Annotated in this window: 48 protein-coding genes and 1 pseudogene (1 of these 49 only partly in view); 20 read left to right on the forward strand and 29 right to left on the reverse strand. The window is 69.2% G+C overall.

What is annotated here, in order from left to right:
- Together mptB and QM619_RS03265 are read right to left on the reverse strand one after the other, a co-directional pair.
- Window positions 1–1,253: the 5' portion of a polyprenol phosphomannose-dependent alpha 1,6 mannosyltransferase MptB gene (mptB, locus tag QM619_RS03260; RefSeq protein WP_415104257.1), read on the reverse strand. The gene continues 121 nt to the left of window position 1, outside the view; the window shows 1,253 of its 1,374 coding nt (coding positions 1–1,253); the start codon lies at window positions 1,251–1,253; the stop codon falls past the left edge of the window.
- A gap of 67 nt (window positions 1,254–1,320) precedes the next feature.
- Window positions 1,321–1,653 carry a hypothetical protein gene (locus tag QM619_RS03265; protein WP_415104259.1) on the reverse strand — a complete coding sequence of 111 codons (333 nt, stop codon included), beginning with the start codon at window positions 1,651–1,653 and terminating at the stop codon, window positions 1,321–1,323.
- 190 nt (window positions 1,654–1,843) lie between these two features.
- On the opposite strand from QM619_RS03265, the gene QM619_RS03270 reads away from it, so the two are divergent.
- From QM619_RS03270 to QM619_RS03285, 4 genes are all read left to right on the forward strand, one after another.
- Window positions 1,844–2,356, forward strand: coding sequence for a hypothetical protein (locus QM619_RS03270; protein ID WP_415104261.1), 513 nt, complete (start codon window positions 1,844–1,846; stop codon window positions 2,354–2,356).
- A 26-nt stretch (window positions 2,357–2,382) separates the two neighbouring features.
- Entirely contained in the window at window positions 2,383–3,528 is a 1,146-nt protein-coding gene (locus QM619_RS03275; protein ID WP_415104263.1) for a sensor histidine kinase, read from the forward strand.
- Entirely contained in the window at window positions 3,525–4,193 is a 669-nt protein-coding gene (locus QM619_RS03280) for a response regulator (RefSeq protein WP_415104265.1), read from the forward strand. Before QM619_RS03275 ends, QM619_RS03280 begins: the two co-directional genes overlap by 4 nt.
- Window positions 4,194–4,432: 239 nt before the next feature.
- Window positions 4,433–5,335: a hypothetical protein gene (locus tag QM619_RS03285; RefSeq protein WP_415104267.1), complete on the forward strand. Its 903-nt coding sequence runs from the start codon at window positions 4,433–4,435 to the stop codon at window positions 5,333–5,335.
- A gap of 4 nt (window positions 5,336–5,339) precedes the next feature.
- Here QM619_RS03285 and QM619_RS03290 read toward each other — a convergent pair whose 3' ends face one another.
- The 3 genes from QM619_RS03290 to groES form a co-directional block, all read right to left on the reverse strand.
- Window positions 5,340–6,311: a sulfotransferase family protein gene (locus QM619_RS03290; RefSeq protein WP_415104269.1), complete on the reverse strand. Its 972-nt coding sequence runs from the start codon at window positions 6,309–6,311 to the stop codon at window positions 5,340–5,342.
- Between the two features lie 161 nt (window positions 6,312–6,472).
- Window positions 6,473–8,074, reverse strand: a complete 1,602-nt coding sequence (gene groL, locus QM619_RS03295; protein ID WP_415104271.1) for a chaperonin GroEL — start codon at window positions 8,072–8,074, stop codon at window positions 6,473–6,475.
- Between the two features lie 14 nt (window positions 8,075–8,088).
- The gene (groES, locus tag QM619_RS03300; RefSeq protein WP_415104273.1) at window positions 8,089–8,385 is read right to left on the reverse strand and encodes a co-chaperone GroES; all 297 of its coding nucleotides are present in this window, start codon (window positions 8,383–8,385) and stop codon (window positions 8,089–8,091) included.
- A gap of 208 nt (window positions 8,386–8,593) precedes the next feature.
- Here groES and QM619_RS03305 point away from each other — a divergent pair, with 208 nt between their 5' ends.
- From QM619_RS03305 to QM619_RS03320, 4 genes are all read left to right on the forward strand, one after another.
- Complete coding sequence (locus QM619_RS03305; RefSeq protein ID WP_415104275.1) at window positions 8,594–9,265, forward strand: class I SAM-dependent methyltransferase; 672 nt, start codon at window positions 8,594–8,596, stop codon at window positions 9,263–9,265.
- Between the two features lie 108 nt (window positions 9,266–9,373).
- Window positions 9,374–10,327: a hypothetical protein gene (locus tag QM619_RS03310; protein WP_415104277.1), complete on the forward strand. Its 954-nt coding sequence runs from the start codon at window positions 9,374–9,376 to the stop codon at window positions 10,325–10,327.
- Between the two features lie 277 nt (window positions 10,328–10,604).
- Window positions 10,605–11,993, forward strand: coding sequence for an MFS transporter (locus QM619_RS03315; protein ID WP_415104279.1), 1,389 nt, complete (start codon window positions 10,605–10,607; stop codon window positions 11,991–11,993).
- 3 nt (window positions 11,994–11,996) lie between these two features.
- Complete coding sequence (locus tag QM619_RS03320; protein WP_415104281.1) at window positions 11,997–12,689, forward strand: aspartate/glutamate racemase family protein; 693 nt, start codon at window positions 11,997–11,999, stop codon at window positions 12,687–12,689.
- Window positions 12,690–12,709: 20 nt separating this feature from the next.
- Here the strand turns inward: QM619_RS03320 and QM619_RS03325 are convergent, their stop codons facing one another.
- The 5 genes from QM619_RS03325 to QM619_RS03345 form a co-directional block, all read right to left on the reverse strand.
- Window positions 12,710–13,384 (reverse strand): GntR family transcriptional regulator, encoded by a 675-nt coding sequence (locus QM619_RS03325; protein ID WP_415104283.1) that lies wholly within the window; start codon window positions 13,382–13,384, stop codon window positions 12,710–12,712.
- Window positions 13,385–13,416: 32 nt separating this feature from the next.
- Window positions 13,417–13,584 carry a hypothetical protein gene (locus QM619_RS03330; RefSeq protein WP_415104285.1) on the reverse strand — a complete coding sequence of 56 codons (168 nt, stop codon included), beginning with the start codon at window positions 13,582–13,584 and terminating at the stop codon, window positions 13,417–13,419.
- A gap of 32 nt (window positions 13,585–13,616) precedes the next feature.
- Complete coding sequence (treS, locus tag QM619_RS03335; protein ID WP_415104287.1) at window positions 13,617–15,821, reverse strand: maltose alpha-D-glucosyltransferase; 2,205 nt, start codon at window positions 15,819–15,821, stop codon at window positions 13,617–13,619.
- 181 nt (window positions 15,822–16,002) lie between these two features.
- The gene (locus tag QM619_RS03340; RefSeq protein ID WP_415104289.1) at window positions 16,003–17,220 is read right to left on the reverse strand and encodes a phosphotransferase family protein; all 1,218 of its coding nucleotides are present in this window, start codon (window positions 17,218–17,220) and stop codon (window positions 16,003–16,005) included.
- A gap of 30 nt (window positions 17,221–17,250) precedes the next feature.
- A complete protein-coding gene (locus QM619_RS03345) occupies window positions 17,251–17,625 on the reverse strand; it encodes a thiol-disulfide oxidoreductase DCC family protein (protein ID WP_415104291.1) in 375 nt (124 codons plus the stop codon).
- A 216-nt stretch (window positions 17,626–17,841) separates the two neighbouring features.
- Here QM619_RS03345 and QM619_RS03350 point away from each other — a divergent pair, with 216 nt between their 5' ends.
- Window positions 17,842–19,146: an alpha-amylase family glycosyl hydrolase gene (locus QM619_RS03350; protein ID WP_415104293.1), complete on the forward strand. Its 1,305-nt coding sequence runs from the start codon at window positions 17,842–17,844 to the stop codon at window positions 19,144–19,146.
- 117 nt (window positions 19,147–19,263) lie between these two features.
- Here QM619_RS03350 and QM619_RS03355 read toward each other — a convergent pair whose 3' ends face one another.
- Window positions 19,264–20,526, reverse strand: a complete 1,263-nt coding sequence (locus QM619_RS03355) for a THUMP-like domain-containing protein (RefSeq protein ID WP_415104295.1) — start codon at window positions 20,524–20,526, stop codon at window positions 19,264–19,266.
- A 120-nt stretch (window positions 20,527–20,646) separates the two neighbouring features.
- Between QM619_RS03355 and QM619_RS03360 the strand changes: the two genes are divergently transcribed.
- Both QM619_RS03360 and QM619_RS03365 read left to right on the forward strand, forming a co-directional pair.
- On the forward strand, window positions 20,647–20,922 hold the full coding sequence (locus tag QM619_RS03360; protein ID WP_415104297.1) for a hypothetical protein: 276 nt from the start codon (window positions 20,647–20,649) through the stop codon (window positions 20,920–20,922).
- Between the two features lie 18 nt (window positions 20,923–20,940).
- The gene (locus QM619_RS03365; RefSeq protein ID WP_415104299.1) at window positions 20,941–22,089 is read left to right on the forward strand and encodes a glycerate kinase; all 1,149 of its coding nucleotides are present in this window, start codon (window positions 20,941–20,943) and stop codon (window positions 22,087–22,089) included.
- Window positions 22,090–22,094: 5 nt separating this feature from the next.
- On the opposite strand, the gene QM619_RS03370 is transcribed toward QM619_RS03365, so the two are convergent.
- The 3 genes from QM619_RS03370 to QM619_RS03380 all read right to left on the reverse strand — a co-directional run bounded on the left by QM619_RS03370 (window position 22,095) and on the right by QM619_RS03380 (window position 23,038).
- Window positions 22,095–22,253, reverse strand: a complete 159-nt coding sequence (locus tag QM619_RS03370) for a hypothetical protein (RefSeq protein ID WP_415104301.1) — start codon at window positions 22,251–22,253, stop codon at window positions 22,095–22,097.
- 66 nt (window positions 22,254–22,319) lie between these two features.
- A complete protein-coding gene (locus QM619_RS03375) occupies window positions 22,320–22,817 on the reverse strand; it encodes a hypothetical protein (protein WP_415104303.1) in 498 nt (165 codons plus the stop codon).
- Window positions 22,814–23,038, reverse strand: coding sequence for a hypothetical protein (locus QM619_RS03380; RefSeq protein WP_415104305.1), 225 nt, complete (start codon window positions 23,036–23,038; stop codon window positions 22,814–22,816). Before QM619_RS03380 ends, QM619_RS03375 begins: the two co-directional genes overlap by 4 nt.
- A 129-nt stretch (window positions 23,039–23,167) precedes the next feature.
- Between QM619_RS03380 and mmuM the strand changes: the two genes are divergently transcribed.
- Window positions 23,168–24,067: a homocysteine S-methyltransferase gene (mmuM, locus tag QM619_RS03385; protein ID WP_415104307.1), complete on the forward strand. Its 900-nt coding sequence runs from the start codon at window positions 23,168–23,170 to the stop codon at window positions 24,065–24,067.
- Between the two features lie 196 nt (window positions 24,068–24,263).
- On the opposite strand, the gene QM619_RS03390 is transcribed toward mmuM, so the two are convergent.
- From QM619_RS03390 to QM619_RS03425, 8 genes are all read right to left on the reverse strand, one after another.
- Window positions 24,264–24,791 carry a hypothetical protein gene (locus QM619_RS03390; RefSeq protein ID WP_415104309.1) on the reverse strand — a complete coding sequence of 176 codons (528 nt, stop codon included), beginning with the start codon at window positions 24,789–24,791 and terminating at the stop codon, window positions 24,264–24,266.
- 250 nt (window positions 24,792–25,041) lie between these two features.
- A complete protein-coding gene (locus QM619_RS03395; RefSeq protein ID WP_415104311.1) occupies window positions 25,042–25,536 on the reverse strand; it encodes an NUDIX hydrolase in 495 nt (164 codons plus the stop codon).
- Window positions 25,537–25,538: 2 nt separating this feature from the next.
- Window positions 25,539–26,582, reverse strand: a complete 1,044-nt coding sequence (gene tsaD, locus QM619_RS03400) for a tRNA (adenosine(37)-N6)-threonylcarbamoyltransferase complex transferase subunit TsaD (RefSeq protein ID WP_415104313.1) — start codon at window positions 26,580–26,582, stop codon at window positions 25,539–25,541.
- Window positions 26,583–26,586: 4 nt separating this feature from the next.
- Complete coding sequence (locus tag QM619_RS03405) at window positions 26,587–27,129, reverse strand: GNAT family N-acetyltransferase (RefSeq protein ID WP_415104315.1); 543 nt, start codon at window positions 27,127–27,129, stop codon at window positions 26,587–26,589.
- The gene (gene tsaB, locus QM619_RS03410; RefSeq protein WP_415104317.1) at window positions 27,126–27,908 is read right to left on the reverse strand and encodes a tRNA (adenosine(37)-N6)-threonylcarbamoyltransferase complex dimerization subunit type 1 TsaB; all 783 of its coding nucleotides are present in this window, start codon (window positions 27,906–27,908) and stop codon (window positions 27,126–27,128) included. Before tsaB ends, QM619_RS03405 begins: the two co-directional genes overlap by 4 nt.
- Window positions 27,905–28,870, reverse strand: a complete 966-nt coding sequence (gene tsaE, locus QM619_RS03415) for a tRNA (adenosine(37)-N6)-threonylcarbamoyltransferase complex ATPase subunit type 1 TsaE (protein ID WP_415104319.1) — start codon at window positions 28,868–28,870, stop codon at window positions 27,905–27,907. The genes tsaB and tsaE overlap by 4 nt, the downstream gene beginning before the upstream one ends.
- Window positions 28,871–29,140: 270 nt before the next feature.
- The gene (locus QM619_RS03420; RefSeq protein ID WP_415104321.1) at window positions 29,141–30,286 is read right to left on the reverse strand and encodes a mannitol-1-phosphate 5-dehydrogenase; all 1,146 of its coding nucleotides are present in this window, start codon (window positions 30,284–30,286) and stop codon (window positions 29,141–29,143) included.
- Window positions 30,279–32,366: a PTS mannitol transporter subunit IICBA gene (locus QM619_RS03425; RefSeq protein WP_415104323.1), complete on the reverse strand. Its 2,088-nt coding sequence runs from the start codon at window positions 32,364–32,366 to the stop codon at window positions 30,279–30,281. The genes QM619_RS03420 and QM619_RS03425 overlap by 8 nt, the downstream gene beginning before the upstream one ends.
- 257 nt (window positions 32,367–32,623) lie before the next feature.
- Here QM619_RS03425 and QM619_RS03430 point away from each other — a divergent pair, with 257 nt between their 5' ends.
- Together QM619_RS03430 and QM619_RS03435 are read left to right on the forward strand one after the other, a co-directional pair.
- Window positions 32,624–33,625: a sugar-binding transcriptional regulator gene (locus tag QM619_RS03430; RefSeq protein ID WP_415104325.1), complete on the forward strand. Its 1,002-nt coding sequence runs from the start codon at window positions 32,624–32,626 to the stop codon at window positions 33,623–33,625.
- Window positions 33,622–34,461 (forward strand): phosphotransferase, encoded by an 840-nt coding sequence (locus QM619_RS03435; protein ID WP_415104327.1) that lies wholly within the window; start codon window positions 33,622–33,624, stop codon window positions 34,459–34,461. The genes QM619_RS03430 and QM619_RS03435 overlap by 4 nt, the downstream gene beginning before the upstream one ends.
- On the opposite strand, the gene QM619_RS03440 is transcribed toward QM619_RS03435, so the two are convergent.
- From QM619_RS03440 to glmS, 4 genes are all read right to left on the reverse strand, one after another.
- Window positions 34,451–35,098: a PTS sugar transporter subunit IIA gene (locus tag QM619_RS03440; RefSeq protein ID WP_415104329.1), complete on the reverse strand. Its 648-nt coding sequence runs from the start codon at window positions 35,096–35,098 to the stop codon at window positions 34,451–34,453. The two genes, QM619_RS03435 and QM619_RS03440, sit on opposite strands and share 11 nt — an antisense overlap.
- Window positions 35,099–35,290: 192 nt before the next feature.
- Window positions 35,291–36,787, reverse strand: a complete 1,497-nt coding sequence (locus QM619_RS03445) for a bifunctional ADP-dependent NAD(P)H-hydrate dehydratase/NAD(P)H-hydrate epimerase (protein WP_415104331.1) — start codon at window positions 36,785–36,787, stop codon at window positions 35,291–35,293.
- A gap of 4 nt (window positions 36,788–36,791) precedes the next feature.
- Complete coding sequence (locus QM619_RS03450) at window positions 36,792–37,139, reverse strand: holo-ACP synthase (protein WP_415104333.1); 348 nt, start codon at window positions 37,137–37,139, stop codon at window positions 36,792–36,794.
- Complete coding sequence (glmS, locus tag QM619_RS03455; RefSeq protein ID WP_415104335.1) at window positions 37,136–38,980, reverse strand: glutamine--fructose-6-phosphate transaminase (isomerizing); 1,845 nt, start codon at window positions 38,978–38,980, stop codon at window positions 37,136–37,138. Before glmS ends, QM619_RS03450 begins: the two co-directional genes overlap by 4 nt.
- A 122-nt stretch (window positions 38,981–39,102) precedes the next feature.
- On the opposite strand from glmS, the gene coaA reads away from it, so the two are divergent.
- Entirely contained in the window at window positions 39,103–40,092 is a 990-nt protein-coding gene (gene coaA / locus QM619_RS03460) for a type I pantothenate kinase (protein ID WP_415104337.1), read from the forward strand.
- 406 nt (window positions 40,093–40,498) lie between these two features.
- On the opposite strand, the gene QM619_RS03465 is transcribed toward coaA, so the two are convergent.
- Genes QM619_RS03465 through QM619_RS03475 form a run of 3 tightly spaced genes read right to left on the reverse strand, consistent with a single transcriptional unit; the run spans window position 40,499 to window position 42,239 of the window.
- Window positions 40,499–41,494, reverse strand: a complete 996-nt coding sequence (locus QM619_RS03465; RefSeq protein WP_415104339.1) for an RHS repeat-associated core domain-containing protein — start codon at window positions 41,492–41,494, stop codon at window positions 40,499–40,501.
- The gene (locus QM619_RS03470) at window positions 41,491–41,979 is read right to left on the reverse strand and encodes a hypothetical protein (protein ID WP_415104341.1); all 489 of its coding nucleotides are present in this window, start codon (window positions 41,977–41,979) and stop codon (window positions 41,491–41,493) included. The genes QM619_RS03465 and QM619_RS03470 overlap by 4 nt, the downstream gene beginning before the upstream one ends.
- Window positions 41,980–42,008: 29 nt before the next feature.
- Window positions 42,009–42,239, reverse strand: coding sequence for a helix-turn-helix domain-containing protein (locus QM619_RS03475; RefSeq protein WP_415104343.1), 231 nt, complete (start codon window positions 42,237–42,239; stop codon window positions 42,009–42,011).
- Between the two features lie 1,223 nt (window positions 42,240–43,462).
- On the opposite strand from QM619_RS03475, the gene QM619_RS03480 reads away from it, so the two are divergent.
- From QM619_RS03480 to QM619_RS03500, 5 genes and pseudogenes are all read left to right on the forward strand, one after another.
- On the forward strand, window positions 43,463–44,266 hold the full coding sequence (locus tag QM619_RS03480) for a sorbitol-6-phosphate dehydrogenase subunit (protein WP_415104345.1): 804 nt from the start codon (window positions 43,463–43,465) through the stop codon (window positions 44,264–44,266).
- A 40-nt stretch (window positions 44,267–44,306) separates the two neighbouring features.
- Window positions 44,307–44,552 carry a PTS glucitol/sorbitol transporter subunit IIA gene (locus tag QM619_RS03485; RefSeq protein WP_415104357.1) on the forward strand — a complete coding sequence of 82 codons (246 nt, stop codon included), beginning with the start codon at window positions 44,307–44,309 and terminating at the stop codon, window positions 44,550–44,552.
- A 143-nt stretch (window positions 44,553–44,695) separates the two neighbouring features.
- Window positions 44,696–46,192: an FGGY-family carbohydrate kinase gene (locus QM619_RS03490; RefSeq protein ID WP_415104347.1), complete on the forward strand. Its 1,497-nt coding sequence runs from the start codon at window positions 44,696–44,698 to the stop codon at window positions 46,190–46,192.
- Between the two features lie 173 nt (window positions 46,193–46,365).
- On the forward strand, window positions 46,366–47,253 hold the full coding sequence (locus QM619_RS03495) for an MIP/aquaporin family protein (protein WP_415104349.1): 888 nt from the start codon (window positions 46,366–46,368) through the stop codon (window positions 47,251–47,253).
- Window positions 47,253–47,503 (forward strand): annotated as a pseudogene (locus tag QM619_RS03500) (polyphosphate kinase 2); the annotation flags it as partial. The gene QM619_RS03495 and the pseudogene QM619_RS03500, both read left to right, overlap by 1 nt.

A 47,503-nucleotide genomic window follows, 5' to 3' on the forward strand; every position in this document is an offset into this window, starting at 1 on the left:
GACCACGGGACGTACCAGGGGTGCATCGACTGTCCGAGGGCGCTGACCGCCAACGAGCCCCAGGCGACGGCGGCCAACGGACGGTCGGCGAACCGGAGCAGAACCCACCCCACGACGACCAGCGTGGTGAGGCCGGACGCCACCCCCACCGCCTGCAGCCACCCGGTCGGATCGCCGCCGGCGGCGCCGATCAGCAGCTCCCCGGCCTGCGCGATCAGCGACAACGGCGCCACCGTCCCGGCCTTGCCCATCAACGCCAGCCACCGCGTCCAGCCGAACCCCAAGCCGGACGCCCACCCGATCAGCACGAACGTCACGATCGCGACGACGGCCGCGATCGCGCTGCGCCGGCCGAGCAGCCACAGCCGCCGGGGCAACGGTTCGGACGCCAGCCGCACCACCACCGGCAGGCCCGCGCAGGCGAGCACCGCCAGTCCGGCCTGGGGTTTGATCGCCATCGCCACACCGATCGCCGCCGGCCCGATCAGCAGGCTCCAGACCCAGCCCGGACGTCTCATCGCCAGCCAGATTCCGACCAGCGCCACCGCCACCATCAGTGCGTCGTTGTGCGCACCGCCGACGAAATGCAGTACCACCAGGGGATTCGCCACCGCCCACCAGAGCGCGCGATCGGCGTCCAGGCCGAGTTCGCGGGTCAACCGGGACAGCACCCAGGCGATCACCGCCAACGCCAGCAGCGCCGGAAGCCGCATCGCGACGATGCCGCCATAGGTCGCGAAACCGGTCAGCCCGACCATCGCCGCGTCGATCAGCAGCGCCAGCGGCGGGTAGGCCACCCCGCTGCCGGCCCACAGCGGGTCGACATGCGGCGCGTAGGGTCCGCCGGCACCGGTCAGACCGACCAGGTAGGGATTCTGGCCTTGGCTGACGATCCAGCCCAGATCGGCGTACAGGACGGCGTCCGCCGAGAGAATCGGGGGCGCCAGCAGCAACGGGAGCGACCACAGCGCCAACCCGGTCAGCAGCCTGCTGCGGTACCGACCGCCGGCGTCCGGGGTGGGTTTGAGCAGCCACCAGGCCGCCACCAGCAACAGGACGCCGACCACGATCGCGACCCGGTTCCAGGGCATCGGCAACGCCAGGCCGATCGCGTTGACCAGATCGCACGGCCAGCCTTCCGGGCCGTGCGCGAACTCGGGGTGACAACTCCCCCACCCGATCAGCAGGGTGCCCAGGACGCCGATCGCGGCCGGTCCCGGCCCGCGGCGCGCGAGGTCGGGGACGGCGGGCACCCGCTCATGGTACTGACCGGGCGTCGGGGTTCACGCCGACCCGATGGTGCGCTGGTTCGGGCAGCCCTCAGATCAGGGAACGGAAGAACAGCACCAGCACGCCGGCGGCCAGCAGCAGCGCGCCCACGGCGGCGATCAGCATGCCGAGCCCGGTGCCTCGCGCCCTCGGGACAAAGGCCAGCACCGCGCCGACCAGGAACAACACGACCGGAGGAACCAGCAGCAAACCGATCCACATCGGGCCGAAGGTCTCGGTGTCGTACGGGACGAACGCGCCGACCATGGGCGCAGCAGCCAGGACGACCACCGCGATGATCGCCCCGCAGCCGATCGATCCGCCGTCGCGGGCGGCGCGGGACGGCGGACCCTTCCTGATGCTTCCACCGTCGTCGTACCCCACGCTGGCACGGTACGCGATGCGCCGACCCCTTAGCGCGCGTCGGCCGTCGATGGGCACCGCAGAGGTCACAGATCCACCAGCAGCGCGAGAGTGTCCCTGATCTGGCTCCACCCGCTTCAACGTCGATCTCCACCTCGATCTCCACCCGTGGGAGGGCGTCCGAAACCGCCCGCCAGAGCAGCCTGAAGACATGAATCTCAACGTTCTCGGGAGTATCGGACTCGGCCTGCTGATCCTGGTCTGGGTGGGCTATCGGCAGACCACCTGGCGGGTGGTCGAGCCTCGGATGTGGCGGTTGCCGTTGATCCTCGGCCTGGTCGGCATCGTCTCGCTGGTCGGGTCCGGCGAGCATCTCGGCGGAATCGACCTGGCCGCCCTGGCCATCGAAATCGTGGTGTCGGCCGCGACCGGCGCCTGGATGGGCGTCCTCGCCCGCTTCCGTCCGCTGGCACCGGCGGACGCCACGACGGCCCGGTGGGAGACCCGGACGGGCTGGTGGGGCCTGGCGCTGTGGCTGCTGGTGGTCGCGGTCCGGGTCGGCATCGACATCGTGGCGGTGCAGTGGGGCGCCCAGCTGGTCACCTCGACCGGGGTGATCCTGTTGATGCTCGCCGCCAACCGGTTGATCCGGGTGGGAGTCATCCTTTCTCGCACCGAACGACTGGACGCCGGCGTCCCGACCGGCCAGGCCACGCTGGTCTGACGGCCCGCTGCGCAAGGATGGGTGGCGTGAACCGGCGTCCGGGCTCGACCAGCGTCGCCCTCACCATCGTGGGGGCGGCCCTGCTGGCGTGGTGGACGGTGATCCGCGAGTTCGGCCATCAGCCGACCTGGGCGCTGATCCTGTTCGCTGCGTCGTTGCTGTGCTGGGTCGGCCGGACGATGCTCGCCCGGATCGGCATCTGGCGAGCCGGCACCGTGCTGGCGGCCTCCGCCGTCCCGCTCGGCGCGGTGGCGGCGTCCGCGACCCACGGCAACTCGCTGATCCCGACCGCCGTCTGCCTGCTGATCCTGGTCGGCGACGCGGGCCTTCCGCTGACGGTTGGGTTGACGTCCGGCCTTGCCGCGCTGGCATTGATCGGGCTCGGCGCGCTGATCGACCCGGTGGAGGCCGCGACCCTGGCCAGCATGCTCGGGGTTCCCGCGGTGGCGGCGCTGGCCGGGTTCAGCCGGCGCCAGGGACGGCAGGCGGAGCGTCGCGAGGCAATGCTGGCCGAGCGCGAGGTGGCGATGCGCGAGGAGGCGATCCGGGTGGCGCTGGCTCGCGATCTGCATGACGTCCTGGCCCACACGCTGGGTGGTCTGGTGGTTCAGCTGGACGCCGCCGAGGCCCTGCTGGAAGCCGGCCGACCGGACGCCGCCCGCGAGCGGGTGACGGGTGCCCGGTCGCTGGCGGCGTCCGGTCTGGGCGAGGCTCGGCGTGCGGTGGCCGCGCTGCGGGCGCCGGCGTCCGCGCCGGAACAACGGACGCCCGAGCAGCTGAGCGCGGCCCTGGAGGATCTGCTGGACGTCCATCGCGCGCTGGGTGGAACGGTCGAATGGAGCCGGACCGGCACCCCCACCGAGCTCACCGGCGAACAGGCTGCCGCCGTGGAACGCGCCCTGCAGGAGTCGCTGAGCAACGCTCGCCGGCACGCCCCCGGTGCTCCGGTGACGGCCGCGGTGGCGTGGCACGATGACCGGGTGGTTCTCACAGTGTCGAATTCGGTGCCAGACGCTCCGTGTCCGGAGCCGGAGGCTTCGCGGGGCGTCTCGCCCGGCTACGGGCTGATCGGGATGCGGGAGCGCTTCGAGGCACTGCCACTGGGCGGATCGGTGAACGTCACCGAGGGGGACGGCCGATTCACCGTCCGGGCCGAGGCGATGCTGCGATGAACGAGGACGCCGCTCCGATCCGGGTGCTGATCGCCGACGACCAGGCCATCGTCCGCGACGGACTGGCCACCGTGCTCGGCCTGTTGCCCGATGTCGAGGTGGTCGGCACCGCCGCCAACGGCAACGAGGCGGTCCGGCTCGCCGTGTTGGAGCGTCCTGACATGATCCTGATGGACCTGCGAATGCCCGGCCTGGACGGGGTGGCCGCCACCGCCCGGCTGCGCACCGAGGTGCCGGACGCCGCGGTGCTGGTGCTGACCACCTACGCCGACGACGAGTCGATCCTGGCCGCGCTGCGGGCCGGCGCCACCGGCTATCTGACCAAGGACGCAGGACGCGCCGAACTGGCCGCCGCCGTCCGCTCGGTGGCCCGCGGCCAGGCCACCTTCGCCGCCGAGGTGGGTGCGGCGGTGATCGCGGCGGCCACCACCTCCCCGCCGCGGAAACCGGGCAACGCCGCGGACGCCCTGGGGTCCCGGTTCCCCGAACTGACCCGGCGCGAGGCCGAGGTGCTGGCCCTGATCGTCAACGGGCTGAGCAATGCCGCGATCGCGTCCGAGCTGTTCGTCGGCGTCACCACCGTCAAGACCCACATCAACGCGATCTTCGCCAAGCTCGGCGTCCGGGACCGCGCCTCAGCGATCGCACGAGTAGCCGGCAACTGAGCCCAAGTCCGGCGGGCAAGAATCCAAAGGAGAGGGTCGATCAGCAACGTCTGGATGAAACACAGCGCAATAGCTCCAACCGCATTCCAATCAAGGTGGCCACGGTGATCCGGACGCCGGACCGCGTTCGAGTCGGCGGGCCGCAGCAGCCACCAGGGATTCACACCTCGATGGGGCTGAAGCACCGACCGGCCACCGAGATGCCAGAGGTTCGGCATGGCTAGCCGTAGGCTTTGCCCATGAGTTCAACCGTCGAGTGCGTCGCGTCGCTGTTCGATGAGGCGAGGGTGGTCGTCTCGGCACCCGATTGCGGGCCCGGCAACTGGTCAGGCGCTCCTGCGGCGCTCTATGCCGACGGCGCCTACTGGCTCGCCTATCGCGTGCGACGGCCGCTCACCGCTGGACGGGGCGTCGCAACCGTCGTGGCCCGATCAGCGGACGGGTTCGCTTTCGAGACCGTCGCCGAGGTGTATCGCGACGCCTTCGGCGCCGAGTCGTTCGAGCGCCCCGCACTGGTGCGCCTGCCCGGGGGCGGCTGGCGACTCTACGTGTCCTGCGCCACCCCCGGCTCCAAGCACTGGTGGGTCGAGGCGATCGACGCCGACACCCCCGAGCAACTGCCCACCGGGCGGCGCACCGTGGTGCTTCCGGGTAGCAGCACCGTGGCTGTGAAAGATCCCGTGATCGTCACCGACGGCACCGCCTGGCACCTGTGGCTGTGCTGCCACCCGCTGGACGTGGCGGGAGCCGAGGACCGCATGACCACTCGCTACCTGACCAGCGCCGACGGGCTGACCTGGACCGATCGCGGCCTGGCGCTCACGCCGTCCGGTGCCGGCTGGGACGCCCGCGGCACCCGGGTGACGGCGGTGGTGTCGCTGGATCCGCTGGTGGCGCTCTACGACGGCCGCCCCGACGCCGCGTCGAACTGGTTCGAGCGCACGGGCGTGGCGCGGGCGGCCGGCGTCGGCGGCAGGCTGGAGCCGGTGGGCGACGGGCCGATCGCAAGCTCTCCCGCCTCGGACGGTGCGCTGCGCTATGCCGCGGCGGTGCAGGGCCCCGACGGCGACACCCGGCTGTACTTCGAGGCGGCCCGTCCCGACGGCGCACACGACCTGATGGTCGCGCCCTGGAGAGGCTGAGCAGCTACGGGGAGCCACTCGTGCGGCCGGCGAACGAACCGGCGCTGGAATCGGCGCGCCAAGCCTCGAACGACTGCCCGCTGACCGACTCGAGCAGGTCGATGTCGTCGGCGAATTGCTGCACCAGCCGGGCCCGTGTTGCCTTGTCCAAAGCGGGCCGGGCCGTGGCCCCACGGGACTGCATGAGCGACGTCAGCGGTTCGCTGGCCTTGCGCCAGACCTCGGGCGGGAACCAGGCCCCGGCCGCCGCGCCGGCCCGGATCAGCCTCGACAGCACCGTGGTGGACAGCCCCGGCGCCACGTAGCTGCGGGAATTCTCCCGCGGGATGGTCCGCACCAGGCCGGTCTCCAGGCCGAGGAAGCCGGCCACCCGGTCGAGCAGCCCAGCCGGGTCGTCGATCAACTCCCGGTACCTGACCAGCAGGATCCGGTCGGCGTCCACATGGTTGTACAGGTCGCGGAGTTGGTGACCGTAGAAGCCCTGCCTGCGGTAGTGCCAAAACGGCGCCCAGCCCTTCGCGATCCGTTCGGTCTCAAGGTTGAACGCGGTTTCGAAGTCGGCCACCGGCTCCAGACCGTCCGACCAGAGGTGCATCCAGTTCGAGTAGGCCCGATCGACGGGATCGCGGATCACCGCGATCAGCTTGACCTCGGGCAGTTCCTCGGCGATCCTCCGCCGGGCGTTGCGCAGGTACAGGTAGAACGGCGTGCTCTCGATGCGCAGCTGGTCGTCGGCGGCAGGGACGAACAGCGCGTCGTACTCCTCGCGCCGCCAGATCCACTCCTGCTGGCTGTGCGCATCGCCCGGTCCGTTGTAGGCCGGCGGCGGGGCATCTGCGCACAGGTAGTACTTCGGCTCCTTGGGTGTGGTGGTGAACACCTGAGGGTGCAGGGCCAACGCGGCGTGCAATGCGCTGGTGCCGGCCTTGGGCGCTCCGATAAGCAAGGCGTCCGGTCGGGGGCTGCGTGTTGCCATGCCCCAACGGTAGGCAGTCGGAGGCGTCGGAAGATGGCCATCTCGACATATAACCTATAAATCCCATAGGCGGTCTACGGATATTGTCCGAGCCGGGCCGAAAACGACGAACCCCCCGCCCAGCAGGAACGGGGGATTCGTCGTGGTTCGAGCGCGGACACTCAGTGGTTGTGCCCCGCTTCGTCGTCCTCATCGGGCTTCTCCACCACCAGGGTCTCGGTGGTGAGAAGCAGGGCGGCGATCGACGCGGCGTTGGCCAGCGCGGAGCGGGTGACCTTGACCGGGTCGATCACGCCGGCGGCCAACAGGTCGCCGTACTCGCCGGTGGCGGCGTTGTAGCCCTGACCGGGCTCCAGCTCCGACACCTTGGAGACGATCACGTAGCCCGGTTCGCCACCGTTCTCGGCGATCCAGCGCAGCGGCTCGACGACGGCCTTCCCGACGATGCTGACGCCCGCCGCCTCATCGCCGGACTTGCCCAGGCCGCCGTCCAGCACCTTGGCGGCATGGACGAGGGCCGAGCCGCCACCGGCGACGATGCCCTCCTCGATGGCCGCGCGGGTGGCCGAGACGGCGTCCTCGATGCGGTGCTTCTTCTCCTTGAGCTCCACCTCGGTGGCGGCACCGACCTTGATCACGCAGACGCCGCCGGCGAGCTTGGCGACCCGCTCCTGGAGCTTCTCGCGATCCCAGTCCGAATCGGTGCGGGCGATCTCGGCGTGCAGCTGAGCCACCCGTCCCGAGACCTCCTCGTGCGCGCCGGCGCCGTCGACGATCGTGGTGTTGTCCTTGGTGACCACGACGCGGCGGGCCCGGCCCAGCACATCCAGGCCGACCTGGTCGAGCTTCAGCCCGATCTCGGGAGCCACCACCTTGCCGCCGGTGAGGATCGCGATGTCCTCGAGCATGGCCTTGCGGCGATCGCCGAAGGCCGGGGCCTTGACGGCCACCGAGGTGAAGGTGCCCCTGATCTTGTTGACCACCAGGGTGGACAGCGCCTCGCCGTCGACATCCTCGGCCACTACGAACAGGGTGCCGCCGGCGCCGATGACCTTTTCCAGCAGCGGAAGCAGGTCGTTCATCGAGGAGATCTTGCCCTGGTTGATCAGGATGTAGGGATCGTCGAGGACGGCCTCCATGCGCTCCGGATCGGTCACGAAGTACGGCGACAGGTAGCCCTTGTCGAACTGCATGCCCTCGGTGAACTCGAGCTCGGTGCCGAAGGTCTGCGACTCGTCGACGGTGATCACGCCGTCCTTGCCGACCTTGTCGAAGGCGTCAGCGATGAGCCGGCCGATCTCGGCGTCGCGAGCCGAGATAGTGGCGACGTTGGCCATGTCGTCGGTGTCGTCGACCTCTCGGGCCAACTCACGCAGGCGATCGCTGACGGCCTCGACGGCCGCCTCGATGCCGCGCTTCAGGCCGACCGGGTTGGCCCCGGACGCGACCGCGCGCAGGCCCTCGTGGACCAGCGCCTGGGCCAGCACGGTGGCGGTGGTAGTGCCGTCACCGGCCACGTCGTTGGTCTTGGTGGCGACCTCTTTGGCCAGCTGGGCGCCGAGGTTCTCGTAAGGATCGGTGAGCTCGACCTCTTTGGCGACGGTGACACCGTCGTTGGTGATGGTCGGAGCGCCCCACTTCTTGTCGAGCACCACGTAGCGGCCCTTGGGGCCGAGCGTCACCTTCACGGTGTTGGCGAGGATGTCGACGCCGCGCTCCAGGGAACGCCGCGCCTCCTCGTCGAACTGAAGGATCTTGGGCATGGTCTGCAGATTCCTTACTTGGAGACGATGGCGAGGATGTCGCGGGCGTTCAGGAGCAGGTACTCCTTGCCCTCGTACTTGACCTCGGTGCCGCCGTACTTGGAGAAGATCACGACGTCACCCTCGGCGACGTCGAGCGGGACGCGGTTGCCGTTGTCGTCGATGCGACCCGGGCCGGTGGCGATGACCTTGCCCTCCTGCGGCTTCTCCTTGGCGGTGTCGGGGATGACCAGGCCAGAGGCGGTGGTCTGCTCGGCCTCGAGGGGCTGGACGAGGATCCGGTCCTCGAGCGGCTTGATCGTGACTGCCACGTCAAAACCCTTTCTTGTGCTGGGCACGCAGCCCGTTGCTTGTCGGATTTTCAGCCGGGGCGTCGTCGCGGGTGCCGCCGGCGGCCGTTCGCACTCTCCAGGTGAGAGTGCTAACGCCGAATCTATCGCGGGCTTAGCACTCGTTCAACCTGAGTGCCAACGATGTCGTCAGCTCGCTCGCTCTGGACGGCCCGTGCAGACTGGACCGATGGACGATCCCCGGCTGACGAATCCGCTGGTCGTGCGGGCTGTCGCGGCCTTGAACGCGTTCAATGCCGCGCATCCGTGGGATCACAACGAACGACTCCACGGCTGGATTCTGCGGAACCTGCCGGCGCGACGCGAGCGGGCGTTGGACGTCGGCTGCGGCCGCGGCGTCCTGCTGGCGAAGCTGGCGGATCGGTTCGCCGCCGTCCACGGCACCGATATCGATGCCGCCATGCGTGAGGCGAGCCGGCACCGATGCGCCGCTCGCCCCCACGTGGTGGTCGACGGCGCCCAGCTCGCCGAACTGGACGACCACTACGACCTGATCACCATGGTCGCGGTGTTGCATCATCTCGACCCCACCGAATCGCTGCGCGAGGCGGCCCGGCTGCTCACCCCCGGCGGACGGCTGCTGGTGGTAGGCCTCGCACCCCCGACGACGCCGGTCGATCTGGCATGGGAGGTGGCCTCGTTGCTGCTCAACCCGGCGATGGGGTTCATCAAGCACCCGCGGCGCGCCGCCGGCGTCGATCCGCGTCAACCGGTTCCGGTGCGAGACGCCACGGTGAGCCTCGGGGAACTGAGGCGAATCGCCGGCGACGTGCTGCCGGGGGCGGTGTTCCGGCGCCGGCTGTTCTTCCGGCACACGATCCGCTGGACGAAGCCGGGCTGACGGCGTCCGTGACCTGTTGGTCCGGCAGACTGACGGCGATCTTCCTGGTCATACCAGGACAACTACCGCCGTCTCGGGACAAGGTCCGGTCGACGAAGGGGAACACAGATGGCACGGCTCGATGAGCGTCGGCTAGCAGCACTGATCGCCGCCAAGTTCGGAGTCGGCATCATCGGACGCCTCTTCGAACACGAGCACCTCTCCCACGTGGTCGGCCTGCTGCTCACCGATGGACGCGAAGTCGTGGTGAAGGCCCGTCCATTCGATCCGCGCCACCTCAGCTGCACTCGAGCGCAGCGCGCCCTGTACTTCGCAGGATTCCCTTGTGCGCGGCCGCTTTGCGATCCACTGGAGAGTGGCGACGAGGCGGTGTCTATCGAGGAGTTCGTGCCACCCCCCGGCTCGGTCAGGGAATACTCGGCACCGAACGCGGCGGCGTCCGCACGGGCGTTCCGTCGGATGCTGTTCCTGGCATCAAGCGTCTGGCAGGTATCGAACTTCAGTCCGCCGCCGGCCTGGTTGGACTGGGATCACGCCGGATCGGCGTTGTGGCCTGCGCCGGACGACGGCCCCGAGGATCTCAACGCGATCTCCGCACCCGGATGGCTGACCGATGCCGCCGGACAGCTCCGGCAGGTGCTGCGGTCGCACACCGGTCTCCCGATCGTCGGGCACGGCGCCTGGGAGGCGCGGAATGTGTTCTGGGACGGCGATCGGCTCGCCGTCGTCCACGACTGGGACAGTCTGGCCGCGCTTCCCGAGGCGGCCCTGGTGGGTGCGGCCGCAGGCGTCTTCGCGGTCGTGGGAAGCGCTCCGGGCTGGCCGTCGCTGTACGACTCCAAGGGTTTCCTCGCCGGCTACCTCGACGCGCGCGAAGAGCTCTGGCGGGCCGGAGAACCTCTCGATGCTTGGACCGCAGCCGATGATCGGGTGTTCTGGGCCGCGGGGCTCTGGGTACACCTGTTCAACGCGCAGAAGGCGATCGCCCGCGGCACCTTCGGGCCGGACGCCGAGCGGGTGCGGCAGCGCGTCCGGGAGCGGTTGCCGCTGACCGCCGGCTAGCGCCCAACCGGCCCACCAGCCTCCCTCCTTGAGGCTCCCGTTCTCACTCTGGCATGCCACATAGCCACACATCCGGGGATTGGTCGCCTCAACTCCATCTTTGGCATGCCAAATTGCGAGTCTTCACACACGTGTAATGCCGCGGCAACCAGCGGACCGAACCGTCTCACTAGCGTCAGGAGCCATGCGAGGCCACCCAGAGGGCAGGCCCCGCACTGGACCCGACCACGACATCGGGGACACGAACGCTTCATCGATCTCCAAAGGGAGCAAGCGGATGACAAACCAAACGAAGCAACCCGAGCTGACGCTAGGCGACCAGATCGAACGCGCCTACTCCACCATGAAACTCACCCGCGCCCATCTGGGCGTCGCCGCGATGGTGCTCCTCGGCGCGTTCTTCGACTCGATCGAACAGAACGCCGTCGGGGTAGCCGGACCGGCGCTGCGCGAGAGCTGGGGCCTCGGCTCGGCACAGGTCGGCCTGCTCAACACGGTCACCTTCACGGCGATCGCACTGGGCCGGCTGACGGCAGGCTTCACCTCCGACCGCTTCGGACGCCGCCGGCTGCTGAGCCTCAACCTGCTCGTCTTCAGCGTCGGTTCGCTGCTGTGCGCCGTCGCGCCCAACTACGAGATGCTGCTGGTGGCGCGCTTCATCGTCGGCGTCGGCATCGGTGGCGAGATCGCGACGGCGATCACCATGATGTCGGAGTTCTTCGCCGCCAAGCACCGCGGCGTCGCCAGCGGCCTGGTCAACGTGGCGGCCGCCGGCATCGGCAACCTGCTGGCACCGCTGTTCGGAATCATCGTGTTCGCGGTGTTCTCCGGGGACGACCAGTGGCGCTACCTGTTCGCGGTGCTGCTGCTGCCCGCGCTGCTGGTGCTGTTCTACCGGCGGTCGATGCCCGAATCGCCGCGCTACCTGGCCGCCAACGGGAACGTGGCCGAAGCCAACATGGTGCTGAACCGACTGGCCCAGGGCAAGCTGGCCGGCCCGCTGCCGGAACAGGTGCAGTACCTCGACGGGGAGAACGCCGCCGCGCTGGCGGAACCACCGCGACAGGCCTGGACGCACGTGTTCCGCGGTCGTCACCTGCGCACCACGCTGCCGCTGTGCATAGCGGTGACGATGTCCTACGGCGGCCAGATCTCGATGGCGACGCTGATCCCACTGATCCTCACCGACCGCGGCTTCGCGATCACCACCGCCCTGTGGTACACACTCGTGATGCAGTCCGGAAGCCTGGTCGGATCGATCGTCGCGTCGTTCGTCTCGCTCCGACTCCCCCGCCGCGCGGTGCTGACCGGCGCCGCTGCGCTCGGCCTGGTCGCCGCCTTGGGCTTCGGCTTCGCCGCACCGACCATCGCGCTGGTGCTGCTGTTCGGCGCCTTGTTCAACTTCGCGGTGATCACCATCAACACCACGATCTTCCTGTACGCCCCGGAGCTGTACCCGACCAAGATCCGCGGGCTCGGCACGGCGGTCATCCTCGCCACCGGCTCCCTCGCCGGCGGGCTGCTGCCGCTGCTCGCCGGCGCGGTGCTCGACGCGGGCGGGGTGCCGGCGATGTTCGCGATGCTCGCCGCCTTCTTCGTGGTCGGGGCGATCGTGGTCCGGATCCCGCGGGAGACCCTCGGGCGTCCGCTCGAAGAGGCCTTCTAGCCGGTGAGCGACGGCACACCGCACCTGTTGCTCGTCAACCCGAACGCCAACACCGCGACAACGAGGGTGATGACCGCCCTGGCGCAGGCCGTGCTGACCGGCACCGGGCTGACCGCCCGAGGCGCCACGGCGGACAGCGGCCCGTCCGTGATCACCGGCCCGGAGGCGCTCGCGGCGAGCGTTCCGCACGTGCTGCGATCCGCGCGCCGGAACGTCACCGCAGACACCGTCGGCATCATCGTCGCCGCCATCGGAGACCCTGGGGTGCGGGAGTTGCGGCAGTGCTGGACCGGCCCAGTGGTCGGTCTGGGCGAGGCCTCGATCATGGCCGCCGGACGCGACGGCAGGAGGTTCGGCATGGTGACCTCCACCAAGCGGCTCGGGCCGGGCCTGCTCGGCCTGGTCCGGCGCCACGCGGGGCCGGGCGTCTTTACCGGGCTGCGGTTCACCGGCGCGTCCGCCGGGCAGCTCGCGGCCGACGATGCACTCGAGTACCGGGAGCTGTCGGAGGCGGTCCGGCTATGCGAACAGGTCGATGGCGCCGAGTCGGTGATCGTCGGCGGCGGCCCGCTTTCCCGAACGGCACGCCGGCTGGCGGACGAGCACCGATCCGTCGTCGTCGAGCCGGTGCCGAGCGCGGTCGCTCACCTGCTGGACGCGCTCGGCCTCGCCGCCCGGAGCGGCGTCCAGCCCTGACTCGGCAGCACCCGGCCTGGTCAGTCGCCGAGCAGCAGGGCGAGGGTGCGGATCCGTCCGCGCTCGACGTGCGTGTAGGCGCAGGCACTGGCCAGCTGCTCGTTGCCCGAAACGATCGCCTGCACCAGCGCGTCGTGCTCGTCATGGCGCACGGCCGGGCCGGCCGCGATCGTCATCGCACTCAGCCGGTCGCTGCGGTCCTGCAGCGGGCCGAACGTCTTCTCGAAGAGCGCATGACCGGCGAGCGCGACGATCGCCCGGTGCAGGGCCGCGTTCGAGCGGTCCAGGGCCTGGTGATCGTCGCGGGCGATCGCGTCCGCCGCCGTCGCGAGCGCCTGCTCCAGCGGCGCGGGATCGGCACCCGCGGCGACCCGTGCCGCTGCGACCCGTGCGACCAGCGGCTCCAGTGCCGAGCGGAGATCGTAGAGCTGCTCGATGTCCGTTCGAGCGACCTCTGTCACGATCGCCGCCCGGCGCGGTGCCAGGCGGATGAAGCCGGTGAACTCCAGCCGGTTGATCGCGGCCCGGATCGGGGCACGGGAGACGCCGAACTCGGTGGCGATCTCGCGCTCGGTCAGCTTGCTCCCAGGAGCGTAGCGGCCCGTGATGATCCCTTGCCGCAGCCGTTGGTAGACGTCCACGGAGAGAACGTCGGGGGCCGGCGCGTCCTGACCGTCGCCCTCTCGTTCGTCCATGGCGGTCAGGGTATCGGTGCTTCCGCCGCGTCTCACCGCTCCTTCCCATCTCCGCGCTCGGTCGGGGACGGGGCAGGCGAGCTCAGCCAGACCAGCCAGTAGCCGGCGAAGAACGGCAGAGCGAGCGGGCCCAGCAGCCAGCCGAGCAGGGCGATGGCGGCAAAGATGCGGAGCCGGGTCGGATCGGGGCGGGACGCCAAGCCGGGAGGTCACCGTCGCCGACACCGTCCGTTCAGTCTTCGCGGACCAGGGTGGCCACCCCGCCGAACGGGGGCAGGGTGACGGAGAAGCCGCCCAGGCCGTCCACGTCGGCGATCTTGCGCCGGGTGGTGAGGTCGAAGACCCGGCCCGCCGGGATGTGTTCGGACTGGACGCGGCCGACGATCGGTTCGGGGCCGAAGTTCAGCACGGTGATCTGGGCCGCCCCGATGTAGAGCCGGTTGACCAGGATCAGCATCTCTTTGTTCGGCACCTCGGGGACGTCGCGCAGCGTCCCGGTCGACAGGCCGTGCTGCTTGCGGACCTGCAGGATCGGGGCCAGCCGGGACGCGAACGACCGCGGGTCGGCCAACTGTCGCGGCAGCGGTCCGTACAGCGCGCGGGCGAGCGGCATGCCGGAGGCGGCGCCGTCGTGGGCGACGCCCATCAGGTCGTAGGCGCCGCGTTCGATCCAGCGGGTGTCGCCGGTGGCGATCAGTCCCGACACCTGTTCGCGCGCCAGCGGAAGAGCGCCGACCAGATCCCAGCCGGACAGCGCGAACACTCCCGGCTGCCAGGCGTTGTACATGCACAGCAGCAGGTGGGCGTCCTTGATCTGCTCGACCTGCTCGGGGGCGATCGCGTCCAGGTCGGTGATGCCGAGGCTGGCGGTGATCACCGAGCTCGTGGTCGAGGCGATGCCGTTCTGGGTGAACAGCGCGTTGTAGGGGGCGGCCGGGCCGGCGATCCGCAGCCGGAGGGTTTCCCGGATGTGCTCGGCCAGCTCGGCGCCGGTGTACTCGACGCCGCCCAGCGTGTAGTGGTCGGCGGCGTGGCGTCCGGCGAAGTGGACGAGCTCGTAGGTGAGTTCGTCGTGGTTCTGCAGGGCGTGCACCAGGGACGCCTGGTCGATGCCGGCCGCGATCGCCTCGCGCAAGGTGAGCCGGAGGAACTCGGTGTCGCGGGTGGCCAGCGCCAGATGGTAGGCGGGTCGGGTGATGAAGTCGTAGGACAGGTCGGGCCCGACCGCCGAGGTCTCGGCGATGTCGTCCACGCCGAGGTTCAGCTCTTGGAAGGTGAAGCCGCCGACCTTGCGGACCATCGATCCGATCAGCTGGTTTGCGGCCTGCGACAAGGGGTGGCCCTCGGACCAGGCCGGTCCGGCGACGCTCTTCTCGACGCCCAGGAAGCCGTTGGCGTCCAGCCGCAGGCCGCCCGAGCCGAGGTCGAGCAGCGAATGCAGCGCGTCCCCCATCACCAGTCGCATGCCGGCGAAGGTGGGGTCGAGCCAGTTGATCGACGGCTGGCCGTCCTTGAAGTAGTGCAGGTACACCCAGCGCCGCAGGACGCCCTTGTGATCGTGGATCGGCGGGGTGACCGACCAGTTGGTCTCCTTGACGCCGGGTTCGTAGAAGATCACCCGCTGCAGCTCGCCGATGATGTAGCCGGCCTCGGCCAGGGCTCGCTCGTGCGAGGCGTCCAGATTGATCGAGTCCTTGCCCGGCGGGACGTCGGGCAGCAGATGCCAGGCCTCCTCGGGGATGTCGACCATGTGGTAGATGCCCGGATAGTCCCGGTAATTCAGCGCGGCCAGCCGGAAGTCGGCCCCCTTTCCGGTGTGTCCGGGGACGATGTCGTCGATCACCGTGCCACCGTGCCGGGACGCCACCTCGCACATCGCCCGGAACTCGTCCTCGGTGCCGAACAGCGGATCGATCGCCATGCTGATCCGGTCGAAATGGCCGTCGACGCTGGGGGTTAGCTTCCAGCCGGAGATGCCGCCGGCGAGCTTGACCGGACCGGTGTGGACGCCTTCGATGCCGATCTCCTGGAAGGTGCGCCACAGCTCCTCGTCGCCGATCGCGCCCAGGAACGACTGGCCCGGCGCGGTCACCAGCGACAGCGGATAGGCGGTGAACCAGACCGCGGTCTTGTCGACCGCGGCCCGCGGATCGGGCGCGGCGTAGGGGTTGCTCCACATGGTGTGCAGGCCGGCCAGCTGCCGGCCCAACGTCGTCGCATCACCCAGCATGGACTGGTTGACCAGCCATTCCACATAGGCCTTGTTGCGGCCGTCCGGCTCGAACGGAGGCGGCCCCATCGCCTGCAGCATGTCCTTGCGGCGTCGCGCGGCGGGCCGCAGCTTCGCCGGCCGGGCCGGGTAGCGCTGGGCGTCGAAGGTCAGCTCCAACACCTCGTCGTGGTCGGCGGGGACGACGTCGGCGGGCTCGGCGGTCATGCGCGTCAATCTAGTGCCCGGATCGGACCGCGCCGATCTCGCCATCGGTGACTGCTGTCGGGTTCCGTGACCGCTTTCGGGTTATTACCCGAAAGCGGTCACCGAAGGTGAAACCCGTCACCGATAGCGAGATCGGCGACCGGGACGGCACCGGACTCGACGGGTTCGACCGGCGGTCGGGTCAGGAGTTCGCCTCGGCGGCCGCCAGCCGGAGGTAGTCGCCGACGTCGGCGGCGTGGTAGATCCGCTCGTCCGGCTCGATCCGGGCACAGAAGGTGGCGTAGGTGACGGCGGCCAGCAGCGGCAGCACCGGGCGCAGCAGGGCGGCTGCCCGCTCCGGGTCGCAGCCGGGGATCCGGCGCCGCCATGCCTCGCCGAACACGCGTGCGGCGAGGACGCGGTCTGGCTCCGACAGCGGACGGGTGAAGGCGAGCTCGTCGGTGAGCGGGTGGGAGAGGCAGGAGTCGCCCCAGTCCATGATCGCGTAGCCGCCCGTCCGGCGCTCGTCCGGACGGCCCAGCACGTTGCCGGAGTGGAAGTCGCCGTGGGTGAGGGTGTCCGGGACGCCGCAGGCCTCGATCGCGGCGAACCGCCGGGGCAGGTCGTCGACCAGGCCGAGCAGCGCGTCCCGGCCGTCCGGCGGGACGTCGCCGAGGTGGTCGGCGACCACTGCCTCGATGCGGGGCAGCTCCGCCGCGAACCGCCGGTCCGGCAGGCCGAGCGCCAGCAGCTCGTCGCCGCGTCCGATCCAGTCGGCCTGCAACTCGATCAGCTTCTCGATCATCGGCGGCAGCGCAGCCCCGGTGGCGTCGAAGTTCGATCCGGAGACGTTGGCCATCAGCGTCCGGCCCGGCTCGGCGGCGTAGACGGCGGGCACCCCCGGCGGGCCGAGCGCGGTCATGATCGCGCCCTCGTGGGCGAAGAAGTCGGGGACGACCTTGAGCCACATCTCGCCGGCGTCGGTCGGCATCCGCCAGACCGCCGACAGGTTCCAGGTCTTCACCTGCGTCGCCGGCCCGGTCACCGCGATTCCGGACGAGGCCAGCCGCCCCCGCGCCCAGCGCAGCTGTTCCTGCGGACCGCCGGGACGGGCCCATTCCTGCCGCAACGGGTGGGATGCCAGCGGGTCGGCACCCGTCCATGGCGTCAATGGCAGGCCGGCGCAGGCGCCGGGATCGACCTCGGCCAGATAGGTGACGGTGCCGCCCGGCATCCGCGCCACCGACGCGGACAGCAGCCGGAGCACCACCACGTCCAGGCCGTAGCGGGCCTTGGCGGCGGCACAGACGTCCCAGACCTCCGGCCACCAGGGCAGCTCGGTGGGCAGCGGCGGCAGCGTGCCGAGGACGGTCTGCCCTGCACACAGCAGCAGGACCGCCTCGCGGCGAGGCATCGACATGGCGGCAGAGTATCGCCGGCCGCTCCGACGTCAGGGGGTCGGGGGTTCGATTCGGCAGGCGGCGGTGGAGCCCGGCAGCCGGTGCCGGTTGCGGGCGACGAGTGCGTAGGCCGGCCCGGCCAGCCAGGACAGCGGAGGATGCACCAGCAGCCAGCCGAGGACGCGCCACGGGAACCGTCCGGTGGCCAGCGCCCGTCCGATCGCGACATGGCCGTAGCTCACCCGAGTGCCGGCAGCGGTGCGCTCGACGAACGGGATCTCCCGCTCGGCCCGCGCCGGGTCGACGCCGAGCGCGACCAGGTCGGCACGCTGCAGCGGTTCGATCGGCGCGCCCAGTCGGCGCCGTCCCAGCCAATTGGCGCTGGCGGTGCAGAATCCGCAGTCAGCGTCGTACAGCAGCGTCATCGCAGGCCGGTGGTCAGGAAGGCGATGTCGACGGCCAGCACGACGTCGGCCGGGCCGCCGATCGTGCCGGCCCGCTGGGCAGTTGCTCGAGGTGGCATGCCTCCATGCTGACAGCGACCGGCGTCCTGGGTGGTGTTCCGCGACTGGAGTTGAGCCGCCGCCCCAAGCCTGCGGAGCGGCAGACCACTAGAATCCGTCCGGACCCTAGGGAGATGGATGGACTGGACCGCGCATGTCATCTGGTGGCATTGCTACCCGTTGGGATTCGTCAACGCCGAGGACACCGCAATCCATCAGGTGCGGCACCGGCTCGGTCAGCTGACCAACTGGCTCGACTACCTGATCGAACTCGGCTGCAACGGCATGCTGCTCAACCCGATCTTCGCCTCCGCCTCCCACGGCTACGACACCCTCGACCACTACGCCATCGATGCCCGGCTGGGCGACGACGGCGACTTCGGCGAACTGATGTGGAAGGCCAAGGAACGCGGCATCCGGCTTCTGCTGGACGGGGTGTTCAACCACCTGGGCCGGGAGCATCCGGTGGTGCAGCGCGCGTTGGCGGCCGGGCCCGACACACCGGACGGCGGCTGGCTGCGTTGGGAGGGCGGCCACCCGCGCGTCTTCGAGGGCCACCGGCCGCTGGTCGAACTGAACTTCGCCAACCCCGCCGTCCAGGACTTCGTGGTCGACATCATGTGCCACTGGCTGGGTCGCGGCATCGACGGCTGGCGCCTGGACGCCGCCTACGCGCCGGGGGCGGCGGCGTGGCGTCCGATCGTGAAGCGGGTGAAGGCCGCCTACCCGGACTGCTGGCTGCTGGGCGAGGTGATCCATGGCGACAAGGACACCTTCGTGCGGGAATCCGGTCTCGACTCGGTGACCCAGTACGAGCTGTGGCACGCCATCTGGCAGTCGATGAACACCACCAACCTGTGGGCCCTGGACTGGGCGCTGCAACGGCATCGCCGCTTTTGCGAGCATTTCAGGCCGCAGATCTTCATCTCCAACCATGACGTCACCCGGATCTCGTCGAAGCTGGACGACCGCCGGCACGTCGCCCACGCGGCGGTGCTGCTGACCATGCTGCCGGGGGTGCCGTCGATCTACGCCGGCGACGAGCATCGCTTCGAGGGCGTCAAGCTCGACCAGGCCGGCGGCGACGACGCGGTGCGTCCGGCTTTCCCGGCCACCCCGGACGGGCTGCTGCCGTTCGGCGCCGACACCTTCGAGCTGTACCGGACGCTGATCGGGCTGCGCCGCCGGCACTCGTGGATCGTGGACGCCGTGGTGACCACCCGCGATCTCACCAACGAGTCGGTGGTGGTGCTGGTCGCCGGCCCGGACCAGGTGATCGAGTTGGCCCTGAACATCTCTGACGGCGTCGGGCCGATGCCCGAGGGCGACCTGCTGCTGGCCAGCGAGGGCTGCACCGAGACGGTACCGCCGCACGGCTGGGCGATCGGCGTCCGAGCCCGCACCGAGGAAGACGTGCCGTACTCGCCGAGGACGCCGGCATGAGCGGGATCGGCAGCGGTCCGGCTCAGGATCGGTCCGGTTTCGCGGTGCACGCCGAGGAAATGGCCGTTATCAGCTGACCTTCTGGCCGGTTGCAGGGGCGGCGCGGAGAAACGAGCGTTATCCCGGTTCGGGGGAGCTCTCACTACGCCTGTTTCGCCGCAACTGGGCCGAGTTCGGGTTGGCGGCGTCGTCATAACGCACGTTTCGCCGCAGGTCCGCCGGCAACCGGCGGACGACCAAGGCGCGGACGCCGTCGTCAGTCGGGGTGAGCACCAGGGTGGCGGAGCCGGGACCGGACGGCTTGAGCCGGCGACGCAGCACCGCCGGGTCGACGTCGACCCCGCGTTTCTTGATCTCCAGGGTGCCGATCCGCTCGCTGCGGACCCAGGCCCGCAGCTTCTTCTCGCCGGCGTCCAACACCTGAAGCACCTCGAAGGCGGTGGCGAACGGGGTCGGACGATGCCCGGCACCCAGCAGGTAGGCCAGCTGCGGACGCAGCCGTGCGGCGTCCAGATCGGCCGCCAGGGCGTCCACCAGCCCGGCCCGGATCACCGCCGGATCCGGTTCATACAGCACCGCCCCCACCTCGGGCCGAGCGAACCCGGCAGGTATGACGGGCAGAGTTGCGTCGTCCAGCACCTGGCCGGCGGGCAGCAGCACCGCCTGCCGGCCGCGCTCCCCCGTCCCCGACCACAACGACAGCTCCACCAGGTCGCCGGCGTCGCTCACCCAGGTGGCGGCGACGCCGTCCGGGATCACGGCGTGCGGCAGGCCGGGGCCGAGCTTCACGCAGGCGATCCGCTCGGCGAGCAGCGACTCCACGAACGACCAGGGTGGGCTGAGGTCCTCCACCCGCCAGCTGCGTCCGGACGCCGTCCGCCGCGCCGGGTCGCAGAACACCGCGGTCTCGGGGCCGACGAGCTCCTCGATCAGGGCGACGGCGTCGCCGACCAGCACCGGCCGGCCTAGGTTGGCGCCGCCCAGAATCGCGGTCGGCTCGTCGAGTTCGACCGCGGTCACCTCCAGCCCCGCGTCGAGGAAGGCGAGCGCGTCGGCGCCGATCCCGCAGCCCAGATCGAGCACCCGTCGCACCCCGGTCGCGCGCAGCCGCTCCGCCCTCCAGGACGCCACCCGCGGTCGGCTGGCCTGCTCCAACCCGTCGGCGGTGAAGAACAACTCCGCGGCGCGGGCACCGAATTTGGCCCGCGCCCGGCGACGCAGCTCCAGCTGCGCACCCACTGCCGCGGCCCGTGCCGGCGGCAACCGGCGACGCAGCCGCTCGGCTGCGGCCAGCGATCCTGTGTCGCTCTCGGACGCCCCGCGGCGCAACTCGTCGACACCTTCCGGGCCGGTCAGCCACCGGGCGTCGTCGGCATCCATACCCGCGGTTCTACCGGATCGGGCGACCCGAGTCGAGACAGTCGCTCCGGTGGTGTGAGTTCGGGCGCGGAACACAGTGCCCGAACTCACACTCACCTGTGACGGCATTAGGATGCGGCCATGAAACTGCTGGCCCGCATTCTGCTGATCGTCTCCGGCGTCGCCCTGGCGGGGGCGATCGGTGTGCTCGCCTACGGCGGTTTCGAGGTCTGGAAGCAGTTCATCGCCCTGTCGGCGAACCGCAGCATGGCATTCACCAATCCGCTCGGCATGATGATCGGCGGCGCCGGCCTGGCACTGCTCGCGGGTCTGCTGGCCGGTTACGCGCTGGGCCAGCCGCGCAAACCCAAGGAGATCGCGCCGCCGACCCGGCCGGCGGACCCCGAGTTGCGCTGACCCGCGGGGCGCCCCGCCATGCGCATCGTGGTCGCACCCGACAAATTCCGCGGCACCCTGGAGGCCGCCGAGGTGGCGTCCGCACTAGCCGGCGGCCTGCTCGCGGCCAGACCCGACCTCGACATCCGCTGCTGCCCGGTTGCGGACGGCGGAGAGGGAACCCTTGCTGCGGCGCTGGTCAACGGCTGGACGCGGGTGGATGTGCCGGCCACCGGACCGCTCGGCGAGCCGCGGACGGCCGAGTTCGGCATCGGCACCTTCGAAGGGGCGAGATCGGCACTGGTGGAGCTCGCCGTCGCCAGCGGGCTCGCGCTGATTCCCACCGACGAGGCCGGACGCCCGCGCACCGACCCGCTGCGGGCCACCAGCCGCGGCACCGGGGAGCTGATCCGGGCCGCCTTGGACGCCGGCTGCGCGACCATCGTGCTCGGCATCGGCGGCAGTGCCTGCACCGACGGGGGCACCGGCCTGCTCGCCGCACTCGGCGCCCGATTCCTGGACACCGCCGGGACAGCCGTCCCGGACGGCGGGGGTGGATTGGCCGAGCTGGCCCGTGTCGACCTCGACGGACTGGACCCGCGGATCGCCGGCACCCGGTTCGTGGTCGCCTGCGATGTGGACAACCCGCTCACCGGTCCACGGGGTTCGGCCGCGGTGTTCGCCCCGCAGAAGGGCGCCGACCCCGGCCAGGTCGCCGTCCTGGACGCCAATCTGGGCCGGCTGGCCGAGGTGCTCTCCGACACCCTGGGGGCCGCGGCACGCGACGGCGCCGTCCGGCCCGGCGCGGGTGCGGCCGGCGGGGTCGGCTACGCCGCGATGACCGTGCTCGGTGCCGAGCCGCGGCCGGGCGTGGACGTGGTGCTGGGCCTGGTCGACCTGGACACCCAGGTGGCCACCGCCGATCTGGTGATCACCGGCGAGGGCAGCCTCGACAGCCAAAGCCTGGGCGGCAAGACCCCGCTCGGCGTGGCCCGCACGGCGGCCGCCCACGGCGTCCCGGTCGTCGCCGTGAGCGGCCGCTGCACCCTATCCCCCGATCAGTTGCGCGCGGCCGGGTTTGCGGCCGGCTACGCCCTGGCCGACCGCGACCCGGTCCGCTGCTTCACCGACACCGCCGGCATGCTCGCCGAGCTGGGCCGAGAACTCGGTGATCAGCTCGCCGGTTGAGCTCTCTACCACTTGACCTTCACCGTGCCGGTCGCCGCTGCCAGCCCGGTCACGTCGGTGACGGTGCCGCTGCCGTCGCGGGCGTCCGCCTTCAGCGTCCAGGTGTAGGTCACCCCGTCGAATCGCCGGACGTAGTCGCCGGTTGCCACATGGGGGCCGCTCAACCCCTTCGCGTTGGCCCTTCTGCCGCCGATCGAACACCCGCTTGGCGTCGTCGTAGTACTTGGTCTTCAGCGACGTGCAGCAGTCGGCGACCGTGCGTCGTCCGGACGCGTAGACCCGCCAGCTGGTGTCCACCGGGCCGGCCAGCCGAGTCTCGGGGCCGACGGTCGTCCCGAGAAGGTCCGGTACCACAGCGGCGAAGGCGACGCCTCCGCGAACGGACGGCTGTCGATGGCGGCCACCCGGTTCGGGGTGACGGCGAGGGAGGCCAGGTAGGCGGGCACCTTGCGGCTGACGATCGACCAGTCGATCTTGCCGTTCGAGTCCACGCGGCCGTACACCTCGCCCTTCTCGACGTGCTCGCCGTCCACCAGCGGACGGGACGGGTCACGGAAATCGGTTCCCAGCAGTTCCCGGATCGTCCCGGTGGTGGTCACCTTCTTCACCGTGTTGCCCTTGCGCAGCCACAGCGTGGTGTGGCGAGCCCGGTAGATCACCTCATCGACGCCGTGGGAGACATCGAGTGTCGCGTCGACGTTGCGGCTGTCGCCTTTGCGCAGGGTCACACAGTTGGACTTGGTCGGGTTGGCCAGCGGAGCCGGGCCCAGACCGACCCGCGACCCAGCACGGTGGTGCCGTCCGCAGAGACTCCCGCCGCGCGGATGTTCTCCGGTGCACCTTTGCCGAAGACGACCGGGAGCGAGCGGGCGGTGGCGCCGGCGAGGTCGACGACCTGGCCGTCGGTCAGCACCAGACCGGCGACGACACAGCGGACGATACGACGCATGGCGACTCCTCAGTGAGCGTGGAACTACCCCATCCGTACGAATGAGCGAGCGCGAACGTGGCACCAGCCAGCAGTTCTCAGGAACATCTCAGCCAGTCGCCGGAGCAACGGCTGCGTTACGGTGACCGGATGGAGACCTTCGCGGCGGCGCTGGCCGATCGGGTGCTGCTGCTGGACGGCGGGCTGGCCACCCGGATGGAGGCCCGCGGCCACGACCTGAGCGACATGTTGTGGTCGGCGCGCCTGCTGATGACCGACCCGGACGAGGTCCGGGCCACCCATGCCGACTTCTTCGCCGCCGGCGCGGAAGTTGCCACCACGGCGTCCTATCAGGTCAGCGAATCGGGCTTCGAGGCGGCCGGCCGGACCGCCGGCGAGGCCCGTGAAGCGCTGCGACGCAGCGTCCGGCTGGCCCGCGAGGCGGCCGAGTCGTTCGACGGTCCGCGGTGGGTGGCGGCGTCCGTCGGCCCCTACGGCGCCACCCTGGCCGATGGCTCCGAATACCGCGGTAGCTACGGGTTGAGCGTCGCCGAGCTGCGCTCCTGGCACCGTCCACGGCTGGAGATCCTGGTCGAGGCCGGGGCCGATCTGCTGGCCTGCGAGACCATTCCGTCGCTGGCTGAGACCGAGGCGCTGGCCGCCGAGCTCGCCGCGTTGGGCGTCCCGGCCTGGATCAGCCTGACCACGGTCGGCGACCGGACCCGGCGGGGCGAGCCAGCGTCCGAGGCGTACGCGATCGCGGCCGAGGTTCCCGCGGTGATCGCGCTCGGCGCCAACTGTTGCGATCCGGACGACGCCGTCGCCGTGGTCGGCGCGGTGGGCGGACGCCGTCCGGTGATCTTCTATCCCAACAGCGGCGAGACCTGGGACGCCGGCGCCCGCACCTGGACCGGCCGGGCCGTGGTCGGCGACAGCGCACGATCCTGGGCGGACGCCGGCGTCCGAGCCCTCGGCGGCTGCTGCCGGGTCACCCCCGACCAGATCGCCGGGATGGCCGCGAGCCAGAGATCCCGGCATCCGCCCGACTGACGGGCCCGCGACCGGCGGACTACGCGGCAGGCAACGTTGCCACAGACTCGGCCGACGAGGCGGCGCAGATCGCCGCATCGACCACCTGGTCCGCCGCTGATACCGGGCGTGCGGTGTATCCCGGACGTGCGCCGACGGCGGCCGCCGAGCATCGTGCCCGGGCAGCCGCCGCCGGTGGGTGATCAGCGCTGACAGATCACCAGTCCCAATCCAGGGTGATCCAGTCCCAGGCGACCAGCCGTCCGCAGCTGTCGTAGAGCGCGATCCGCTGGGTGCCCTTGACGTAGCTGCCGTAGGTGTTGCTGAGGGTGATGATGCCGCCGAAGTCCCCCTGCGCCGGCATCTCGACCCAGCCGACCGGGGTGTTCCCGACGTACACGAAGAACGTGCCGGCTCGCCCGAATGGGGTCAGCGTGGGCTCGAACTCGGGCGCCCAGATCCCGCCCCAGATCAGGTCCTTGTGATTGCTGCGATTGAAGGTGCCGCTGCAGCGCTGCACCATTCCGGTCCACGGCTCGACGGGCCGGCAATGCCGGGCATGCCTGCCTCGTTGATCCTTGCCCGACGGCTTGTGCGCGCTGGACGACTTGTCCACGCTGGATGCTTGCGCGACCGCCGACCGTCCGTCGGCAGCCTGCGCCTCACCGGCCATCACCGGCGACAAACTCAGGGCGACCGCGGCGGCCAGGCCGATGCCGACCCGCACGATTGTTGATGGCTTCATCACTACTTCCCCTCCCCCGCAGGCGATGCGAAAGCCCGCAGACTCAGAACGATAGGGGCCGAAGGGGTCGTCGGAGAGGGTCACGGCACGATCATCTGTGAATCAGCTGTGCAGGGACGCAGGCACGCCCGATCACCCGGCCGGCTTCACGAAAGGTCCCGCTTCGGCAGGCAACGGAATGCCCGCGCACGTCGGACGACAGGCGATGGCGCTGCATCCGGGCACGGGGTGGACACCCGAAGGGTCAATTTCAGCGGCGGTAGCTCCAGCCCGTAGGGGCGCCGTTCGAGTAGGGCATCACGCCGTGAAACGGACGCGGGTCCTCGTCGAAGACCAGCCGCAGGAAGTGCCGGTCTCCGGGCCACATCGGCAGCGGATCTCCGTTGCCCAGCAGCCGGTCGATCGGCAGCCAGTCCAGCGGGCCGTCGTCGTTGCGCTCGGGGACCTCGCCGGTGAAGGCGTCCACGACAAAGATGAAGCCGAACCAGTCCTCGCCGTTGGCCCCGAAGCCGGGCCACGAGACGGTGCCGCGCAACCGTTCGGCGGTGACCGTGATGCCGGCCTCTTCCATCAGTTCGCGGTGCAGGCAGCTGACGATGTCCTCGTCGTTCTCCAGCTTTCCGCCCAGGCCGTTGTACTTGCCCTGGTGCACGTCGCCGTCGCGGCTGCGCAGCACCATCAGCGCACGCTCGCCGTCCGGGTGCAGCACGTAGCCCAGGGCGCCGATGATCGGTGTGTAAGGCATGGTCAGACCAATACCGTCGAGACGGGGAGCCCGGAGTCGGCGCCGATGTCCAGCGCGGACGGACGCAGCCCGCGGCTGATCACCTCGCAGCCGAGCACCGCCATCATCGCGCCGTTGTCGGTGCACAGTCCGGGCCTCGGACGCCGCAGCGCGATGCCGCGTTCGGCGGTCCGCTGCTCCAACAGACCGCGGAGCCGGGAGTTGGCCGCCACCCCGCCGCCGATCAGCAGGTCGGAGACGCCGAAGTGCTCGCAGGCGTCCACCGCCTTGGCGGTCAGCACGTCGCAGACCGCCTCTTGGAAGGACGCCGCCACGTCGGCGATCGGGACGTCGTCGCCGTCGCGGCGCCGGGTCTCCACCCACCGCGACACCGAGGTCTTCAAGCCCGAGAACGAGTAGTCGAACCGGTGCTTGACCAGGTCTTTCTGCGCGGCAAGTCCGCGCGGGAAGCGGATCGCATTCGGGTCGCCGTCGGCGGCCGCCTTGTCGATCACCGGACCACCCGGATAGGCCAGGCCGAGCACCCGCGCCACCTTGTCGTAGGCCTCACCGGCGGCGTCGTCGATGGTCGAGCCCAGCTCGACGATGTCGCCGGTGATGTCGTTCACCAGCAGCAGCGAGGTGTGCCCGCCAGAGACCAGCAGCGCCGCGCACGGCTCGGGCAACGGACCATGATCGAGCAGGTCGACCGCCACGTGTCCGACCAGGTGGTTCAACCCGTAGAGCGGCTTGTTCAGCGCGACGGCCAGGGCTTTCGCCGCCGACAACCCGACCACCAGGGCACCCATCAGGCCCGGTCCGGCGGTGACGGCGATGCCGTCCAGCTCGGTCAGGTCGACATCGGCGGTGGCCAGCGCGCGTTCCAGCGCCGGACGCATCGCCTCCAGGTGCGCACGCGAGGCGATCTCGGGCACCACTCCCCCGTAGCGGACGTGCTGCTCGACCGACGAGGCGACCTCGTTGGCCAGCAACTCGTGGCCGCGGACGATCCCGACCCCGGTCTCGTCGCAGGACGACTCGATGCCCAGCACCAGCGGTCCACTCATCGGATCAGTTCCCCCTCTGTGACGTGACCACCCCGGCGATCGCGCGCTGCATCACGAGCGCGTGCCGTCCGGCACCGTAGTAGTCGTCACGCCGGGCCAGGTCGGCGAAGCCCAGCCGACGATACAGCGCCAGCGCCGGAGCGTTGTCGTGTTCGACCTCCAGCAGCATCCGTTCGCCTCGGCGTCCGGCGGCCCAGGCGATGCCGGCTTCGACCAGTGCCCGGCCGATGCCGCGTCCGCGATGTTCGGGCGCGACCACGATACGGTGCAGGTCGGCGGTCTTGGCGACCAGTTGGACGGTGGCGACGCCGAGCAGCCCGCCGTCCGATGGTCGAGCTTCCTCCGACCAGACCGACTCCGACACGCCTGGTTTCGTCACGCTCAACCAGCGATCGGCGACCAGCACACGACGATCCGCCCCGGCCAGCTCCGCCGCCCACGAGTCATCGCTCCAGCGGGCGGAGTCGTCGAAGCCGGACCGTTCCAGGGCCACGATGGCGTCCAGCTCGCCCGGCTGCGCCGGCCGAACCACGACCGTTCCGATCATGACCGGGTCGCGCCGCGCGCCAGCCGGGGCTGCAGCAGGGTGGATTTGCGGGTGGTCGGCACCTCGGCGTCCGGACGCCGCAGGTACAGCGGGGACAGTCCGGCATCCGGAAGGCTCGGACCGGCCAGGGCCAGCACGCCGCCGTCCAGCGGGGTGGGTGTGCCGTTCGCCAGGTCGGCGCCGGGGCCGACTACGGGCAGATCGGGCAGCGCGGACACCGGCGATACCGCCGGCCCCTCGATGCGGCGTCCGTCGGCGGCGTAGCGGGCCCAGTAGACCTCGCGCCGGCGGGCGTCGCTGACCACCAGAAACTCGCCGCAGGTGTCCGCCGCGTCGGAGAGCCCGTATCGAGCACGGGATGACGATGCCGGCCCCACGTCATCCCGCGGCCCCACGTCATCCCGCGGCCCCACGTCATCCCGCGGCCCCACGTCATCCCGGCGAACGCCGGGATCTCGAGACTCGCCGGCAGCGATCGCGTCCAGCGAGCAGACGCCGCGCACCGAAACGTCCAGCGCGAAGGCAAGGGTCTGCGCGGTGACCACCCCGACCCGCAACCCGGTGAACGGACCTGGTCCGACGCCGACCACGATCGATCCGACGTCGGCGAGAGTCCGGCCGGCATCGGCCAACGTCGCGTTGACCAGGGACATCAGCTGCTCGGCGTGCGCTCGGTTGTCGGTGACCGCGCCGGACGCCAGGACGCCGGCGTCGTCGGCCAGCCCGACCCGGACGTCCGTCGAGGTGTCGATGCCCAACCTCAGGGTGTTCGGACTCATCGCAACTCCTCCAGTTGCCCATCGGCCCAGCGCGCACCGACGCCGGCCAGGAACACCAGCCGGGTCTCGTCGTCGGGGTCCAGGCCGCGGCGGATGTCGATCTCCAACCGGTCGTCGGCCAGCCCTTCGGCGATGCCGCCACCCCATTCGATCAGGGTGACCGCGTCGGCCAGCGACGCCTCCAGGTCGAGGTCCTCCAGCTCGTCGAAGCTGCGCAGCCGGTAGGCGTCCACATGCACCAGGGCCGGGCCGCCGGTGCTGCTGCGATGCACGCGGGAGAGCACGAAGGTGGGTGAGATCACCGGGCCGAGCACCCCCAGGCCGGCGCCGATGCCCTGTGTGAGAGTGGTCTTGCCGGCGCCCAGGTCGCCGGTGGCGATGATCACGTCACCGGGCTTCAGCAGAGCGGCCAGCCGTTCGCCGAGATCGCGCATGGCGTCCGCGGTGGGGGCCTCGACAAGCACCGGAAGACTGCGTTGCAGCAGTTCGAGCGGCGGCTGCTCGCCGACCCAGGTGAAGCCGTGCCGGCGCCACCACCGGCCCAGGCCGGGGAACTCGGTGCGGACGCCTAGGGCGAGGGTGCGGGTGCCCCGGGCGGCCAACAGGTCCATCGCGCACAGCACCAGCGCGCTGGCGATCCCACGATGCTGGTAGTCGGGATGCACCGCGACACGGGTGACCGTCGCGATGTCGCCGTCCAGGGCGACGATCAGCGCCGCGGCGGGTTCGCCGTCCACCTCGCCGAGGACGCCGAAGCCCCCGGCCAGCTTCTCGGCGATGGTCTGCACCGTGTCCGACAGCGCCGCCGCCGGCGGATCCACCGGCGGACGTGCGGCGAACGCGGCATGCACCACCCGCAGCACGTCGGCGGCGCGGGAGGCGTCCACCCGCAGGATGCACAATTGCCCGCCGTCGGGGAGGCCGGCCTCGGCGACGACGGCCGCAGTGGACGGGGCGGGCATGGCGAATCCTCTGGTTGACGGGTTGTGAAGCCGTCCCACTGTAGCCCTCGCCGACCACGTCCCCCGCGCCCGTGTCAGCCGGACCGCTCGCACGTTCGGGGACGGTTCTCGAAGGTTCGAATTCCGGACGCGTGGGGACGGTTCTTCTCGTTCGCTTTTCGCACGCGGAAGAACCGTCCCCCGACGTGCGAGATTCGCACGCGGAAGAACCGTCCCCGAAGATGCGGACGGCGCCCCGGAGGTTCCGGGGCGCCGTCGATCTCGTGCAGGTCACGCCTTGCGGGCGACGAAGACCTCCAGGACGGCCGGGTAGAGCGGATGGTCCGGATCGAGCCCGGTGATCTCAGCCACCGCGTCCTCGGCGGACAACTCGCCTAGCAGCCGTTGCAGCTCGACGGCCTCGGGGTCGTCGGCGGTGTCGAAGCGGAGTCCGGCACCGATCGCGGCCAGCAGGCCGTCGCAGGACATGCCCCGTTCGGCGAGCTGGGACGCCGGCGAGATGAACCGGTCGTGCCGGCTCAGCTTGCGCAGCGGTCCGCGTCCGACTCGCAGCGTGGTGTCGGGCAGGAACGGGTTGGCGAACCGCTTCAGGATCTTCGCCACGTAGGCGCTCTGCACCGCCTCGTCGATGCCGTGCTTGGCGACGATCAGCGATTTGGTGTCGGCCAGCGCCGCCGCCACCTTTGCCGACACCGACGGGTCGTTCAACGCGTCGGAGATCTTCTCGATGCCGGCGGCGTAGCCGAACCAGGCCGCGGTGGCGTGGCCGGTGTTCACCGTGAACAGCTTGCGCTCGATGTACGGCTCCAGATTCTCCACCCAGGTCACGCCGGGAATCTCGGGCACGTTGCCCTCGAACGGCGGCGTCTCGATCGCCCACTCGAAGTAGTTCTCCACGGTGACGTCGAGGCCAGCGCCCGGCGCCTGAGCGGGGACGATCCGGTCGACCGCGGTGTTCGCGAACAGCGCCCGGTCGGCCAGGTCGTCGCCGGCGTAGGCCTTCTCCACCTCGGCCTTCAGGATGTCGGTGCCGTTGATCGCGTTCTCGCAGGCCATCACCGCCGCCTTGGACGCCCCGGTGGGCCGGGCCGCGATCCCCGCGGCGATCGCCGGGGCCACGAATTTGAGGATGTTCGCCCCGACCGCCGTGGTGACGATGTCCGCCCCAGCGATGGCGACGGTCAACTCGTCGGCCTGCTTGGCCGAGTTGAGGGCGGAGTACCCGCGCACCACGGTGGTGCGCGGGTCGTCGCCCACTTCGTTGACGGCGTAGGAGTTCGAGTTCGCCAGGGCCTCGATCAGGGACTCGGCGACATCGGCGAAGACCAGTTCGTAGCCGGCGTTGCTGAGCAACAACCCGACGAACCCGCGACCGATGTTGCCGGCTCCGAAGTGCACCGCCTTCATGTCAGCCATTCACCTTTCCGAATGCGTCGCGCACCTGCGTCGGCGACGTCGCCTGCTCCAGTCCGGCGATCTGCTCCTCGTCGAGGAACACGCCAGCGATCTTCCCCAGCAGTTCCAGATGATCGTCGCCGGCGCCGGCGATACCGATGACGAACTTCACCTGATTGCCGTTCCAGTCGATGCCGTTGGGGTATCGGACGACCGAGATCGACGACTTGGTGATCATCGACTTGGCCTCGTTGGTGCCGTGCGGAATCGCCAGCAGGTTGCCCATGTAGGTGGACACCGACTTCTCCCGCTCGTGCATCGCCTCGACGTAGCCGGCGCCGACGTTCCCCGAAGCCACCAGCAGATTGCCGGCCTCGGTGATGGCGCCGTCCCGGTCGGTCGCGATGCCTTGGAGAACGATGGACGACAGCTTCAGCACGGCGTCCGCCTCGTTGACCTCGGACGTCGGCTCGCTGACCGGCGCAACGGGCGCCGGGGCGGCCGGCGCAGAGGACACCGGGGCCGGAGCACCACCGTTGGTCTGCTGCAACAACTCGACCACCTCGTCGTACCGGGGACTGGCCATGAAGTTGTCCACCGAGACGTGGATCGCCGACGGCGTGCCCTGCTTGGCCCGGTCGGTCAGGTCCTGGTGGCTGACCACCAGGTCGAAGGTGTCGGTCAGGTTCGAGATGGCCTTGTTGATCACGGTCACGTCGGTGAACCCGGCGGACTGGATCTTCTTGCGCAGCACCGAAGCACCCATCGCCGACGACCCCATGCCGGCGTCGCAGGCGAAGACGATGTTCTTGATCGGGCCACGAGCACCGGACGACGAGTCGCCGACCAAGGACGCCGAGATCGAGGACTTCTTGCCCTTCATCGACTCCATGGACGCCGTCGCCGCCGCGAGGTCGTCGTCGCCCCCCTTGGCGGTCTTCAGGATCACCATCGCGATCAAGAAGGTGGCTGCCGCCGCGGCCAGCACCGCCAGGGTCACTCCCAGGTAGCTGTCGGTTGCGGTCTGGGCGTAGATGGCGATGATCGAGCCCGGCGCCGCAGGCGCCCGCAGACCGGTGCCGAACAGCTGGTTGACTGCTACGCCGGTCGCGCCACCGCCGATCATCGCGATGATCAGCGCCGGCTTCATCAGCACGTACGGGAAGTAGATCTCGTGAATGCCGCCGAAGAAGTGGATGATCGCCGCGCCGGGCGCTGAGCCCTTGGCGGAGCCCTTGCCGAAGACCGAATAGGCCAGCAGCAGGCCGAGACCCGGCCCGGGATTCGCCTCGAGGAGGAACAGGATCGACTTGCCGGATTCGGCGGCCTGTGCCAGGCCGAGCGGGGTCAGGATGCCGTGGTTGATGGCATTGTTCAGGAACAGGATCTTGGCCGGCTCGATCATCACCGAGGTCAGCGGCAGCAGATGGTAGCTGACCAGCCAGCCGACCCCGGCGCCGAGGATTCCACTGAAGCCGGACACGATCGGGCCCATCACGAAGAATCCGAAGATGGCCAGGATCATGCCCCAGATGCCGGCCGAGAAGTTGTTCACCAGCATCTCGAAGCCCGGCCTGATCTTGCCGTCCCACAAGGCGTCCAGCTTCTTCATGGTCCAGCCGCCGAGGGGCCCCATGATCATGGCGCCCATGAACATCGGGATCGACGTGCCGGTGATCACACCCATGCAGGCAATCGCGCCGACGACACCGCCGCGGACGTCGTAGACGACCTTGCCGCCGGTGTAGGCGATCAGCAGGGGCAACAGGTAGGTGATCATCGGGCCGACCATGCCGCCGTATGCGGAGCAGTTCTGAAGCCCGTCGGTCAGCGCCTGCGAATCGCCGTTCGGCAGCATGATCTTGGCCGCGCAGGTGGCTGCGTCGACACCCCAGCCGCCGATCTTGGCAACCCAGCTGTCGTTGGGCAGCGTGCCGCCCGAAGCCAAATTGATCCAGCCATCCTTGATGAAGATGGCGGTGATGAAGCCCCAGGCGATGAAGGCAGCGATGTTGGGCATCACCATGTTGGACAGGAACGTCCCGAACTTCTGTACGTGAATGCGCGCCGAACTCTTCGGCGCGGCACTAGTAGTCGACATGTGTCTCCTCAGTGTCTGCACGGGACCTCGGCCGCGTTGCTCTCGAGCACCCCGCACGTTGTGATCTGAAAACCCTAGACCGCCCGCGGACGGACGGCTACACGCCACTGCCGCAGTCTTCAAGATGAGACCCTAGGCACTCATCTGTCGAGTCACCCTCGAGGCGGCCATCGGCTCGCCATTCTCCGCCGTGGGAGCCCGGCACCGGACTGAGGCCTGTCGGCGTCCACCGATCCTCTGATAGCGTCATCCCTCATATGAGCGCGCCCGACCTGCCACCGCCCACGGCCTTCAAGGGGCCCGCCGAGCTCGTCTTGGCCGCCGAGATCGCGCGACTGTACTACCTGGACGGGATGACCAAGGTCGAGATCGCCGACCAGCTCCGGTTGAGCCGGTTCCGGGTGGCGCGGCTGCTGCAGGTCGCCCGCCAGGAAGGCGTGGTGCGGATCGAGATTCAGCAGTCCGGGACCATCGACCTGGACCGCTCGATCCGGCTGCGGGAGCGCTTCGGGCTGGAGCATGTGGTGGTGGTCGACTGCCCCGAGGGCGATCCGCAGTCGCTGCGGTCGGCGCTCGGCCGGGCCGCGGCCGACTTGCTCGGCGAGGTGGTCGGTGCCGGCGACCTGATCGGACTGGCCTGGGCGCGGTGCGTCCAGTCGATGGTGCGGCAGGTGCGTCGGCTTCCGCAGGCGTCCGTCGTCCAGCTCACCGGGGTGTTGCCGCAGGACCTGACCGGACAGCTCGACGAGGACACCGCCGTCGACATCGTCCGCGATCTGGCCCGGGTCACCAAGGGCCCGGCCTACCTCTATTTCGCGCCGTTCCTGGTGCCGGACGCCGCCACTGCCCTGGCGTTGCGCCGCCAGCCCGAGATCGTCCGCGCCTTCGGCAAGGCGTCCTCGGCCGATGTCGCCGTGGTCGGCATCGGCCGCTGGGCGCCCGGCCTGTCCACCCTCTACCAGGCCGCGACCCCGCCCGAGCGGACGGCGCTCGCCCAGGCCGGCGTCTGTGCCGAGATGGCCGGCATCTGCCTGGCCGCCGACGGCGAACCGCTGCACACCCCGTTCAACGAGCGGATGATCAGCGTGGACGCCGCACAGTTCCGGGCTATGTCCCAGCGGATCGCGATCCCCTACGGCAGCGACAAGCACGCAGCGGTGCTGGCCGCGCTGCGCAGCGGCCTGGTCACCATGCTGGTGACCCATTCGTCGCTGGCCGAGGCGCTGCTCACCCACGATCAGCCGCCCGGTTCGTCGTGAACGCCTCCGAGCCTGACGACGCCGAGGTGGTGTTGGTCGGCGGCACTGCCAACAAGGGACGCATCATGCGCCGCGGGGACGCCGTCCATCGGCCGCCCGGTCCGCACGCCCCCAGCGTGCATGCGCTGCTGAACCACCTGGAACAGGTCGGTTTCGACGGCGCGCCGCGGTTCCTGGGCATCGACGATCAGGGCCGCGAGGTGCTCACCTTCGTCCCCGGCGACACGGTCGTCCCGCCCTATGCGGCGTGGATGTTCGGCGACGAGGCGTTGCGCAGCGTGGCCGAGCTGCTGCGCCACTATCACGAGTCGGTCGCCGACTTCGATGTGGCACCGTGGCGCTGGTCGCGTCCGCCACCCGAACCGTTCCGCGGGACGCTGGCCTGCCACAGCGACCCGAATCTCGCCAATGTGGTGTTCCGCGACGGCGTCGCCGTCGCGCTGATCGATTTCGACCTGGCGGGACCGGGCCTGCCGATCTGGGACGTCGCCGCGGCGGCCCGGTTGTGGACGCCGCTGCGCGCCGACGAGTACATCGACGATCCGCGGCACGGCCGGTCGTTGGAACGACTGCGCCTCTTCCTGGACGCCTACGGGGCCGACTTCGATCCGGAGCAGTTCGTGGACGCCGTGGTCGCCAACCACGACTGGCTGTACCGGGTCGTCGAGGACGGCTCGGACGCAGGAACCCCTGGCTTCGTCGCCTACTGGGCGCAGGTCGAACACCGCGCGGCCCGCACCCGTGAGTGGTACCTCGGCCAGCGGCGTGCGCTGCTGGCTGCGGCGCGCCCGACGCGCTCCCGGCGCGTGGGCTTGCCGGGAGGCCTCAGTCGTTGACGGTGGACAGGGTGGCCCAGATCTCCTCAGCCGACGTGGCCTGCTCGAGCAGCGTGACCCGCGCCTCATCGAGGAAGACCTCGGCGATCCGGCCGAGCAGTTCGAGGTGCTGGCCGTGCGCGGCGGCGATGCCGATGACGAACTTCACCGGGTTGCCGTTCCACTCCAGCACGTTCGGGTAGCGCACCACCGAGATGGCCGACGAGTCGATCTTCGCCATCTCAGCGTTGGTGCCGTGCGGAATCGCCAGCAGGTTGCCCATGTAGGTCGACACCGAACGTTCGCGTTCGAACATCGACTCGACGTAGCTCTCACCGACCGCGCCGGTGGCGATCAGCAGGCCGCCGGCCTCACGGATGGCCTCGTCCTTGGTGGTCGCGGTGCCGCTCAGCGTGATCGCACGCAGCTTCAGGATGGCGTTCTCGTCGTCGATCGGCCCGGCAGCAGCGGCCTGCACCACCACCACTGGCTCGGCGACGGGCGCGGCGGGGGCGGCGGGCGCCGACGGCGCGGGCTGCGCCCTCGGCGGCTCAGGCTGCTGAGTTGGGGCGGCGCCGGACTGACGCTTGCGCATCAGGTACAGGATCGCAATCACCACCACAGCGATGATCAGCACGATCACCAGGGGCTGGTCCATCAGGGTTCTCCTCGTCAATGGATTCAGGTGGCACCGCACACCAGCGCCACACGGATTCTGTCATCATCGGCGGGTTCAGACGATCCTCGGCCCGCTATCCGGCCAGCGAGTCGTGGGCGAGCGCACCTGGATCCCGGATCAAGACGGGATGGGCCTGGCGTTCGCGTCCCCGAGTGGATGTGAATCGTGGATTCACGTATCAGTCCGGGATGACCGGTGGGTCCGGGATGACGGAGCACGCAGCCCGGCGATCGCCGCCGGCAGCCGGGTGGCGAGTTCCTGCGGTGGAAGCGGTCCGGGGGCCTGTGCCGCGGCGATCGCCTGCACGGACGCCGCCGCCAGCGCGGCCCTGGCCGGGCTCAGTCCGGCGGCCAGCAGGGTTCCGCAGATGCCGGCCAGCACGTCGCCGGAGCCGGCCTGCGCCGTCCAGTGCGGGCCGGGGACGGCGATCCCGACCGCGCCGTCCGGGCCGGCGACGTATTGGGTGGCGCCCTTGAGCAGAACTGTCGCCCGGTACCGCCGGGCGGCCTCCTGGACGGCGGCGATCGGGGCGGCGGCCACCGCCGGCCGTTCGGCGTCCAGCAGCCGGGCCAGCTCGCCGGCATGTGGGGTGAGCAGGACCTGCTCCCCCAGCTGCCCGTCCGGCAGGAAGCGGAGCGCGTCGGCGTCCAGCACCAGCGGGACGCCGTCTGCGAGCGCCCGCTCGACGGTGGCCGCGCCGTCCGGACTGTCGCCCCAGCCGCAGCCCAGCACACGGGCCTGCACCCGTCCCGTGCCGAACACCACGTTCGGTGTCTCCGACCGGATCAGTCCGGACGCCGCCGGCGCACCGGCGAAGCGGACCATGCCCGCGCCGGCGTGCACCGCGCCCAGCGTGGAGAGCACCGCGGCGCCGGGGTAGGCGTCCGATCCGGTGTCGAGCCCGACCACGCCGCGGGAATACTTGTCGCTGGTGGCGCCAGGGAAGGGCCAGGCCGCGGCGACGTCCGAGAGCTCCCAGCAGCGCAGGTCGGCCGCGGGTAGATCCAGCCCGATGTCGATCACCTCGACCACCCCGCACGCCGACGCCGCCGGCTGCAGCACCTGACAGTATTTGAGCCCGCCGAAGGTGACGGTACGAGCTGCAGTGAAGTGGGAGACCCCACCGTTGGTCGAGCTTGTCGAGACCCCGGTTTCGACAAGCTCAACCGACGAAGGCGAATCCGCGGCCAGCCCGGACGGCAGGTCGACGGCGACCACCGGCACGCCGGCGTCCGCGCAGGCCTGCGCGAACAGGGCGACCGGTTCCCGCAGGCCAGGGCGTCCGCCGATGCCCAGCACGCCGTCCACCACCAGGTCGGCCCGGCCCAGCGCCGCGACCGCGCCGACTGCGTCCAGCTCGCGGCCGCCGGCCGCCCGGAACGCCGCCCACGCCTCCCGATAGACATGCCCCGACGTCCGCCACGCCGCCACCGCAACCCCGCGGGCCAGCAACCGGGCCCCGGCGTACAGCGCGTCGCCGCCGTTGTTGCCCGCGCCGACCACCAGCAGCGCCCGTGAGCCGTAGACGGCGCCGCGCAACCCGCGCAGTTCTCGGAGCAGCACGGACGCCAACCCGGCCGCCGCCCGCTGCATCAGGACGCCGGGCAGCGCCGCCAGCAGCGGCTCTTCCGCCGCGCGGATCGTGTCCGCCAGGTAGGCAGCCTTCATCGCGTCATGCCTCGCAGACCACCACCGCGGCGGCGATGCCCGCGTCGTGGGTGATGGAGAGGTGCACGGTGGCGATGCCGAGTTCGGCGACCCGCGCGGCCACCGTGCCGGTGTAGTGGAAGTAGGGCTTGCCCCACTCGTCCTTGCGGACCTCGGCATCGTGCCAGGACAGCCCGGCGGGCGCCCCCAGCGCCTTGGCCAGGGCCTCTTTGGCGGCGAACCGTCCGGCCATCCGGTTCATCGACGAATCCCGCTCGGCGGGGGTGAACAGCCTGGTCAGCAGGCGTTCCCGGGCGGCGGCCGTGGCGAACCGCTCGACCGGGCAGACGTCGATTCCGATGCCGACGATCACTCGACCGTGACCGACTTCGCCAGGTTGCGCGGCTGGTCGACATCGAAGCCCTTCAGCGAGGCCACCTCGCAGGCGAACATCTGCAGCGGCACGGTGGCGACCAGCGGCTGCATCAGCGTCGACACCTTGGGCAGCCGGAACAGGAAGTCGGCGTACGGCGTCACCTCGTGATCGTCGTCCTCGGCCAGCACGACGGTGAACGCGCCCCGTGCGCGGACCTCTTGAATATTGGAGATCACCTTGTCGTGCAGTTGGTCGCGGCCCTGCGGCGGCACCACCACGAAGATCGGGATGCCGTTTTCGACCAGCGCGATCGGGCCGTGCTTGAGCTCGCCGGCCGGGAACCCCTCGGCGTGCAGGTAGGCGATCTCCTTCAGCTTCAGGGCGCCTTCCAGCGCCACCGGGTAGCCGACGTGCCGGCCCAGGAAGAGCACAGATTCGGTGTCGGCGTACTTCGCGGCCAGCTGCTTGATCGGCTCGATCTCGTCCAGCACCCGCTGGATCAGCGGCGGGACGGCGGCCAGCTCGGACATGATCGCGGCGATCTCGTCGCCGAATTTCGCCCCCCGGACCTGGGCCAGGTAGAGCCCGAGCAGGTAGCAGGCGGCCACCTGGGTAAGGAAGCCCTTGGTGGAGGCGACGCCGATCTCGGGGCCGGCGTGGGTGTAGATGACGGCGTCCGATTCGCGCGGAATGGTGGCGCCGTTGGTGTTGCAGATCGCGATCACCTTGGCGCCCTGCTCGCGGGCGTGCCGGATCGCCATCAGCGTGTCGGCGGTCTCGCCCGACTGGCTGAGCGTCACCACCAGGGTGCGCGGGGTGATGATCGGGTCGCGGTAGCGGAATTCGGAGGCGATCTCGACCTCGCAGGCGATCCGGGTCCAGTGCTCGATGGCGTACTTGGCCACCATGCCGGCGTAGTAGGCGGTGCCGCAGGCGACGATGATGATCTTGTCGATGGTGCGCAGTTCGGCTTCGGGAATGTGCAGTTCGTCCAGCTTCAGCGAGCCGTCGGTGTTGTACCGGCCGAGCAACGTGTCGGCGACCGCCTGTGGCTGCTCGTAGATCTCTTTGCGCATGAACCAGTCGTAGCCCTGCTTCTCGGCGGCGGAGAGGTCCCAGGTCACCTCGAACGGGTGCGAGTCGGCCGGACGCCCGTCGAAGTCGGTGACGGTGACGGTGTCGCGGGTGACGTCGACCACCTGGTCCTGGCCGAGCTCGATCGCCTGCCGGGTGAACTCGATGAACGCCGCCACATCGGACGCGACGAAGTTCTCGCCGTCGCCGACGCCGACCACCAGCGGCGAGTTGCGCCGGGCGGCGACCAGCCGGTCTGGTTCGGCGGTGTCGATGGCGACCAGGGTGAACGCGCCGTGCAGCCGGTTGCAGACGCCCCGCATGGCGTCGGCGAGATCGGTGCCGTCCTCGACCGCCTTGCCGAGCAGCTGGGCGGCCACCTCGCTGTCGGTCTCGGAGCGGAACTCGACGCCCTGGGCCTGGAGTTCGGCGCGCAGCGGCGCGAAGTTCTCGATGATGCCGTTGTGAATCAGCGCCACCCGGCCGTTTGCCGACACGTGCGGGTGTGCGTTGCGGTCGGTCGGGCCGCCGTGGGTCGCCCACCGGGTGTGCCCGATGCCGGTCTCGCTGACCGCCAACGGATCGGACGCCGCCGCCACGTCCAGATTGGCGATCTTTCCGGCCTTCTTGCGGACGTCGATCGCCCCGTCGGCAATCACCGCCACGCCGGCCGAGTCGTAACCGCGATATTCCATCCGGCGTAACCCTTCGACCACCACCTTGCTGGCATCGCGTGGGCCGACATATCCGATGATTCCGCACATGCGGAGGACTTTACCGGGGGTTACTCCGGTCAATCGCCATTCCCAGCGGCGAAGGGCGCGTTCTCGCTGTGCCATGGCGCCGGGCCGGGCAGACTGGTGACCTGCCCAGCCAACGAGGTGTCATGGACCAGCAACCCATCCTGCTTCCCACGGATCCACGGCTCGCCCCCGAGGACGACCCGTACGGTCCCTACGTGGCGCTCAGCCGCACCCAATGGAGCGAGCTCGCCGAGGCCGTCCCGTGGGATCTGGACGCCGACACCCTGGCCCGGCTGCGTGGTTTGGGCGACCCGACCGACTCCGACGAGGTGCGGCAGGTCTACCATCCGCTGACCCAGCTGCTGAACCTGTACTGGGAGCGGACCGGGGCGCTGTACGGCACCACGCACGACTTTCTCGGCATCAATCACAAGCAGGTGCCGTTCGTGATCGGCGTGGCCGGATCGGTGGCGGTCGGCAAGTCGACCACCGCCCGGTTGCTGCAGGAGCTGCTGCTGCGCGGACCCCGGCGTCCGAAGGTCGACCTGGTGACCACCGACGGGTTCCTCTACCCGAATCACATTCTCGAGGCGATGGGCATCGCGCACCGCAAGGGATTCCCGGAATCGTACGACCGGCAGGCGCTGCTGCAATTCGTGATCGACGTGAAGTCCGGCAAGTCCGAGGTGACCGCGCCGGTCTATTCGCACCTGTCCTACGACATCGTCCCCGACCAGCGCATCGTGGTGCGCGACCCCGACATCCTGATCGTCGAGGGACTGAACGTGCTGCAGCCGGCCCGGCGCCGCTCGGACGGCAGCACGGCCCTGGCGGTGAGCGACTTCTTCGACTTCACCGTCTACGTGGACGCCCGCACCGCCTTCATCAGGCAGTGGTACATCGATCGCTTTTTCGCGCTGCGCAGCACCGCATTCCGCGACCCGAAATCGTACTTCCGCCGCTACACCGAGATGTCGGACGCCGAGGCGCTGCGCACCGCGACCACCTTCTGGGACACCATCAACGGCCCGAACCTGGAACTCAACATCCGGCCCACCCGCGGCCGGGCGACCGCGATCCTGCGCAAGGGAGAGAACCACCAGGTCAGCTGGGTGCGGATCCGAAAGGTCTGAATCTAGGCCAACCGCGATCTTCAACCTTACCCTGCTATAGCATCCTTGGACATTATATAAAGAACCCCAGCCGCTATGCCGATCACTAGCCCAACCCAGCCTCCCCAAACCCGGAATCTGAAGCCCGGCTGATCGACCACCTCGGGCTCCATCAGCCTCCACGCAAGCACTGCAGGCCGAAGTCCGGTGAACATCTCTAGCGAAACAATCAGAATAGCCCCCGCAACGGCGAGATCCTCCGGATCTGTCCCGACGAATTCAGCACGCGCCATTCCAATGCTAACGCTAATCGGCCACAGCAAAGCCATCGCGATTCCCCAGGACCTATGCCCCCAGCCTGGATCGATTCCAGTCAGAATCGCACACGACCCCACGGCGATAGCCAAGGCCCACCACTCCCACGTCATCAATATGCCGACATTCGTCGATTTGCGAACGCTGTGATCGCATACGAAATGCTATCACCGAATAGAGAGACGGCTCGCTGGGCTCTGACATAGTCGCGATGCACTCTATTCTTCTTCAATGTCACTGCGCGACGAATTTGAGTCTTTAGTCGGGATATTTTATATCGAAGTTTCGCGATTTTTCGTTTAACAACCACAGCCCGCTTCGCAGTAGTAGCCCCCTTCGACCACCCGGCAATCACCTTGCCCATAATTGCTTTCGTCGCCAGTCGCCCTGCGGTTCCCGCAACCAGGCCAATTGCGGTATTAATAAGGCGCGCCTTCGCGGCGGAAACATTCCCTGAGGCATAGTGCAGAGCTGCACTCGCAACCCCGGAGACCGCCGACAATCCACCACACACGGGACATAGAGCGCTCGGGATCATCCCTGAAATGTCACTAATCAGACCAAGAGCGCCGGCCCACTGCTCCATCCATTGACCGGTAATATCCGTCGAGTTGATCGGATCATTGGGGTAACCATAACCGGTTTCATTGCTACCCAAGGTAGGGTCGAGGCTGGTGAAGGTGCCGGTGGCTGAGTTGTAGAGGCGGGCCCCCATGAGGATGAGGCCGGTGTCAGTGGTGGCGCGTTCATGTTGGCCGAGCCAGCCGTAGCCGATGCCTTGGATGCCGCCGGGGTTGTGGGTGACGGCTTGTTTGGGTTGGCCGTATTCATCGTAGTCGGCCCAGGTATCGATGGTGGTGATCGCCGTGCCGTCGTGGGTGTGCGAGCCGGTCGGGATGGTGAGGGTGGTGGCGATATCGCCGCGGAGCCCAGGAATCGCCAACTCGGCCTTCGTCGTCCCCACGGTGGTGGTGAAGGTGAGCCCGAGGTTCCCAGAGGCCAACTCTGCATACCGGGTGGTTGTGGTTGTCCCGCCGCGCGTGTCGTCGGTCCAGGTCGGGTTGTCGCCACCATCGGTGTAGTGCCGTTGCAGGGTCTGACTCGTCACACCGCCGGTACTGACGGTTGGGTCCAGCGACGTCCAGCACCGTCGAGGGTGAAGGTGGTACTGGTGCCGTCCTGGGTGATCTTCCGTGCGGAGTCGGTGTCGTAGTAGTCAAGGCTGATGGTCTTGTTCGCACCGTTGGGACCATCGACGGCCGGCATGCCGGTTTGCCGTCCGAGCGGGTCATAGGTGTAGCTGCCGGCGCCGTTGGCACCGGACGTGGGCCGATCCGCAGCATCAAAGGCCCGCGTGAGCGTGGTGCCGCCGCTGGTCGCGCATGCTCCGCCGCCGCCCGGGTTCCGGCTGGTCTGCCTGGTGCGGTTGCCATGACTGTCGAACCCATACAGCCGCACTGCGCACTGACCGTTACGAGTGTCGCTGACAGTGGTGAGCCTGCCGGCCCGGTCATAGCCATAGCTGATGTTCGACGAGACGATCGGCGTAGCGGGCGAGAAACCGGCCCCAGTCGGGGTGGTCTTCTCGTTCATCACCTGCCCAAGGATAGGGGGTGATGCTCCTATGCGTTGTCAAGCGGTTTGGAGCCATTGGCGGTAGCGGTTGGCGAGGTCGTCGCACCGCCATCACCGACGCCGTCAAAACGCGGCGAACGCGTCCGGGGCGGCACGCTGACGCACCCCGGGGTGCGCTGCCCGGACAGATACGCCCGGATTGTCTTGCGGTCATGGTCGGTGCGGCGGGCGATCTCGCTGATCGTCATCCCCTGCCGTCTGAGCGCGTGGATGTCCACGTCATCCTCCTCTGAAAGCATGAAGAACAGGGCCTCTCTCGAGCTGGTGCGTGGTCAGAGAACACCAGCATCGAGACAGGCCCGCCTCATGAGCGGGAGCGACCCAGGGTGGGGAACTTCGATGAGCAGAAGTGAGGAATTTCCGTGAGCGCCGTCACGCAGCTAAGCCACCAAGGCCCGCTGCAGCAGAGTTTCCCGTTCCTGGAATGGCTAAATGCGTGGAAATGACTCTGCCACCTCTTCTGTGTCTTAGAAATGTCGCGGTGCGCCGTCGATGGCGCGACCATGACCGAGCGCACCCGGCGCCGCAGCCGGGGCGTGCAGATCGGCACGATGTCCGCCAGCAGCACGGGAACAAGGCGCTCCAAACCTCACCCCTTCCCTTCTCTCGATCCACGGTACGTCCTGGCTAGCTGTACTACTCCGATTCCACTTGCCATTACGAGCAGGACGGCGGCTACTGCCTTTGCCCACGGCTGCCCAATAAGGTACATCAGAAGACCACTCAGAGACATTATTCGTACAGTAGAGAGCCATGCGGGCGACAGGCGCCAGTCACCGATGCGTCCCAAAGAGAATCTCAAGCCCCCACCAAGCCCTATCGCCCAGAGGACGAGAATGACGTCTGATTCCATGCCATGGGCCCTAGAGAAATGCCATTACCGACGTCCGCGCCGAGAGTGCCGAACGACCTAGGAAGCGTCCGCGATGACTCAGGTATGCTGCCATATAGCTCCTTGCCTTGTGACCTCGCACCAGATGCGGTCGCCATCGATAATATTTCGCTCGCTTAGGTACATACCTCTTGATCCGCAGGACCCTAGCGGCCACGCTCCTTGTTTTCGAGCGTGCGCGGCCACGATTGGCCCATCTCAACGGTTTCACAAAAATTGACGCCGCATCCGGTGCCGTATCAATCCAGTGCTGCGCGGTAAATCGCCCGCCGCTATCGTGAATTCGATTCGCCAAACTCACTCCGAATGACACGATGGACGCCGCGGCACATGCGGCAGGGCCTCCCACTACACATGCAACAGTTGATACCACACCCATGATCTGCCCCACCACCTTCATCGCACCCCAGAAGTCCCAAGCGGTGCCGGGGGCCTGGCTCGCAGCGCGGGCATCGACCCCAGTCGCACGGACGGCCCCGGCTATAGTGCCCACCGCGCGCACTCATCGTGGATCTGGCGCACTCATTCGAATCGGCAATGGAGGGCAACATGTCACAGAACTGGCTTGGACTCGACGACAAGATCGTCATCGTCACCGGCGGCGCCTCGGGCATCGGCAAGCACATCGTGGAAGGCCTGTGCCGGGAGGGCGCGACGGTCGCCTGCTTCGACCTGTCCGTCGAGGACGGCGTGGACGAGGCGACCGGCGCCCGCACCTACAAGGTGGACATCACCGACGCCGAATCGGTCGAGACCGCGGTCGCCCGGGTCTGCGCCGATCTGGGCGAGCCGACCACCCTGGTCAACAATGCCGGGGTCAACCTGCCCCGGCTGCTGGTCGACGCCCGCGGCGAGGCCCCTCAGTACGAGCTGGACGCCAAGGCGTTCGACTTCATGTTCGCGGTCAACGTCAAGGGCGCCTTCCTGATGGCCCAGGCCGTCGCCCGCCGTCTGGTCCGGGCCGGCAGCGGCACGATCATCAACGTCACCTCCGAATCCGGCAGCGAAGGCTCCAAGGGCCAGTCGGCCTACTCGGCGTCCAAGGCGGCCCTGAACGGCTTCACCCTGTCCTGGTCGAAGGAACTCGGCCCGCTCGGCGTCCGGGTGGTCGGCGTGGGCCCGGGCATCCTGGAACCCACCGGCCTGCGCAGCCCGGCCTACAACGAGGCGCTCGCCTACACCCGCAACACCACCGTCGACAACCTCTCCCCCGACTACGCCAAGACCATCCCGCTCGGCCGTCCCGGCAAGCTCGACGAGGTCGCCGACCTGGTCTGCTACCTCACCTCCGACCGGTCCAGCTACATCACCGGCACCACCGTGACGATCAGCGGCGGCAAGTCCCGGGGCTGATCGGACGGCCGGAGCGGTCCCGCTCAATTGAGCGTGCGTTCTGCCGTGCGTCTTATTTGGCGACTCGGCACCTCCCATTGGCGCCGACCGCTGCTATACCATCGCGTTCAGCCCGGCCACGGCCGATATCCAGCCGGGCGACAACCTGATCTTCGACGGCATCGACTACCCGATCACCGCCGTCGGAAGTCTCGTCCGGAAGAACCTGGACGGGCCAAAAGTCATATCGCGAATCAACGTCGATGGCTCAACCGATGCCGTCGAAACCTCCACCTCGGTGGTCTGAGTGCGGCAGAAGCGATCGGCACGCTTCACCCAGTGCCCCGTCTCATGCTCATCCTGAGCACCTTGCACGAAGCCGAATTGCGACCGTCATCGCGGACGGTCTCACCAGGTGGAAGCACGCAGTAACGAACGAAGGAGTCAACGATGACTGGACCGCAGTACCTGTTGGGCGTCGACATCGGCACCGGCAGCAGCAAGGGTGCCTTGACCACCGTCGACGGCAAGGTGATCGCCATCTCGGAACAGCCGCACATGGTGTCGCTTCCTCGGCCGGGTTGGGCCGAGTTGGATGCAGAGGGTGTGTTCTGGCATGACTTCCGGGCGATCTGCGCGGAGCTGATCCCGAAGGCGGCCGACGGCGTGATCGCCGGCGTCGGCGTGTCGGGTATCGGGCCGTGCATCGTGCCGGCGGACGGCGCCGGGCAGCCGCTGCGTCCGACGATCCTGTACGGCATCGACACCCGCTCGACCGCGGAGCTCGACGAGATCACTGAGCGGTATGGCGAGGACAAGATCATCGAGATCTGCGGCAACCCGCTGAACGCCCAATCGGTGGGCGGACGGATGCTGTGGCTGCAGCGGCACGAGCCCGAACTGTGGGCGCGGACCAAGTACTGGTTCATGGCCAGCAGCTACCTCGCCTACAAGCTGACCGGCGCGTACGTGTTGGATCATGTGTCGGCGTCGTACTCGGAGCCGCTGTATGACGTGGGCAAGGGCACCTGGGCGCAGGAGTGGTGTGAAGATCTGGCGCCTGGCCTGAAGATGCCCGAGCTGGTCTGGCCGTCCCAGGTGGTCGGCACGGTCACCCCGGTGGCCGCGGAGATCACCGGCCTGCCGGTGGGGACGCCGGTTGTTCCGGGAACCATCGACGCATTCGCCGACGCGATGAGCGTGGGTGTGCGCAAGCCGGGTGATTCGGTGCTGATCTACGGGTCGACGATGACGGTCATCACGGTCACCGACAAATTCATTCCGGGTCGTCCGTTGTGGGTCAACGCGCACCTGTTCCCCGGCACCTACAACCAGGTCGCCGGCATGGCCACCTCCGGCGCGCTGACCAAATGGCTGCGTGACCTGTGCGGCGGCGGCTTCCACTTCGGCGAGCTGAGTGCCGAGGCGAAGGCCGTCCCACCGGGCTCGAACGGTTTGATCGCACTGCCGTACTTCGCCGGCGAGCGTTCTCCGTTGTTGGATCCGGACGCCCGTGGCGTGATCCTCGGCCTGACCCTGAATCATGGCCGTGGTCACCTGTACCGGGCTTTGCTGGAAGCGACCGCCTTCGGTGTCGAGCACATCCTCGAAGGGATGCGCGCGGCCGGCGTCTCGACCGAGCACGCCTTTGCGGTCGGCGGCGGCACCACCGGCGGACTGTGGCCGCAGATCATCGCCGACGTGACCGGGATGACGCAGCTGCTCACCGAGCAGTCCGTGGGCGCCTGCTACGGCGACGCGATGTTCGCCGGCGTCGGGACCGGCCTGGTCAGCGAGGATTCCGACTGGACGACGCACACCGGCCGGATCGAGCCGACGCCGGGCGCTCGCGAGGCCTACCAGCCGTTCTACCAGGCCTACCGCGAACTGCACCCGGCCACCGTCGACCTGCAGCACCGGATGGCGAAGGTCCAGCGCGGCGCATGACCCGACCGGTGCTGGCGGCGGCCGCCGCCATCGCCGTCCCCAGTTCGGATGGCCCTCGACGTCGAGCGCCATCGAAAGAAGAAATCGACATCCCGTCGAGTGGCGGGAGCTTGTACAAGGAGGTACTCAGATGACGTATCGGCTTTCAGTGGCGGCGCGGGAGGTGACCGACCATGCCTAACGAGGACGACGAATTTTTCCAAGTAGGCACCTCCGATCACATCCATCCGACGACGGCGTCGATGATCACTGGCGAGATCCTCGGCAGCTTCTTGCTGGCTTTCATCGGTATCGGTATTGGGTTGACCTCCACCTTCTGGAGTTCCGCGGACGGTCCGTACTTCAGCGACATCTTCCCGGTCGTGTACACCTGGGCGTTCTCGATCGGCCTGTCGGTGTACGTGGCGGGTCCGCTCTCGGGCGCGCACTTCAACCCTGCGGTGACGCTGGCGCTGGCCTCGATCGGACGACATCCGTGGCGCCTGGTGCCGCTGTACATCGTCTGCCAAATGGTCGGCTGGTTCCTGGGAGCGGCGGGGCTGGTGCTGATCTTCCGGCCCGCGATGGAGGCCTGGGCCAAGTCCAAGGGCTTCGACTTCCAGAGTGAGCAGGTCGGCGCGCTGCTGACCACGTACGCCCCGAACCCCGGCTTCGCCGGCACAATCGGCTTCGAGAACTACTCCTTCTGGATCGGCTTCGCCGCCGAGGTTCTCGGCACCGCCTTCCTGCTGCTCTTCATCCTGTCGACCGGCGCCAGTTCGGCCAGCCGTGTTCCGGACTGGGCGGGCGGCCTGATCGTCGGTTCGTCCATCGGTCTGCTGCTGATGTTCTTCGCACCGATCTCTCAGGCCTGCTTCAACCCCGCCCGTGATCTCGGCCCGCGCTTGGTGTTGCTGCTGATGGGCTTCGGAGATTCCGCCTTCCCCGGCACTGGGGTCTTCACCTGGTCGGTGATCTCCACGACCATCGGACCGATCATCGGCGGCGTCGCCAGCGCGCTCATCTTCACCAAGTCCGACAAGGCCATCCGGGCATTGCGTCCGAAGGCGAGCAAGGCCTGATGAGCAAGGGCGAGAAGAAGAAGAAGCTGCCCAAGCTCGACAATGCGCTGTACGAGGCCGAACTGCTGCGTCTGCAGGCCGAACTGGTCGAGATGCAGGAATGGATCCGGACCGAGGGCAAGCGGCTCGTCATCGTGTTCGAGGGCCGGGACGCCGCCGGCAAGGGCGGTGCGATCAAGCGGATCACCGAGTACCTCAGCCCCCGCGTCGCCCAGATCGTTGCGCTGCCGGCACCGACCGAACGACAGCA

It is taken from the genome of Micropruina sp., from assembly GCF_047606665.1.
GTDB lineage: Bacteria > Actinomycetota > Actinomycetes > Propionibacteriales > Propionibacteriaceae > Micropruina.

What these genes read in the sequence shown, in the direction of transcription:
- QM619_RS03270 (WP_415104261.1), top strand. Translation starts at nt 1,844, where the DNA reads ATGAATCTCAACGTTCTCGGGAGTATCGGACTCGGCCTGCTGATCCTG.
- QM619_RS03280 (WP_415104265.1), top strand. Translation starts at nt 3,525, where the DNA reads ATGAACGAGGACGCCGCTCCGATCCGGGTGCTGATCGCCGACGACCAG.
- QM619_RS03285 (WP_415104267.1), top strand. Translation starts at nt 4,433, where the DNA reads ATGAGTTCAACCGTCGAGTGCGTCGCGTCGCTGTTCGATGAGGCGAGG.
- QM619_RS03290 (WP_415104269.1), bottom strand. Translation starts at nt 6,311, where the DNA reads ATGGCAACACGCAGCCCCCGACCGGACGCCTTGCTTATCGGAGCGCCC.
- groL (WP_415104271.1), bottom strand. Translation starts at nt 8,074, where the DNA reads ATGCCCAAGATCCTTCAGTTCGACGAGGAGGCGCGGCGTTCCCTGGAG.
- QM619_RS03305 (WP_415104275.1), top strand. Translation starts at nt 8,594, where the DNA reads ATGGACGATCCCCGGCTGACGAATCCGCTGGTCGTGCGGGCTGTCGCG.
- QM619_RS03310 (WP_415104277.1), top strand. Translation starts at nt 9,374, where the DNA reads ATGGCACGGCTCGATGAGCGTCGGCTAGCAGCACTGATCGCCGCCAAG.
- QM619_RS03315 (WP_415104279.1), top strand. Translation starts at nt 10,605, where the DNA reads ATGACAAACCAAACGAAGCAACCCGAGCTGACGCTAGGCGACCAGATC.
- QM619_RS03325 (WP_415104283.1), bottom strand. Translation starts at nt 13,384, where the DNA reads ATGGACGAACGAGAGGGCGACGGTCAGGACGCGCCGGCCCCCGACGTT.
- treS (WP_415104287.1), bottom strand. Translation starts at nt 15,821, where the DNA reads ATGACCGCCGAGCCCGCCGACGTCGTCCCCGCCGACCACGACGAGGTG.
- QM619_RS03340 (WP_415104289.1), bottom strand. Translation starts at nt 17,220, where the DNA reads ATGTCGATGCCTCGCCGCGAGGCGGTCCTGCTGCTGTGTGCAGGGCAG.
- QM619_RS03345 (WP_415104291.1), bottom strand. Translation starts at nt 17,625, where the DNA reads ATGACGCTGCTGTACGACGCTGACTGCGGATTCTGCACCGCCAGCGCC.
- QM619_RS03350 (WP_415104293.1), top strand. Translation starts at nt 17,842, where the DNA reads ATGGACTGGACCGCGCATGTCATCTGGTGGCATTGCTACCCGTTGGGA.
- QM619_RS03355 (WP_415104295.1), bottom strand. Translation starts at nt 20,526, where the DNA reads ATGGATGCCGACGACGCCCGGTGGCTGACCGGCCCGGAAGGTGTCGAC.
- QM619_RS03360 (WP_415104297.1), top strand. Translation starts at nt 20,647, where the DNA reads ATGAAACTGCTGGCCCGCATTCTGCTGATCGTCTCCGGCGTCGCCCTG.
- QM619_RS03365 (WP_415104299.1), top strand. Translation starts at nt 20,941, where the DNA reads ATGCGCATCGTGGTCGCACCCGACAAATTCCGCGGCACCCTGGAGGCC.
- QM619_RS03380 (WP_415104305.1), bottom strand. Translation starts at nt 23,038, where the DNA reads ATGCGTCGTATCGTCCGCTGTGTCGTCGCCGGTCTGGTGCTGACCGAC.
- mmuM (WP_415104307.1), top strand. Translation starts at nt 23,168, where the DNA reads ATGGAGACCTTCGCGGCGGCGCTGGCCGATCGGGTGCTGCTGCTGGAC.
- QM619_RS03390 (WP_415104309.1), bottom strand. Translation starts at nt 24,791, where the DNA reads ATGAAGCCATCAACAATCGTGCGGGTCGGCATCGGCCTGGCCGCCGCG.
- QM619_RS03395 (WP_415104311.1), bottom strand. Translation starts at nt 25,536, where the DNA reads ATGCCTTACACACCGATCATCGGCGCCCTGGGCTACGTGCTGCACCCG.
- tsaD (WP_415104313.1), bottom strand. Translation starts at nt 26,582, where the DNA reads ATGAGTGGACCGCTGGTGCTGGGCATCGAGTCGTCCTGCGACGAGACC.
- QM619_RS03405 (WP_415104315.1), bottom strand. Translation starts at nt 27,129, where the DNA reads ATGATCGGAACGGTCGTGGTTCGGCCGGCGCAGCCGGGCGAGCTGGAC.
- tsaB (WP_415104317.1), bottom strand. Translation starts at nt 27,908, where the DNA reads ATGAGTCCGAACACCCTGAGGTTGGGCATCGACACCTCGACGGACGTC.
- tsaE (WP_415104319.1), bottom strand. Translation starts at nt 28,870, where the DNA reads ATGCCCGCCCCGTCCACTGCGGCCGTCGTCGCCGAGGCCGGCCTCCCC.
- QM619_RS03420 (WP_415104321.1), bottom strand. Translation starts at nt 30,286, where the DNA reads ATGGCTGACATGAAGGCGGTGCACTTCGGAGCCGGCAACATCGGTCGC.
- QM619_RS03425 (WP_415104323.1), bottom strand. Translation starts at nt 32,366, where the DNA reads ATGTCGACTACTAGTGCCGCGCCGAAGAGTTCGGCGCGCATTCACGTA.
- QM619_RS03430 (WP_415104325.1), top strand. Translation starts at nt 32,624, where the DNA reads ATGAGCGCGCCCGACCTGCCACCGCCCACGGCCTTCAAGGGGCCCGCC.
- QM619_RS03440 (WP_415104329.1), bottom strand. Translation starts at nt 35,098, where the DNA reads ATGGACCAGCCCCTGGTGATCGTGCTGATCATCGCTGTGGTGGTGATT.
- QM619_RS03445 (WP_415104331.1), bottom strand. Translation starts at nt 36,787, where the DNA reads ATGAAGGCTGCCTACCTGGCGGACACGATCCGCGCGGCGGAAGAGCCG.
- glmS (WP_415104335.1), bottom strand. Translation starts at nt 38,980, where the DNA reads ATGTGCGGAATCATCGGATATGTCGGCCCACGCGATGCCAGCAAGGTG.
- coaA (WP_415104337.1), top strand. Translation starts at nt 39,103, where the DNA reads ATGGACCAGCAACCCATCCTGCTTCCCACGGATCCACGGCTCGCCCCC.
- QM619_RS03470 (WP_415104341.1), bottom strand. Translation starts at nt 41,979, where the DNA reads ATGAACGAGAAGACCACCCCGACTGGGGCCGGTTTCTCGCCCGCTACG.
- QM619_RS03480 (WP_415104345.1), top strand. Translation starts at nt 43,463, where the DNA reads ATGTCACAGAACTGGCTTGGACTCGACGACAAGATCGTCATCGTCACC.
- QM619_RS03490 (WP_415104347.1), top strand. Translation starts at nt 44,696, where the DNA reads ATGACTGGACCGCAGTACCTGTTGGGCGTCGACATCGGCACCGGCAGC.
- QM619_RS03495 (WP_415104349.1), top strand. Translation starts at nt 46,366, where the DNA reads ATGCCTAACGAGGACGACGAATTTTTCCAAGTAGGCACCTCCGATCAC.